Genomic DNA, 57,671 nt, shown 5'->3' with positions numbered 1-57,671 from the left:
AGAATGTCGGTCGTGGCTCAGGCGGAAAACCTGCAAAAGGTGCCGCTCTGCGTGCTTCAGACCATGGACGGCGGTCTGTCGGTCGAGAATACGGCCTATATCAAGGCGCCGGGCTGCGCCATTCACGCCAATCACGACATCAATGTCACGGCCAGCGCCATGATCGAGGCCGACCGCATTCAGGCGGCGGGCAAGGTTAGTGGGGTCACCAAGCCGCAGGGCAATTCAGGCGCCATGACCATCCCCGATCCGTTTACGGATATGGACCTCAAGCCGCCCCTGCCGTGCCTGCCTGTTTCCATTAGAGCGGTCCTAATCAAAAGCACTACAATTTATTTACCGCCCGGCGTTCATTGCGATATCTTGCAGGTCGTCGATTCCGGTAAACTCTACCTTTTGCCGGGCGAGCACTATTTCATGTCTCCTTTGAGTCTGGCGGGAAAAGGTCAGATTGAGGGAGACGACGTGGTGTTGATCTTCGGCGGCAAGCAGAAGTTCGATTTCGCCGATAATGGTGAGGTGCGTATTTCGGCACGCCGTTCGGGCAAGTTCGCCGGCTTCCTGATCGTTACGTCGCGTGACAATACGCAGAAATTCACCATTAAGTCCGACCGCGTCAGCCAGCTTCTGGGGACCATCTATATCCCCAATGCCGAGCTGGAAATCGAAACCGCCGGCAGTGTGGCTCAGGATTCCGCCTGGAGCGTCATCGTGGCGCGGACCCTGACCTTGCGCAAGGATCCGGTGCTGGTTATCAATAACCGCTATGCTGGCTCCGGTGTGCCGGTGCCGCAGGGCGTCGGCCCTTCACGTATAGCCCCTGTATTGACCAAGTAATCGTGCGTAAACTCAGTATTCGACCATCCCCGCAAGGTCACCGTGTATGAGCCACCATTTCGTCTCCTTTGAATCCGCTCGGCTTCTGGTCGTCGACGACGATCCGATCCTGCGCGAATTCGCCGTGTCGCACCTGTCCACCGACGAGGTGACGGTCGAGGTGGCCGAAGACGGCGAGGCGGCCTGGCGCATCCTGTCCAAGCAGGATTTCGATATCGTCCTGCTCGATCTCGACATGCCGCGCATGGACGGCTTCGAACTGCTGGGCCTGATGCGCGCCGATCCGCGCCTGAGGCACGTGCCGGTCGTCGTGGCGACCGGGCGCGAAGACATGGTGGCGGTGGACAAGGCCTTTGCGTCGGGGGCCACCTCCTTCGTCGTCAAGCCGCTGAACTGGCGGTTGATTTCGCATCAGTTGTCCTATGTCCTGCGCAATGCCCGCGACGAGGCGGCGGTGCGCGGTGCGCTGAAGCAGCTTCAGGACGACAATATGCTGAAAGGCGAGGTGCTGCGGTTGTCGCACGGCAAGCTGAGCGACTCACTGACGCGGCTGATGCAGTTGACCGACGATATGGAGGGGCTGGCGGTCGATGCGGCGCTGGCCGGGGCGGTGAAAAAGATGCGCGACACGACCCGTACCATTCAGACCCTGCATGCCGACATGGCGCGCGCCATGGCCCTGATCCAGAGAAGCTAAGCTTTTCAGCCACCCAGACGCAAGAAAAGCCCCGCAAGGGGCTTTTCGCGTTTTGTGTTCGGTAGGTCAGGGGATACTAGATCCAGTAACCGAAAAGCCAATCCCACATGGTGATGCCCTCTACGTGTACGCGCAGCCTGATCGCTGCAAGAGTCTATTTACCATTAATAATTGAGCTTAACAAGCATTAACCCTGTTTTTTTACGTCTCATTAAGCGTATTTGACTCCCTTTGCGGGAAACCCGCAGAAAATTCAAAGTTTAGGGCAAGCGGGTGGGTTGAGTGTGCGGCATTCGGTCACCGATCAACAGTATTTAATGACAACGCTCAGCTATTGGTGCGTTGTTTTTGAATAGCGGCGGGCGTTACCTTGCGTAAAGGCAAAACAAAACCCCCTTCGCCGGAACGAAGGGGGTTTTGTTTTTCACACCGGTGGTTTTAACCGTGACGGATTTGTGCCACGTCGGCGGCCATGCGCGCCAGGAAGGCCTTGGACTCCATCGGGCGGGCGATATAGTAGCCCTGACCGACGTCGCAGCCCATGCGCGACAGAAGCGAAATGACCTCGATGGTCTCGATCCCTTCGGCGACGGCTTTCATGCCGAGCGCGTGGGCCAGCTGGATGGTCGAGCGCATGACGGCGCGGTCGGCCTTGTCGGTGCAGATATCCTGCGTGAAGCGGCGGTCGATCTTGAGTTCGGTCGCCGGAATCTTGCGCAGATATTCCAGCGTCGACAGGCCGGTGCCGTAATCGTCGATCGACAGGCCGATCCCCATGGCGCGGAACTCGGCCATCAGCAGGCTGGGGGTCTCGTTCTGCGCGATGGCCAGGGTCTCGGTGATTTCGAGGATCAGGCAGGTCGGATCGACCTCGTGCCGGGCCAGGGCACCGCGCACCATGTCGAGAATATCACGCGAGACCAGCAGGCTGGGCGAGATATTGACCGAGATGCGGAAGTCCGGCTTGTCGGCCAGTACGCTCCTGGCCACTTTCAGCGCATCGTTCAGCACGAAATCGGTCAGGCGGTCGATGCGACCGTGCTTTTCGGCCATTTCGACGAATTCGACCGGGCTGACCGGGCCGCGCACGGCATGGGTCCAGCGCACCAGGGCCTCGGCCCCGATCAGTTCCTTGGAATAGAGGTCCATCTTGGGCTGATAGGCGACCCAGATGTCGCCCTTGTCGAGCGCCTCGTCCAGTTCGCCCAGCAGCGACAGGTTCCATTCCTTCTGACCGGTCAGCGACGGGTCGTGCAAACGCCAACGCGTGCCGTCCTGTTCGGCGGCGTGGGCGGCGGCCAGCGCGCTGGTCAGGCGGTGCGACAGGGGCAGGTTGAATTCGCGGTCGAGGCCGAACGAGATATCGACGTCGAAGGCGTTGCGCTGGACGCGGATGGGGCTGCGGAAGATGACGTGCAGCGCCATGAACTGCTCGATCAAAAGGTCGTGGTCGTAGAGATTGGACAGCCAGAAGAAGTTGCCGTCGTCGCCGTGATAGAGCTGTGCGCCACCGGCCCCCAGTTCAAGACGCGCGACAATCTCCTTGATCAGCAGCTTTTCGGCTTCGGGGGGCAGGGCGCTGACCACCTCGGCGTAGCGACGGATGCGCGCGGCGACCAGCTGGCGGCCGTCCTGACCGTCGTCGTGGCGGATGGCGTTTGTCGTATAGAGGCCCGATACCGGGTTGATCGTGCCGCCCTTTTTCTGACGCGCGCCGAAACGCCGCCACAGGTTCAGTACGGCCACCATGCCGAGCAGCGACAGGCCGCCCATGGCTTCGGCAAAGATGTTGAAGGCTTCCAGAACGCCCGGCGCGACCAGCAGGACCAGCGCCGTCGCGGTGAGCGCCACGCGCCTGAACGGCAACGGTTTGGCGTTCAGGGCGTAGGCCGCCGCACACGCCGCCAGCAGCCAGCCGGGCAGCCAGCCGAGGTTCAGCGGCTTGCCCGCCTTGAGGGTTTCGGCACCCATGACCACAACCACGGCTTCGGGCGAACGGTGTCCCTGACCCAGAACGGCCAGTTGCTCGCCCAGCCCCGGGGCGTTGAAGCCGATGACCACATCCTTGCTACGCACGACGCTGCCGCCATGGCCCGACAGGACGTCGGCGGCGCTGACATAGGGGATCGAGCTGGCGTCGAAGGCGTAGTTGATCGGAAAGCGTTCCCCGGCCTTGCCCGTCACGCCGGACAGGGCGGATTCGATGGATTCGAGGTCCTTGCCGCCGATGGTCGAACGGTACGGAACCGCCGAGACGCCGCGCCAGAAGCCGACGAAGCGCGCCATGGAGACGGTCTGCACCTCGTCGCTCAGGGCGGCGGCGGGCAGGACGTCGCGGCCCTTGCGCCGGCCCAGCCGGTAATCGACGGTGGCCGCCGCATAGACTTGGCCCGGGTGGCGGGAAAAGGTTTCGGCCAGTAGGTTGTTGCTGGTTTCGCCCTGATCCTGAAGCGGCAGGGTGAAGAAGACGCGCGTCGCACCGTCGGCGAACAGCCGGTCGGTGAGGGCGGACAGGTGTGCGGATTTCCATGGCCACGGGCCCAGCGCCGCCAGGGCGGGCTCATCGAGGCCGACGACCGCGATATCGCCGCTGACCGGCTTTTCCATCACGGCATTACGCGTCGTGCGCAGGAACAGTTCCAGCGGGTTGCCGATTTCGATCACGGTGAACAGGGCCGAGAGACCGAGCAGGACAACCAGCGCCCCCGGCTTGCGGAGGCGGGCTTTAAACGTGGAAAAGGCGTGGGCAAACTTCATATACAATACCTCGGCCCGCTCACAGTAATTTCAAATTATTAGGAAACTACAAATAGGTGCATGAATTCTGGATAAAATTTTTCGTTTAGTTTTTGTTTACTGTAACGATGGCGGACATTATTATAAATAATGCCGTTATATTTAGCGTCCTGAGGCGCAGCGCCGTGTTACGCGGTGGAAACAAATTGTCTCATAAATCCCACAATGTGGATAATCGCATGACAAATGTGCAGAACGGCGACGGTAAAAGTCGGACATGTGCGTATGACCTTCCGAACACGGGCCTGAAGGTCCGGCCTATCCAAAAACCGTTACAGCGGAAAAGACGTCCCCAATGAAAATGCCTTTCACCTCTCTCATGCCCGCGCTTCTGATGACCTCGGCGATAGGTCTGGTGCTCGCGGCCCCCGCTTCGGCCCAGACCGCACCCGCGCCGACGCCGACGCCGGTGCCGACGGTCCAGCCGAAACCGGTGGAAAAGACAGAGGCGCAAAAGAAGGCCGAGGCCGAAAAAGCCGCCGCTGAAAAAGCCGCGGCGGGTACGGGTGAAGACGTCACCACGGTGACCGTGACGGGGCAAAAGCCGATCGCCAAGATCGACCGCGACGTCTATGACCCCAAGACCGACCCCGACACGCCGGTGTCCTCGGCCTCGGACGCCCTGAACAAGGCCCCGGGCGTCAATGTCGATCCCGAAGGCAATGTCACCCTGCGCGGCAATTCCAACGTTCAGGTCTATATCAACGGCAAACCTTCGGCGCGGACCGAAGGCAATTTCCGCGCCATGACCCTGCAATCCATGCCCGCCGACGACATCGATACGGTCGAAGTCATGACCAGCCCGTCGGCGCAGTTCGGAGCCGAAGGCGGCGCGGGCATCATCAATATCGTCCTGAAGCCGGGCCGCGGCTTGCGTCCCAACCTGTTCATGAACGCGTCGGCGGGCAGCTTCGGCCGCTATAATGCCGCCGTTCAGGGCGGCACCGGCAAGGATCTGGGCGACAAGGGGACGATCTCGTTCTCGGGCGGGATCAATGTTCAGCACGGCGTGAACAAGAGCCGGACCGAAGGGTTCCGTGAATATATCCGCACCGGCGGCAATACGACCACGACCTCGGGGGGCCGTACGCGCAGCGTCAGCGACAACTATGGACTACGCGGCAATCTGGAATATGCGCCGAATGCGAAGAATACCTTTACGGTCGAAGCGACCTATAGCGACGGCAAGAACGAAGGGCGCAGCAACGATTTCACCGAGGACCGCGATGCGGCGGGCGCACTGACCGAACGCTATATCGGTGTGACGACCAATCCGGACACCACGCGTCAGGCGTCCTCGCGTCTGGGCTTCAATCACAAGGGTGATCAGGAAGGCGAAAGCTTCAAGGCGGATATCCGGCTGACGAAGGGCGAGTCCACCCGCGACCGCTTCTCGACCTTCACCTATATGACCGCGTCCAAGAACAATAGCCGTGAATTCAGGGAGGGCAGCGAAGACAGCACGATTGCCATCAGCACCGACTATAATCGTCAGTTGTGGGGCGGCGTCTTTGCCACGGGCTTCGACCTCAATTCGCGTACCTCGTCGCGCGACGCGACCCAGTTCAATACCGATGCCTCTGGTGCGCGGACCCCGGACTTGCGGCGTACCAATGCCGTGACTCAGGATCAGGACCAGAGCGAAGCCTATGTCACCTATCAGCGCACCTTCGGGGAAAAATGGAACCTGATGAGCGGCGTCCGGGTGGAGCAGACCCACGTCAGCCTGAACCGCCGGGTATGGTACAATCCCAACCCGAACCCGACGGCGAACGATCCGACCTATTTCGAAACCAGCTATATCAACTACCACCCCAGCTTTGCCGCGCAGTACCAGCTGACGGACAAGATGAAGCTGAGGTACAATTACAGCCATCGCGTGGGGCGCCCGAGTACGGACGATCTCAACCCCGCCATCATCTACAACAGCGAACGCAGCGCACGTCAGGGTAATCCGGACCTCAAGCCGGCGGAAACCCACGCTAACGAACTGCGTTACGAATACCGTGACAATGCCAAGAACCTGACCTTTACCACGACCTATTTCCACCGGATTACCGAAAACAACGCCATCAATCGCACGACCACTATCGACCCCAACAATACGCCGCTCGATACGTCGGACGACGTGGTCCTGACCCGGCGCGAGAATGGCGGCGAGGGCCTGGAAAACGGTTTCGACATCATGTACGACCAGCGTTTCACCAAACTGACGATCAATCTTCAGGCCACCGTCAAGCACGACAAGCAGCCGCCGCGCAGCGGCACGTCCAGCGGCATTTCGGAACTGGATTCGGTCAATGGCCGGGTGCGCATCGGCTACAACTTCACGCCGCGCGACCGGGCGCAGGTGTCGTTCAATGCGCCGGTGAAGCAGTTGAACGGACAGGGCTACCGCGAGCAGCCGCTGCGCTGGCAGGCGTCGTACCGCCGTCCGATCAACAACAAGCTCAGCTTTACCGTCAGCGCTCAGGGCGAGGGGACTAACCGTTCGGTCAACAGCAACGATACGCTGCAATCCTTCAATGAATCCGAGCGCGGCGGTACGACCTTCATGGTCGCCCTCCAGTTCAACCCGATGGGCTTCAACAGCCGCATGGGCAACCGTCAGGGTGGCCAGCAGGGCGGTCAGGGCGGCGGTCGTCAGGGCGGCGGTGGCTTTGGCGGCGGTAATAACGGCGGGGGCGGGGGTGGCGGCTTCGGCGGCCCCGGCGGCGGGTTCTAACTCTCTCAGAAGGCGGTGGCATCGGCTCACCGCCTTTTTTGTTCTTTTGTCGAAAACCGGTTGCCACGTTTCGGCATATCGCTCTATGGTTGGGTGAACACATGCGGTTCCCTGGGGGGTATTTCAGTCTATTATGCGTGCGGCGGCCACCTCGACCGAAGCTTTGAGCGCGTCGTCGGCCTCGACCGCAAGCGCCGCGCCGCCTGTGCCTGTGCCTGCGGCGTCGCCCGACAGCGTCACCGCCGCCGATGTGACCGCGGCCGAAGTCCTGATAAAAAAGGTCAATGCAGCGGGCAGTCTCCAGACCCATTTCGCCGTCGCCCCGCCGCGCCGGGACGTGGACTACGAATGGCTGCGCAAGCTATTCTCGTTCTTCGGCAAGATTGGCAAGTTTATCGCCGATGTCCTTGAACCGATTGCGCCAATCCTGCCGTACCTCATGTATCTGGCGCTGGCGGTGCTGATCGCTTTCCTGTTGTCGCCTCTGGTCCGCGCCGCCATCACCGCGCGGGTCGAACGCCTGTTCCAGCGCGACGGGCTCAAGGCCGATGCCCCGTGGCGGCCCACCGCCGAAGCCGCCGCCGCCCTGCTTTCGGAAATCGACGCTCTGGCGGCGCAGGGCGACTACGACGAGGCGGTGCACCTGCTGCTCAAACGCTCGGTCGCCGACCTGAACGCCTATCGTCCCGATCTGGTGCGCAAGCACTATTCGGCGCGCGACATCGGCACACACCCGTTATTGCCCGAAGATGCGCGCCCAGCCTATGCCGAGATCACGCGCTGGGCCGAAAAGAGCTTTTTCGCGGGCATAAAGGTCGGGCGGGAAGGCTTCGACGCCTGCCGCAAGGCCTATGTCGGCTTTGTGTCGATCAAGGGGATCGGCTGATGCGCATTCCCCTGATCGGAAAAGAGATTCCGCCCCTGACGCACTTCCTGCCGCTGCTGGTGGGGCTGATGTGCTTCGGCCTGTTCGCCATGGCGGGGCTGATGCTGATCACGCCGCATCTGGAACCGGAGGCGCGGGGGCCCGCAGGCAACCCGGTCGCCCTGTCGGCGCAGGGGTTCAAGGGGTTGCGTGAACTGCTGGAGGCCGATGGTTACCGGACCAGCCTCAACCGGCAGGAAACCGGTCGGCCCGACCTGAAAGATCTGGCCATCGTCACCTTCGATTCCGACGGCGCGATCTACAATGCCGAACGCGAATATGTGGAGGGTGAGGAAAAACCGCAAAAAATTCAACCGCCTGTGTCGGCATCTTCATCCGAATCTTCATCCGGTTCCGCGTCGTCTTCGTTCGATACGGCGTCGGCGTCTAAGGCCGCCCAGGACGCCTATAACCGCGAAATGGCCGAGGCGTCGGCGTCCAAGGCGTCGCAGGACGCCAGTTCGACCTCGGCGGAGGGCGCAGACCCCAAACATCGGGACGAGGCGGCGATGGACGTCTATGCGACGCCGTCCGCCGAAAAGGGCAAGCGGCTGCTGTACGAACCGGTCGGTCGCGCGGTGCTGGTCGTCGCGCCGAAGTGGGACGCCAATCCGATGGCCGGTCATCCCCGCTGGGCCGCCGATCCGTTCCTCAAATCGCCCGGCGATATCTTCACGCAACTGACCCTGCTATCGCCGATCGAGAGCCGTTGCATCCGCGTCGAGGGCGAGTGCGCCTACCGCATCACCTATAAGCGTCTCGATTACCGCCTGACGCGCGCCCCCGCGGCCAAGGGACGCTCCTACGCCCTGACGCCCGCCGCCGGTCAGACCGTCATCACCAAAGGCTATACCAGCGGACGCATTCGCGGCCTTCAGTCGATCACCGGGCCGAACCTGACGCCGCTGCTGCTGGGGCCCAATGGCGAAGTGCTGCTGTCGCGCGTCAACCCCATGCCGGGCGACAAGCCATTTAAAGTGCCGATCTATCTGCTGTCCGATCCGGACCTGCTCAACAATCAGATACTGGCCGATCCCGAACGCGTGGCGGGAGCATTGTCCATTATTGATTCCGTTGCGCCTAAAACCGGAACCAAGCCCACTATCGCTTTCGATGTGACGTTCAACAGTCTGGCCTACGAGCAGGACTTCATGCACCACGTGGCGCGTGTGCCCTTTGTCGGCATCCCGCTGGCCCTGATCGTGATGGCGCTGGCCCTGATGTGGTCGGCCTTTTCACGCTTCGGTCCGGCGCACGATCCGGCGACCGAGACGCCGCATGGGCGCGGGGTGGTGATCCTGGCCGACAATGCCGCGCGCCTGATCGCCAAGGCGGGGCGGCAGCCCAAACTGGCCCCGGCCTATGCCCAGATGATCCGCGATCAGGCGCTCAAGGCCACGGGCCTGTTCCAGCATACGACCGCGCCGGACGAGATGGCCGAGCGCCTGAGCGAGAAATACAATACCCCCGAACGCTTCGCCGCCCTGTCGGCCGAGGCGCAAACCCTCACCAATCCCATGCAACTGCTGACCTGGGCGCGCCGCCTGCATCAGTGGAAAGCCGCTATTGTGAAAACGGAGACTTAAGACGTGCAGATTTCCGATGTCCTGAACCTGTCGAACCGCCTCAAGGGCGAAATCGGCAAGGTTATCGTCGGTCAGGCCGATACGGTCGAACTGATGCTGACGGCCCTGTTTTCCGGTGGCCATATCCTGCTCGAAGGCCCGCCGGGGACCGCCAAGACGCTTCTGGCGCGTACCTTCTGCAAGGCGCTGGCCCTGCGTTTCGGCCGCATTCAGTTCACGCCGGACATGCTGCCGGCGGATATTCTGGGGTCGAACCTGTTCAACTTCCAGACCTCGTCCTTTTCGCTGACCAAGGGGCCGATCTTCTGCGATCTGCTGCTGGCCGACGAAATCAACCGCACCCCGCCGAAAACCCAGGCTGCGCTGCTGGAGGCCATGCAGGAGCGTAAGGTGACGCTCGACGGCACGCGCTACGATCTGGGCGACCGTTTCACCGTTATCGCCACGCAGAACCCGATCGAGCAGCAGGGTACCTATCCGCTGCCCGAAGCGCAGCTCGACCGTTTCCTGTTCAAGCACGTGCTGGGCTACCCGTCCGTGGCCGAAGAGCGCCGCATCATCGACGGGGCGGGCAACAGCGCCGTCGCGCTCGACCCGGATCAGGCGGGGATCGAGGCGGTGCTGGACGCGGCGACACTGGACGACGCCATCCGGACCGTGGCGGGAGTGCGCCTGAACGACGCCAATCTCGACTATATCGTTAGCCTGACCCGCGCCACGCGCGAAAGTCCGTCCCTGTCGGTCGGGGCCTCGCCGCGGTCAGGCGCCTTGCTGGCTCGGGCGGCGCGCGCGCGCGCCACGCTCGATGGCCGGGACTATGTGCTGCCGGACGATATCAAGGCGCTGTATCTGCCGGCCATGCGCCATCGCGTCCTGCTGGCTCCGGCGGCGGAAATCGAAGGCCAGACGGTGGATGGTGTGCTGCAGGCGCTGCTGGAACGCATCGAGATTCCGCGGTAAATAAGATGATCTATCCCACCCCGCGACTGATATGGCTGATGATCGTCGGTGTCCTTCTGGGCAGCGCTCTGGTCTTTGTCGTGCCTGCCCTGTGGTGGGTGGCGCCGGTCGTCATGGTGGGCCTGATCCTGCTGGCGCTTTTCGAAGGTGTTTTTGCCCCGGTGCCGTCCCGGGTTACGCTCGATGCGCCCCTGCCGCGCCGGATCGGCGTCGGACGCGACTATGTGTTTCCCTATGCGCTCAGTTTCAACGGCCGTCGTCCGGGTAAGCTCGACATCCGCTGGGGCATCACGGCGCGGCTGAATACCCCGCAGGCCGGCGTCACCCTGACGCCGGACGACACCGGCGCTTTCAAAGGCGAACTGCCCTTGCGCGCGTCATCGCGGGGCGCGGCGGCGGTCGAGGCCGCCCATGTCCGCTGGAGCGGCGGGTTGGGGCTCGGCTATGTACAGAAGGTCATTCCGCTCGACTGGCATCTGGTGGTCACGCCCGATCTCGAAGGCGTGCAGCAGGACGCCTCGGCGCTGTTCTCGCGCGACTCCGTCTATGGCGTGCGCGTGCAGAACCAGCTTCACAACGGTTCCGAATACCACGCCCTGCGCGAATACGACTCGTCTCAGGACCACCGCCGCATCGACTGGCGCTCGTCGGCCCGGCACCTGAAACTGTTGTCACGCGAATTCCAGACCGAACGCAATCACCACATCGTGCTGGCCTTCGATACGGGCCGCCTGATGGGTGAGCCGCTGCTCAACGTCAAGAAGATCGACCGCGCCCTCTATGCCGGTCTGCTGCTCGGCTATTGTGCATTGAAAATCGGCGACAATGTACGCAGTTTCGCCTTCGCGGCGCGACCCTACCACAACGCGCCGCTGCTGTCGGGAACCCAGGCCTTCGAAGGGTTGAAGGCGCAGTTGTACGGGCTCGACGACCTGCCCGAGGAATCGAACCATACGCTGGCGCTCGCCGATCTGGGCGCAAAAATCGGACGGCGGTCGCTGATCGTCCTGTTCACCGACTTCATCGATGAAATCAGCGCCGACCTGATGATCGAGTCCTTGCAACGCCTGTCGAAAAAGCACCTGATCGTTTTTGTCGCCTTCCGGGACGAGGTGCTGGAACGCCTGGCCGCCGACGTGCCGCACGAAGCCGACGACATCACGCGCGCCATCTTCGCGCGGCGGCTGCTCAATCGGCGCGAGACGGTTTATGCGACGCTCAGGCGCATGGGGATCGAGGTGCTGGAGGCGACGACCGAGGCCATGGCGGTGAATGTGGTGCTGAAATACCTCGAAATGAAACGGGAGGACCGGCTGTGAGCGATACGCCGCCGCTTCAACTCAAGAGCCAGAAATTCCGCGACACGCGCGAAAAGGAATGGCGGGCGCTGGCGCGTCAGATCGACCGCGCCGAAAAGGGCCAGATCGGCAGTTTCACCACCGAGGAACTGCTCGAACTGCCGGTCCTGTATCGTGCCACGGTGTCGTCGCTGTCCATGGCGCAGTCGATCTCGCTCGATCGCAACCTGATCACCTATCTTCAGGCTCTGTGCGGCCGCGCCTATGTCTATATGTACGGCGCCCATGCCCGTCCGTTACAGGTCTTGAAGGACTTTTTCCTGCGCAGACTGCCGCAGAGCTTCCGCGCGCTCGGTATCGAGATGTGGCTGTCGTTCGCCTGTTTCTTTCTGGGGGCGGTTGGCGGCTGGCTGATGTGCGCCTTCGACCCCAGCTGGTACAATGCGCTGGTCGGCCATTCGGCGCAGGGCCGCGATACATCGGCCACCGCCGAGGATCTGCGCAAGACCCTGGGCGGCGCCGAAAAGGAGCAGCTTGGCACCTTCTCGGTCTATCTGATGTCGAACAATACGCGGGTGACCCTGATGGCCTTCGCGGTCGGCGTGATCGGCGGGGTGCCGACGGCCTTCGTCCTGCTCTATAACGGCATGATGCTGGGGGCGATGATGTGGCTGTTCGCCAGCAAGGGGCTGGGCTTTGATTTCGCCGCCTGGCTGTCGATCCACGGCACGACCGAAATGCTGGCCATCATCATCGGCGGCGGGGCCGGTTTCCATCTGGCGCGGCGGCTGATGTTCCCCGGTCATCTGACGCGCAAGGCGGCGCTGTCGACCGCCGGACGCACCGCCGGGACGGTCATGCTGGGGGCCATGCTGATGCTGATCATCGCCGGGGTCATCGAGGGCGTCGGCCGTCAGACCATTACCGATATGGGCCTGCGCTTCGCTTTCGGCGGCGTCATGCTGGTGTGGTGGCTGACCTATTACGGGTTGTTCGGTCGCGACCGGAAAGGGGCGGGCGATGGCCAAAACCCCTAAGCCGCGCAAGCTTAAACAGGACCTGATGAAGGGCGGCACGATCGCGGTCGGCGGCATCGAAGGCCCTACGACGGTCGTCACTACGCCCGAAGGGGTCAGGCTCGGTTTCCGCACCGCGTCGTTCGGGACGCGACTGGGGGCCCTTTTGATCGACCTCATGATCATGATCGCCATCCCGATCGTCTTGGTGCTGGTCTATTTCCTGTTGCCGCTGGAGCACGTAAACCTCGACATGGCCCCGGACCATCCGTTCCGGCAACTGGTCAATATCCTCATCATCCTGACGCTGTTCTTCGCGCGGTCGGGCTATTTCATGTTTTTCGAGATGGGGCCGCGCGCCGCCACGCCGGGCAAGCGGGTCATGAAGATCCGGGTCATTTCACACGATGGCGGCCATCTGACGCCCGCCGCGGTGATCACCCGCAACGCCCTGCGCGAGGTCGAGCTGTTCCTGCCCCTAACCCTGTCGTTTCAGGCGATGGCGGGCGGCGGCTGGCTGGGGCTTGTGGCCTTCCTGTGGGCGCTGGGTCTGGCGCTCCTGCCGCTGTTCAACAAGGCCAAGGCGCGGCTGGGGGATTTTCTCGGGGGAACGCGCGTCGTCCACGTCCCGCGTGAGGCCCTGAGCTTCGATCTGGTCGAACAGGCCGCGGTGTCGTCGTGGCTGCAGTTCACACCGGAACAGGTCGCGGCCTACGGCGAAAAGGAGCTTACGGTGCTGGAAGAGGTGCTGCGCGAGCGTCGTGCCTCGACGCTGCAGGCCGTGGCGAGCCGCATCAAGGCGCGCATCGACTGGAAAGGGCCGAAAGCCGAGGCGGACATGCCGTCGGACGAGTCCTTCCTGCGCGCCTATTACGCGGCGCTGCGGGCGCATCTGGAAGGCCGTATGCTGATGGGCCGCCGCCGGAAGGACAAGTTCGATCCGGCGACGTGATTGCGTCAGGCAAACACGTCGGCGGCGGTTTCCGGCGTCCGGCCTTCCTTGCTTTCGCGCAGGAGCACGTAACAGGTGACGCTGAACACCAGCGATACGGCGTTGACCACCACGTTGGCCAGGGTCGAGATGCCCAGAATGACCAAAGGCGGCAGGCTGGCGGCCAGGAACAGGAACGGTGCCTGTACGACGCTGGACAGGATGAGGGTGGCCACCCCGACCAAAAGACTGATGAAGAACAGCCCCCAGCGATGGTTCTCGGTCAGCTTCCAGCTCTTCGACAGGGCGCCGCCGATGCCGTTACCCCGTTCAGCGATATAGACGGCGAAGCAGGGGCTCAGGGCCACAGCGACGATGATGCCGGGGATGATCAGCAGGATAAAGCCGACGATGAACGCCAGGCCGTACAGGATGCCGATGGCGATCAGCGGCAGGATATTGGCGAAGGCCCGGCCGATCGATTCCCCCAGTTCGAATTTGCGCCCGACCAGACCGGTCACCGCCAGTTCGGTCAGCATGGAATAGTTGATCAGCGACAATATGATCGAGGCAAGCCCAAGGCCGAACCCGGTCAGACTGCCCGAAGTGGTTGAAAAGCCGACACCGCTGGTTTCGAGCGGGGATTCGCCGAGTGCCGTGACCATATAGGCGCTGAAGGCGAAGGTCGGAATCCCGACCGTGACCGCCGCCATGCCGAAAATCAGCGCGAAATGCCGCCCCATCAGGTCGAAGGCGCGACTGAAGACATTACCGATCGTGAATTTCATGACATCCCCCTAACACTCAGGGAATAGGTAACATCACGCGGCCTTAAGTTACAAGCGCTTTAGCTCCAGCACTCCTTCGTTCCCTTGCGGCGGGCAATGGCGTGGGCGATGGCATTGGCGCGCGGCGTAATGGTTTCGGCGGGCTTGCCGAACAGCCAGCCCTGGCCGTGACTGATGCCCAGATCAAGCGCCAGACGCGCAATATCCTCGTTTTCGATCATTTCCCCGATACAGACGCATTTCAGTTCCTGACTCAGGACGCTGATCGAGTGGATAAGGGCCCGCTGGCGCGGATGGGTGAGGGCGGTCTTCAGGAACGGGCCGTCGATCTTGATGAAATCGACGTCGAAGCGACGCAGGTAATTATAGGCCGCAGCACCCGACCCGAAATCGTCGAGGCAGATCTTGAAGCCCCGGCGGCGGACATCGGCGAGGAAGTTGGCGGCGTCGTCAAGGTTTTCGACCAGATGCGATTCGGTCAGTTCGAACATCAGGCGGCCGCGCAGGCTGGGGGCGTTGCGCAGCATGGCGCTCAGGCGGTCGCGGAATTGCGCATCCTGCACCGACAGGCCGGACAGGTTGACCGCGATGGACTCCGCCGGATAGCGCTGAAGGGCCTCCATGCCCTTGGCGCAGACGGCCAGATCGAACTCCATGGCCAGGCCGACCTGCTCGGAAAAGCGGACCGTGTCGAAGGCGTCCATGCCGCCCGTAAAGCGCAGAAGCGCTTCATAATGCTGCACGTCGCGGGTTTTCAGGTCGACGACCGGCTGGAAATGCAGGTTGAACTGCCCGGCGGCCAGCACGGCCTTGACCTTGGCATATTGGTCGACGGCGGCGGTCATGGCGGCGTTCAGGCTGGCCTGCAAACCCCGCGCATCGACCGCGGCGTTTTTGGTGAAATTGTCCATCACGTAGGACAGGGCCCGGGCGACGCTTTCCTCGTCGAGGTGCGCGGTATCCAGCGACAGGGTCACGACCGAAGGCGAGACCGCGCCGTCGCGGATGCCGGCCTTGCTCAGGGCCTGACCGATGTCGGCGTTCAGTTGCGCCTCGGCGGTGCCGTCGGCGTCGGGTGCCGCCAGTATGCCGAACTCGTCATCGCCCAGTTGCGCCGCCAGACCGCTTGGGCCCGACGAGGCGCGCAGCAAGGCGCCGATCTCACCCATCAGTTGCTCGGAGCGTGATTGCGGCAGGTTTTCCATGGCCCCCGACAGGCCGTTGAGGCGGATAAGCTGCATTTCGCGCAGCATGGCCGCGCCCGAATCGGGGTCGGTCGGCTTGATCTGCTTGGCGGCCATGTGCTGGAAGTCGCCCATGCTGATCAGGCCGCTGACGTCGTCGCGCGCCGGCAACCCCTTGGTCAGGGTGTCGGACAGGACGGTCACCGTGATGTAGGTATAACCGGTCGCGCCGTCGGGGCCGGGCAGGTAGCAGGCGCCGAGATTGACCTGCATGGCTTTGCGGTCTTCGGGCTGAAGCTTGACGGTTGCCGGGTCCAGACGGCCGATTTCGCGGGCGCGCTTCAGCAATCGGGAGATAAGAAGCCGCTCGGAAACCGGAAAGAGCTCGGTGACGGGCTTGTTTTTGAGATTCTGGGCCGTGCCGCTAAGGAGGGCGTTGGTCGCGCCGACCGTCCTCAGAATGCGTTCCTGCCCGTCAACCTCGATCAGCAGATCCGCCGCCGCCAGCGAGAAAGCAATATAGCGGTCGCGTTGAGCTTTGTAGTCTTCGGCGCGATGGGGCATTCGTCTTACTGGCCTCTTATTCCGGCGCGTGGTGGTGTGCCGGTTGTTCCGCATACTAATCAGAAAAGTTTAATAAAAGCCTGAGTATCGGCAGGTGGAGGGAGGAGATTGACAAGACAGACAAGTCTGTCACTATCGTGGCGATCGCGAAGGTCTTGAGCGCTGAACAGGGGAGCGGCATGAGCAAGGACGTAGAGACCACAACGGGTGTAACGGGTAAAACCGGTGTCAGGGACCGCATCCTGCATACGGCCCTGCCGTTGTTTGTGGCGTCGGGCTTCAAGGCGACGGGGATCGACCGCATCATCGCGGCGTCCGGCGTTGCCAAGGCCAGTTTTTACCGGCATTTCCCGTCGAAGGACGATCTGGTCCTCGCCTGCCTCGAAGGGTGGCATGTCTCGCAATTCGCGGCGCTCAAGATGAAGGTCGAGGCGTCGGACGACAAGGCGCGGCCTCTGGCCGTATTCGACGCTCTGGCGGCGCAGGCGGCGGATCGTGCCTTTCGCGGCGACCTGCTGATCACGGCCCTGATCGAACTGGGCGACGACAAGGCGGCGGTAACCGCCATGGTCGCCCTGGCGCGACGGCAGATGCGCGAATGGTTCGAAGGCCTGCTCACCGCCGCCGATTTCGCCGACATGGCCGAGGTCCTGTCGCACGAATGGCTGCTGCTGTACGAAGGCGCGATGGTCGCCGGGGTGCGCGCACCGCAGGAACATCCGGCGCGCCGGGCCCGTGCCGCCGCCGAACGCAGCCTGCAGCAAATCCAGCTCAAGCGTCTTTTAAGCAAAACCCTGCCGCAATAATCGTTCAGAATTTCCCGAATTGGGCGCGTTTTGCAATCTGGGGTAGGGCCCATGCCGTGCCCTATTAACATAAAAGAAATCAGTGCGTTGCTACAAGTGATCCGTGCGTCGGATAGGGCGTGCGCGTAACCATGCAGCGGATACCGTTTTTATGTTGAGAGTCCTTACCTGTCTGCGGGATCAGCACAATTGGGCGCTGGTCGTTCTGGCGGCGGTCGTCTGCGTCTCGGCGTCGCTGACGGCGATGGCTCTGGTGCGCCGGGCGAAGAAAAGCGATAGCCGCGAGCGTATGCGCTGGGTGCTGACGGCGGGCGCGGCGACGGGGTTCGGCATCTGGGCGACGCACTTTATCGCCATGATGGCCTATAATCCCGGTGTCATTACGGGCTACGATCTGGTCCGTACCCTCGTCTCCCTGATCGTGGCAGTGACGGTCACGGCGGCGGGCATCGGTCTGGCGGCCATGGAAGACCGGCTGGTGTGGCGGTCGGTCGGCGGGGCCCTCGTCGGGCTGGGCGTGGCCGGTATGCACTATACGGGCATGATGGCACTGGAAGTGCCTGCGCATATCCACTGGCTGAAAGATCTGGTGGCGGTTTCCGTCCTTCTCGGCATGGCCTGCGGTGCGGCGGCGCTTTCGGTGGCGACCAGCGACCGGGCGCACAGCCTGTGGGCCGGCACGGGCCTTCTGGTGCTGGGGATCGTCGGCCATCACTTCACCGGCATGGGCGCTATCGAGATGGTAGCAGACCCGGCACGCGCGACCTCCGGTCTGGTTCTATCGCCGGACAGCATGTCGCTGACGATTGCAGCCGTGGCGCTGGCGGTGCTGGGCCTGTGCGGAGCGACCATCCTCCATCGTCAGAAGCTGGACGACGTCGTGGCCGACAATGAACGTCACCTGAGCGTGCTGGTCGATGCCATTCAGGACTACGCTATCTGCATGCTGGATCCCGAAGGTCGGGTGAGTAACTGGAACAGCGGCGCCCAGCGCTTCAAGGGCTATACGGCCGATGAGATCGTCGGTCAGGGCTTCGACCGCTTCTATCCGGAAGCCCAGCGCCGCGCCGGCAAGCCGCAGAAGGCCTTGCAGATCGCACGCGACATGGGCCGCTTCGAGGAGGAAGCCTTGCGCGTGCGCAAGGACGGCTCGCACTTCTACGCCCACGTCGTCCTGACGCCGATGTTCAAGGCCAATGGCACCTTGCTGGGCTTTGCCAAGATCACGCGCGACGTCACCCAGATCAAGGCCGACCGCGAACGCCTGCGTCAGACGACGCACAATTTCGACACCGCCCTGCGTCACATGTCGCAGGGCCTGTGCTTGTACGACGCCGAAGAGCGCCTGATTCTGGCCAACCCGCGCGTGATAGATATCTTCAACTCCGATCCCGAAAAGGTCGTGCCGGGCTTACCGTTCCGCGAGCAGATCGCCCGAATCCTGGCGCGCACAGGGGCAACGGCCGAGTTTATCGAGGCGCGCTATCAGGCGCACAAGGCGCTTATTGCCCAGCCGGGCGGCGGCACCTTCATTTCCGAATTCCGCGACGGCACGGTGGTGGCCATCACGCACCGCCCGATGCCGGACGGCGGCTGGGTCACGACGTTCGACGACATCACCGAACGTCGCCGCGACGAGGCGCGTATCGCGCACATGGCCCGCCACGACGGCCTGACCGGCCTGCCCAATCGCGATCATTTCAACACCTGCCTCGATCAGGAACTGGAATGGGGCGCGCGTCACGGGCAAAAGGTCGCCGCCATCGCCATCGACCTCAACCGGTTCAAGGAAATCAACGATCTGCGCGGCCATGCGGCGGGCGATACGGTGCTGAAGGTGATTGCCGAGCGCCTGAGGGCCACCTGCGGCGAGGGCGAATTTACGGCGCGTCTCGGCGGTGACGAATTCGCCTGTATCAAACGCGTTATCGACACGCGCGACCTGACCGATTTCATCGAACGGGTCCAGACGGCGCTGAACGGGCCGATCGATCTGGACGGCTTCGAAGTCGCGCCCGGTGGCTCGGTCGGCGTGGCTATCTATCCCGACGACGCGACCCAGCGCGAAGGCCTGATGAACAATGCCGATCTGGCGCTCTATCGCGCCAAGTCGACCCACGGCGAGCACGTCTGCTTCTACGAAGCCCGCATGGACGAGGTGGCACGCGACCGCCGGGCCCTGGCCAAGGATCTGTGGCAAGCCATCGGCCGCAACGAATTTTCGGTCCATTATCAGGTGCAGAAGGCCGTCGATACGCAGGAAATCACCGGTTACGAAGCCCTTCTGCGCTGGAAACATCCCGAGCGCGGCCATGTCAGCCCGGCGGACTTCATTCCGATAGCCGAGGAGTGCGGTGCCATTCTGGATATCGGCGAGTGGGTGTTGCGTACGGCCTGCGCCGAGGCGGCCAGCTGGCACAATCAGGCCAAGATCGCCGTCAACCTGTCGCCCGTGCAACTGGGGCATGTCGATCTGGTCCATCTGGTCCATTCCATTCTGATCGAAACGGGGCTGTCGCCGCGGCGTCTGGAGCTGGAAATTACCGAATCGACCATCATCGGCGACAAGGCCCGCGCCCTGCATATCCTACGTCAGATCAAGGCCCTGGGCGTAACCATCGCCATCGACGATTTCGGCACCGGCTATTCGTCGCTCGATACGCTCAATTCCTTCCCGTTCGACAAGATCAAGATCGATCGTTCGTTCCTGCTGGAAGCCGAGCACAGCCCTCAGGCGCGCGCCATCATCCGCGCCATTCTGGCGCTCGGCAAGAGTCTGCAGGTGCCGGTTCTGGCCGAAGGTGTCGAGACGGTCACCCAACTGGAGTTGTTGAAATCGGAAGGCTGCGACGAGGCGCAAGGCTATTATTTCGGTCGCCCGGCGGCGCTGGTGCCGGACGAGGCCGGTCCGGATATCCGCCGAAGCGCGTAAAACCCCATAATTTTTGAGGGTAAAGCGTTGGTCTCTTTAGAAAACCATGCTATGCCGCCGACTTCGGAGGGGTAGATGACCACCACAGTAAACGGAACGCCGTCAACGGCGGCCGAACGGCGTAAGCGTATTCTTGATATTGCGCGCGATGCGTTTTTCCGCGACGGTTTCGTCGCGACCACCATGTCGGCCATCGCCGCGAAGGTCGGCGGCTCGAAAACCACCCTCTACAGCTATTTTCCGTCCAAGGAAGACCTGCTCGAAGCCTATATCACCGACCTGTGCGACCGTCTGCATCAGCAGGTCGAGTTCAGCGCCGACCCCGATAACCTGCCGGAGACCCTGACGGCTATCGGGACCGCGGCGCTCCGCTTCTTGGGCTGGGAGGAGATGTCGCAGGCCGGTCTTCTGGTCATAGAGGAGTCGCGCCGCAATCCGGACCTGGCCCGGCGGTTTTACGAAGCCGGACCGGGGAAAGGGCGCATTCGCATGGTGCGCCTGCTTCAGGTCGCCCATGACCGGGGCCATGTCCACGTACCCGATCCCCATGCCTCGGCGGAGGCTTTTGCAGGGATGCTGTTTGGCGATCTGCATATGAAGCGCCTGTTCAATATCAACGAGACGCTGGATGAAACCGCTATTCAGCGCCGGGTGTCCCATGCCGTGCGCGTCTTCATGATGGCCCATGCGGTCAAATAAGAACGCTGGTTTTTAAGCAAAAGCATCTTTTCTGCGACGGAATGCTGTTCGCCTTGCGTAACTCTGACTGGTGCACATCCTGATCTGGTCACGGGCGCACCCCTCTCTTACGCCCGTGACCCTTTTTTTTTGATCGCGTGAGCCATATCGCCGGGCCTCAGTTTCGACTTGCCAGCGGTAAAATGCCCTGACAAAAGAACCTCATGCCGAAACCTTCCCGCAGGTTTGAGGGACCGGAATAAAGGACAGCCATGCTTTCGCGTTTCTTCATCGACCGTCCCATCTTTGCCTGGGTCGTGGCCATCGTCATCATGCTGGCCGGCCTTTTGTCGATACGCACCCTGCCTGTAGAACAATACCCCGACATCGCCCTGCCGCAGGTGCGCGTCAACGCCTCTTATCCGGGGGCTTCGGCCAAGACCGTCGAGGACTCCGTGACCCAGATCATCGAGCAGGGCATGACCGGCCTCGACCGGCTGAAATACATGTCGGCGACGTCCTCGGACAACGGCTCGGCCAACGTCACCCTCGTCTTCGAGGCGGGCACCGACATCGACACCGCGCAGGTTCAGGTCCAGAATCAGGTGCAGTCGGTCATCAACCGCCTGCCGCAGGACGTGCAAACGCAGGGCGTTCGCGTCAATAAGGCGTCCAATAACCAGCTTCTGGTCTTTTCGCTCTTTTCGACGGACGGTTCGCTGACCAATGCCGACCTTGGCGACTATCTGGTGACCAATATTCAGGACACGCTGGCCCGCGTCGACGGGGTGGGCGAAACTAATGTCTTCGGCTCGGGCTACGCCATGCGCATCTGGCTCAATCCGGACAAGCTGGTGGGCTATAACCTGACGCCCGCCGATATCGTGACAGCGATCCGCGCCCAGAACGCGCAGGTCTCCGCGGGGCAACTGGCCGCCCAGCCGATCAGTCAGGACATCGCGCTCAACGCCACCATCACCTCGCAGTCGCGCCTGACCACGGTCGCGGAATTCGCCAATATCATCGTCAAGAGCGAGACCTCCGGTGCGACGGTCTATCTGCGCGATGTGGCCCGCGTCGAACTGGGGCAACAAAGCTACGATCAGCTTAGCCGCATCAACGGCAAGCCCGCGATCGGCATCGTCATCAATCTGGCCACCGGTGCCAATGCGCTGAAGACCGCCGATCTGGTCAAGGCCGAGATGGAGACCCTGTCGAAGAACTTCCCCAAGAATATCGAATACGCCATCCCGAACGACTCGACCGATTTCATCAAGCTGTCGATCCATGAGGTCGTGAAGACCCTGATCGAAGCCATCGTCCTCGTCTTCGTGGTCATGTACCTGTTCCTGCAAAACTGGCGCGCGACGCTTATCCCGACCATTGCGGTGCCGGTCGTGCTGCTGGGGACGCTGGGGATTCTGGCCGCCGCCGGGTTCTCGATCAACCTCCTGACCATGTTCGGGCTGGTGCTGGCCATCGGTCTGCTGGTCGACGACGCCATCGTGGTGGTGGAAAACGTCGAGCGCGTCATGCACGAAGAGGGGCTGAGCCCCAAGGACGCCACGCGCAAATCGATGGACGAAATCACCGGCGCCCTGATCGGTATCGGTTTGGTGCTGGCGGCGATGTTCGTGCCGATGGCCTTTTTCGGCGGGACGCAGGGCATTATCTATCGTCAGTTCTCGATCACCATCGTGTCGGCCATGGGCCTGTCGGTCATCGTAGCGCTGATCCTGACGCCGCCGCTGTGCGCCACCTTGCTCAAGCCGGTCGACCGCGACCATCACGCGGAAAAGAAAGGCTTTTTCGGCTGGTTCAATCGCTGGTTCGATAAGGCCAGCCACGGCTATATGCGCACCATCGGTGGTATCGTGGCCAAACCTATACGCTATCTGGCCGTCTATGGCGCGGTGATCGTCGCCTGCGCCATGATGTTCCACGTCCTGCCGACCTCGTTCCTGCCGGACGAGGATCAGGGCTTCATGCAGACCCAGATTCAGCTGCCGGTCGGCACGACGGGCAATGTCACCAACGAAATGGTCAAGAAGGTCGAGGCCTATCTGGCCAAGGACCCGACCGCGCGTTACGTTTTCGCCCGCTCCGGTACCAACGGGCAGAACCAGGGGCAGGTCAATATTCGCATGAAGCCGTTCGAGGAGCGCAAGACCTCGGACCTGCGCGTCCCAGCGGTCATCGAGCGCGCTCGCAAGGAATTCGCCAAGTCCGAATACCGTGGCGCGCGCATCATCCCGGTCCAGCCGCCGGTCGTGCGCTCGCTCGGCGATGCCTCAGGCTTCTCCTTCGTCATCAAAGACGTCGGCGGCGTCGGGGCTCAGGCTCTGCTGGCCGCGCGTAACGACCTCATCCGCCGCGCCGGTGACGATCCGCGTCTGGGCTCCGTTCGCTCGGGTGGTCAGGACATTACGCCGCAGCTCAAGATCGATATCAATAAGACCGCCGCCGGGGCGATGGGCGTCAGCGTCAGCGACATCAATGCCATGCTGTCGGCGGCGTGGGGTGGTTCCTACGTCAACGACTTCATCGACCGCGGCCGCGTCAAGCGCGTCTATGTGCAGGCCGATATCCCCTACCGTATGCGCCCCGAAGATCTGAACCGTTGGTATGTGCGCAACAAGGACAGCCAGATGGTGCCGTTCGCGGCCTTCGGCTCGACGCGCTGGCAGTCCGGCGCACCGTCGCTGGAACGCTATAACGGCTCGCCGTCGACCGGTGTACAGGGCGCGCCCGCCGAAGGTGTGTCATCCGGTCACGCCATGGAGGCCATCGAGGAGCTGGCCGAGGGCCTGCCGCAGGGCACGGCGATCGAATGGACCGGCCTGTCGCTTCAGGAACGCGAATCCGGCGCTCAGGCCCCGGCGCTCTATGCCCTGTCGGTGCTGGTCGTCTTCCTGTTGCTGGCGGCGCTTTATGAGAGCTGGACGATTCCGTTCTCAGTCATTCTGGTCCTGCCTCTGGCGGTGTTGGGGGCGCTTCTGGCGACGTGGCTGCGCGGGCTCGACAACGATATCTTCTTCCAGGTCGGGCTTCTGACCACCATCGGCCTGTCGTGCAAGAACGCCATCCTGATCGTCGAATATGCCCGCACGCTGCAGGAACAAGGCAAGAGCCTGATCGACGCCACGCTTGAGGCCTCGCGCATCCGTCTGCGCCCGATCCTGATGACGTCCTTCGCCTTCACCTTCGGCGTTCTGCCGCTGGCTCTGGCGACCGGGGCCGGGTCCGGCGCACAGCACGCCATCGGCACCGGCCTGATCGGCGGCGTTTTGTCGGCGACCCTGCTGGCCATCTTCTATATCCCGCTGTTCTTCGTGCTGGTGCAGAAGCTGTTCAATCGTAAGGATAGAACACCGAAGGATGCTACGCCGGTACCGGAAAGCGTCTGATCTTGCAGGTATCGCTCAATTGAGTTATTGTCATCGCTCAATCAAGCGAAGGCATGGGGAGCGATGACATGGCCGACGGCACCCTCGATTTCAGCGACCTTTACCGCGCCAGCCCCTTACAGCGTGTGCGGCTGGTGCGCGACGGCGTGCCTGCCTCCGAAGTCAAGGATATGGCGCGCCTGATGGACATGCCGCAGGAAAAGCTGCTGCACTCGCTGGGCATGTCCATGGCGACGGTCAACCGCAAGGCCAAGCGGTCTGAGGGCCTGTCGAGCGAGGATTCGGAACGCGTGCTCGGTGTCTCGAACCTGATCGGTCAGGTGCAGGTCATGGTCGAACAATCGGGCATTGCTGATGGCTTCGACGCCGCCAAGTGGCTGGCCCACTGGCTCGATCAGCCTTTACCCGCACTGGGCGGTGAACGTCCGGCAGACTATCTCGACACGCTAGAAGGGCAACGCCTGATCTCCAGCCTGTTGGCGCAATCGCAAAGCGGCGCCTACGCGTGACGAAACATGTGTGGCGCATTGCCACCGATACGCCGGACTATACCGCCGACGACCGCTCAGGTGCCGGGGCCAAGGCCACCGGCGGCCGCTGGAACCGCAAGGGTCTGGGCGTCGTCTATGCGTCGGAAACCATCGCTCTGGCCTGTCTCGAAACCTATGTCCATTTGAACGCCACGGGCTTGCCGTTCAACCGCTATCTGGTTCGCCTCGACGTGCCGGACGAGGTGTGGGCGGCAGCCAGAACCTTCGACGCGGAACGCCATGTCGGCTGGGACGCGGTGCCAGCGGGCCGCGTCAGCCTCGATCAGGGCGATGCCTGGCTTAAAAGCGCCGCGTCGCTCCTGCTCAAAGTGCCGTCGGTCATCGTCCCCGAAGAGTACAACGTCCTGATCAATCCGCTGCACCCCGACATCAAGCGCATCAGGGTCACCAAGCTGCGTAAATGGACCTACGATCAGCGGTTCAGGTCCTGATCAGCTTACCGGCCTGTCCCGTGAGCGTGACGGTTTCACCGGCCCTCAATGTCAGGTCGAGCGCGGACTTGCCCCACACGACACGGGTCTTGCCGCCGCGTGTGGAGCTAACGACGGCCCGCGTCACCTGACCGTCGTGCCAGTCCAATGCCACCTCGAATCCGCCACGCGCCTTGAGGCCGCTGAACGATCCCTGCGGCCAGACCGAGGGCAGGGCGGGCAAAAGTTCAATCCGCCCGCGATGGGTTTGCAGGAGCATCTCGGCGATCCCCGCCGCGCCACCGAAATTACCGTCGATCTGGAACGGCGGGTGGGCGTCGAACAGGTTGGGGTAGGAGCGGCGTGGATGTAGCAAAAGTTTAATCACGTCAAAGGCATGGTTGCCGTCCTTCAGCCGCGCCCACAGATTGATGCGCCAGCCGATACCCCAGCCGGTCGCGTCGTCGCCACGAATCTCCAACGATTTCCGCGCCGCCCGGGCCAGGTCCGGCGTGTCCTCGACGGTAATCTGATCCGACGGGTGCAGCGCATAGAGGTGCGACACATGGCGGTGATGGATTTCCGGGGCCTCCATGTCCCAGTCGCCCTGCCATTCCTGAAGCTGCCCGGCCTTGCCGATCTTTTCCGGCGGCAGCTTGGCGCGCATGGCCAGACACGATTTCGCAAACGCCGCGTCGGTTTTCAGTATCTTAGCCGCTTCGGCGGTGTGGGCGAACAGATCGCGCAGCAACTGATTGTCCATCGCCGGTCCGGCACAGACCGAGGAGCCGAAGGGGTGTTTGTTTTCCGGCGAATTGGACGGGTTGGTGACCATATAGCCCGTGTTCGGGTCTTTCAGCAGAGTCGCCAGATAGAATTCCGACGCGCCCTTCATCAGGGGATAAAGCCGTTTCAGCCACGCCACGTCGCCGTTATAGAGCCACGGCTCCCACAGGTTTTGCAGCAGCCACGCGCCGCCCATCGGCCACAGCGCCCACACCGCGCCGTCCGGCGGCGTCGCCACGCGCCAGACATCGGTGTTATTGAACGCCACCCAGCCCGGTGCGCCGTACATGTCCTTCGCCAGTTTCGCGCCGGTCTCGCTGAGGTCTTCGACGAGGCAGAGCAGCGGTTCCATCGTCTCGTGCAGATTACAGACCTCGGCGGGCCAGTAGTTCATCTCGGCATTGATGTTGAGCGTCCACTTGGACTCCCACGACGGTCTAAGCTTGTCGTTCCAGATGCCTTGCAGATTGGCCGGCTGTCGCGACCCGCGCGACGACGACATCAGCAGATAGCGTCCATATTGCACATAGAGCGCCGCCAGACCGGGATCCTTGCCCTCGTTGAATTTCGCGATGCGCTGATCGGTCGGCAGGGTGGCATTATCGCCGGTCCCCAGATCGATCGCCACACGCCCGAACAGGCACTTATAGTCGGCGGCGTGTCCGGCCCGGAGCGCGGTGTAGCCTTTGGCGGCGGCCTTGGTGATCACTTCGGCATTGCGCGCGGTGGGGTCGCCGGAGATGTCGTTGTATTTAACGTAGCCGGTGGCGGCCGAAATCAGGATGACAACATCTTCGGCACCCGTGACATAGACCCCACCTTCGCGCGAGATGAGGGTGCCGGTTGGCGCGATGACCTTGGCGCGTAACTCGAACGGCAGCTTGCCCTCAATGCCCTGCTGCGTCGGGCTAATCCCCTTGGTGACAATGGTGTCGCCGTCGACGGTCTCGATGTCGGCGTTCTGTGGTGTCGACAGGCTGAGGTCGACCGTGACGGGCTTGCCCTTATCGCCGGAGAGCCGCACGACCATCACCTGATCGGTGGCGGAGACGAAGACCTCGCGGCGGTGGCGCGTCGATCCGGCATTGAACTCGGTCGCGACCACGCCTTCGCTCAGGTCGAGGCTGCGCTCGTATTTTGAGGTGTTGTCGAGACCGGGGAACAGCATGATCAGGTCGCCGACGGGCTGATAGGCCATCTGCTTGATGGGCTGGCTGATCAGGGTCTGGTTGGCCAGCTTTTCGGCCTCGGCATATTTACCTTCGAAGACCAGTTTCTGGACCTGCGGCAGGCCTTCGCGCGATTTGGGATTGGTCGGATTATAGGGCGATCCGGCGTAGAAGGTGTCCTCGTTGATCTGCACGCGCTCGACCGCGACGCCGCCGAAAACCATGCCGCCCAGACGCCCGTTGCCGACCGGCAGGGCCTTCACCCACTCGTCCGCCGGACGATCGTACCACAGGCGTAAGGGCGAGGGCGGCGGGGTCTGGGCCATAACCTGACTGACCAAAGCCAGCGCACCGACCGCCGTAGCGCTGATCATCAGGTGGCGGCGATTGAGCGTGAAATCAGTCATGACGACCTCCCCGTTTCATTTATATGATTTATATATGGTAGTTATTACCTTTCATGGAAATTGACAAGGCCGAAAACAAAAACGGCTCCCGACGGTGTCGGGAGCCGCTCAATCACTGAATTTGATCGTATTTAGTCGAGCTTCACCACGACGACCGACTTGGCCGGGATGGTCAGTTCAAGCACGCTGCCCTTGATCTTGCCGCCCTTGAAGGCGACCGGGGTGATGACTTCCTTTTGACCCGGCACGTTATGGGCATCGAGTTTGTCGGCGGTCAGGACGTCGCCCGATACCGATTTCGCTTTCAGCGTGCCGAGATTGATGTTCAGGACATAGCCTTCCTTGGCGTTCATATTGGCGATGCCGATATAGATCTTGCCGTCCTTCGCCTTGGCCGCCGAGACGTTGAACGCCGGGAAGGTCTGGTCCTTGCCGTCCTTATCCTTGCCGCCGATCAGGGTCGGGGCCGTCACGTCGAGCGGGATGGCGGTCGAATCCTGGAACGGCACGTACATCTTGAAGGCGTAATAGGTCGGCGTCAGGGCCATCTTTTCCTTGTCGGTCAGGATCATGGCCTGAAGGACGTTCACCGTCTGCGCGATATTGGTCATCTTCACGCGGTCGGTATAGTGGTGGAAGATGTTGAAATTGACCGCGGCGACGATACCGTCGCGCAGGGTGTTCTGCTGATAGAGGTGGCCCGGATTGGTGCCGGCCTCGACGTCGTACCAGGTGCCCCATTCGTCGACATAGAGGCCGACGCGCTTTTTCGGGTCGTGCTTGTCCATGACGGCGATGTGCTTTTGCAGCAGGTCGTCCATGCGGTAGGTCTGATAGAAGGTCGAGTTCCACTGCGCTTCGTCGAAGTTCAGCGCCGGGCCCTTCTTCGACCAGTTGGCGGTCGGCAGGGTGTAGTAGTGCAGCGAAATGGCGTCCATATTGCGGACGGCATTCTTCATGACCACGTCGGTCCAGTTGGTGTCGAAGGCGTTGGCGCCGGACGCCACGCGGGCGCCGGAATTGTCCTTGCCCTTATGGTAGAAGGCTTCGAAGCGGCGCAGTTCGTTGGCGTAATATTCCGGCGTCATATTGCCGCCGCAGCCCCACGATTCGTTGCCGATGCCGATGAAGGGCACCTTGAACGGGTCCTTGCGGCCATTGGCACGGCGCTCCTGAGCCAGCGTATCGTCGCCGGGCGAGGTCAGATATTCGATCCATTCGCGCATTTCGGTCGGGTTCGAAGAGCCGACATTGACCGACAGATAGGCGTCGGTGCCGACCTGTTCGACGAAATCGAAGAATTCATGCGTGCCGAACTGGTTCGATTCGGGCGTACCGCCCCACCAGTTGTTCTTGCGCGACGGGCGTTTGGCCGGATCACCGATACCGTCGCGCCAGTGATATTCGTCGGCGAAACAGCCGCCGGGCCAGCGGATGACCGGCACTTTGATGGCCTTGAGTGCACCGACGACGTCGTTGCGGATACCGCGCGTATTGGGGATAGGCGAGTCCTTACCGACCCACACGCCTTCATAGACGCCCGCGCCGAGATGTTCGGAAAACTGCCCGTAGATATAGCGCGAGATCTCAGCACCTGGCTGATCGGCTTTCAGCGTCGCATCGATTTTCGTTTGGGCTGAGGCGCTCAGGGCGGTGGCCGTCATCAGCGCGCCTATGGCCAGAGCCTTAAAAGGCGTGAATTTCATCGTAGTCGCTCCCTTTATATTGTCCTACAATTGGCGCCGATATGGCCTGATCGGTTTGTGAAAATCAAGGGGCAATAAACAGGTGACGCGCATGAAAACGATGGCAATCCCGTTGTGCGCTGCGGTAACGCGGCCGTCACAGGCTTTTGACCCTGTGTGATCATCATACAGGCTAGGTTTAGCAAGGCTCTCCGGAACAGGGGAGGGTTTATAATGGCTTCCTTACGCCGCTTCGGGCCAAGTGAAGCGAGCTGAATGTCCGACCTTGCCTTGTCGGATATGGGGTTGATTGTCCCTTCGGCTGCCCTGCTAACCTGTAAAGACTGGCTAAGATCATGACCCACCCGCACCGACTCCTGCCGGACCGCGTGTCGCTTTTCCTCGATGTCGACGGCACCCTGGCCCAGATTCGACCCCGTCCCGAAGACGTCGGACCCGATGTGCGCCGCAACACGCTGCTGCGCCGGGTGGCGCGCGCAGTGGACGGACGACTGGCCATCCTCAGCGGTCGCACCATCCCCGAAGTCGACTATATCCTCGACAACGCCGTCCGTGCGGTGGCCGGTGTGCACGGGCTGGAGCGTCGCGATACCGAAGGCGAGCGCCGCGATTACCTGATTACCGACGAGGTGCGTCAGGCGCTCGATCAGGCGATTCTGGTGCTCAATGCTTTGGCCGAACAAAAGCGCGGCGTCCTGATCGAAGCCAAGGGCAAGTCGGTAGGTGTCCATTATCGCCTCAACCCCGAGGCCGAGGATATGGTCCTCACCATCACCCAGAATATCGCGCAGAATTCGCCCCTGTCGCTGCAACGGGGCGATCGCGTGGCCGAACTGCGCGCGCCGGGACCGGACAAGGGTGACGCACTCAGGGCCTTCATGAACGAGGTGCCGTTCGAGGGCCGGATGCCGGTCTTTGTCGGCGATGACCTGACGGATGAGCACGCTTTCAGGGCCGCGGTGGAACTGGGGGGCTTCGGCGTCCTTGTCGGTCCGGAGCGTGAAACCCTGGCGCGCTATAATTTGCCGAACGTGGCGGCGGTGCTCGACTGGCTCGAAGACGGGGTAGCCCATCATGCCTGATCAGTCGCAATCCCTGCATATCGACGCGGCGACCGAGGTCAAGCCCCAGTCGCGTCCGGCGTCGCACGACCTCAATCTGGCTTTGATTGGCAATGGCACGGTCTCAGCACTGATAGACGCGCGCGCAAACTGGGTCTGGGCCTGCGTCCCGCGTTACGACGGCGACCCGATGTTCAGCAACCTGCTCAGCGGCGTGGCGGCGGACAGCGACGACGCCCAGGGCCTGTGGGCCATCGACCTGATCGATTTCGCCACAAGCGAACAGGCCTATGAACGCAATAGCGCCGTCCTGCGCACGGTCCTGACCGACCGGCACGGGGCGTCGCTGGAGATCACCGACTTCTGCCCGCGCTTTATGGCGCACGAGCGGCAATACCGCCCCGTCGCGTGGTGCCGGGTGATCCGGCCCTTGTCAGGCGCGCCGCGCATCCGCGTCCGCCTGCGGCCCATGCGCGACTACGGCAAGGTGCGCGCGCCGCATTCCTTCGGGTCGAACCACATTCGCTATCTGGGGACCGACACCGATCTGCGCCTGACGACCAACTGTCCGGTGTCGCACCTGATCAACGAGCGCACCTTCCGTCTGGAGGAGAGCTTTGCCTTCTTCCTCGGGCCCGACGAGTCCTTCTCGACCGGCCTGCTTCAGGGCGTGCGCGACATGCAGGAAAAGACCGACGCCTACTGGAAGCGTTGGGTGCGCACCCTGTCGCTACCGCTGGAATGGCAGGAGGCGACGATCCGCGCGGCCATCGCGCTCAAGCTGTGCGTCTATGAGGAAACCGGCGCCATTGTCGCGGCCATGACGACCTCGATCCCCGAAGCGCCGGATTCGGGCCGCAACTGGGATTACCGCTATTGCTGGATCAGGGACGCCTATTATGTGGTGCAGGCCCTGACGCGTCTCGGCGCTGTCGATATCCTCGAAAACTATCTGAAATATTTGCGGAACATCGTCGATCAGGCCGGCGAGGGGCCGATCCAGCCCGTCTATGGCATCGGCTTCGGGCCAGACCTGACAGAGACGGTGGCCGAAGACCTGCCCGGCTATCGCGGCATGGGGCCGGTGCGCGTCGGCAACCTCGCCTATATCCAGCACCAGCACGACGTCTATGGTCAGATCGTCCTGTCCTCGGTCCACGCCTTTTTCGACCAGCGCCTGCTGCGTCCCGGCACCATCGAAGACTTCACGGCGCTGGAGGCCATGGGCGAGCGCGCCTTCGAAGTCTATGACAAGCCCGATGCGGGGCTATGGGAATACCGGACGCTATCGAACATCCATACCTATAGCGCCCTGATGTGCTGGGCGGCGTGCGACCGGCTGGAAAACGCCGCCGTGGCACTGGGCCTGACGCAGCGCGCCGCCGTATGGAAAGAGCGGGCGCAGGTGATCCGCACGGCCATCGAAACGCGCGCCGAATGCGCCGAAGATACCTCTTTCAGCGCCTGTTTCGACCATACGCAACTGGACGCCAGCCTGCTGCAGATGATCGACCTGCGTTTCATCACGCCGGACGATCCGCGCCATCTGGCTACGCTGAAGGCCGTGGAGTCGGGTTTGCGTCGCGGCGAGCACATGCTGCGCTACGCTGTGCCCGACGATTTCGGCGAGCCGGAAACCGCGTTCAATTTCTGTACCTTCTGGCTGATCGAAGCCCTGCATTACGCCGGTCGTACCGACGAGGCGCGCGACCTGTTCGGGCAGATGCTGGCGCGGCGCACACCGTCGGGTCTGCTGTCGGAAGACACGTCCTATGAGGACGGCACCCTGTGGGGCAATTTCCCGCAGACCTATTCGCTGGTGGGGATCATCAACTGCGCCGGGCTGCTTAGTCGTCCTTGGCGCGATATTCGTTAGAAATTGGCGATAATCACCTGTTTTGTAAAGCATACTGAGGAATAAAGCATGAGTCGACTGATCGTAGTTTCCAACCGCGTCAATCCCCCCGCCGACACCGCCGTCGGTACGCAAGGCGGGCTGGCCATGGCGCTGTCCGCGGCGCTGCGCGAAGAAAACGGCATCTGGTTCGGCTGGTCCGGGCAAATCACCGATACCTTCACCGGGCATCTGTCGATCCAGAAGATCGGTGGCGTGACCGTCGCCCTGACCGATCTGGAGCAGCAGGACGTGCAGGAATATTACAATGGCTACGCCAACCGCACGCTGTGGCCGCTGTTCCACTACCGCACCGACCTTGTGGCCTTCGAGCGGACCTATGACGAGGGCTATCTACGCGTCAATCAGCGCTTTGCCGACACCCTGTTCCCGCTGATCGAGAAAGACGACCTGATCTGGGTGCAGGACTACCACCTGCTGCCGCTGGCGCAAAAGCTGCGCGAACACGAGGTGAAGAACCGCATCGGCTTCTTTCTGCATATTCCGTGGCCGGCCATGCGGGTGTTTCAGACCCTGCCCAAGCACAAGGAGTTGGTCGAAACCCTGTTCGACTACGACCTGATTGGGTTCCAGACCGAAGACAGTCTGGGGGCGTTTCAGGAATATGTGCTGAACTGCGCCGACGGCGAATTGCTGCCCGACGGTCAGTTGAAGGCGTTCGGCAAGGTGGTGCAGGCGGCGGCCTTCCCGATCGGCATCGATTCCGAAGACTTCATCACCGCCGCCAATTCCGACAAGGCGCTGGCCTATTACAATCTGATGCGCAATTCGCAGGCGGGCCGCAAGATGATCACCGGCGTCGACCGGCTTGACTATTCCAAGGGGCTTGAGGAGCGTTTCCTCGCTTACGAGCAGTTCCTCAACAATCACCCGCGCATGGAGGGCGAGGTCTTCCTGATGCAGATCGCCACCGCGACGCGCGAAGAGGTCGGCACCTATCAGGACCTCCGCGCGCGGCTGGACAGCCTGTCGGGGCGCATCAACGGCGAACACGCCACCATCGACTGGGTGCCGGTGCGTTACGTCAACCGCGCCTATCGCCGCGACGAACTGGCCGGGATCTACCGCGCCTCACAGGTGGGGCTGGTGACGCCGTTGCGCGACGGGATGAACCTTGTGGCAAAGGAGTTCGTCGCGGCTCAGGACGAGCGCGATCCGGGCGTCTTGATCCTGTCGGAATTTGCGGGGGCGGCGGCGCAGATGACGGCAGCCCTGATCGTCAATCCGTTCGACCGTCAGGCCATGGCCGAAGCGATTTCCGAAGCCGTGCATATGCCTTTGAAAGAGCGCCGTCAGCGTCACGCGGACCTGCTTGAGGACGTCAAGGCGCGCGATGTGGTATGGTGGCGCAACGATTTCGTCGCACGACTAAAAGGCGAAGCGGTGAGATTGCACGAAGTCGAGGCGGTGGCCTAACTTCGTCTCCCTCTCCCTTGAAGGAGAGGGGAAAAGATCATGGGCTGTCTTCGGTAGTCAAAACTTCCACCTCAGCCTGCCTCTGCGCCAGATAATCTTCCAGCGGACGCCCGGTGCGCTGTTCGATTAGCTTGCGCGCCAGTTTCGGCTCGGTGCGCAGCATCTCATCGTCGCGCATTCTTTCGCGGCGCTGGCAAAGCGCGGTGTGTTCGACCTGACGCACGATCTCGGCCTCGGCGCTTTTAAGGGCCTCGGTGTGCCGATAAACCTCAAGCTTCGCCTTGGCCGCCGCGGCTTCGGACGCATCAACACGGGCATATAACCGTTCGATACTACCGCCGATGCGCACCGCGCGTTCGATCTGCGGCAGGGTTTCCGGATCGGGCAGCTTTTCCGCACAGGCCAGCATCCGGTCGGCGAAGGCGCGCAACCGCGCCCGCCGTTCTTCGGGGGTGAACTGTTCTTTCGTGCGGTCGATCTGTGACATGCGCCTATGATGCGCGCAGGTTTTGGGAATGGGGATAAACAAAAAAGAAGGCCTGCTCCACGAGGGAAGCAGGCCTTTCAAGTGCACCGAGGAATCAAGAGAGGCACGAGGCCACTCAGGGTAAGCGGACAAGGGGAGGGAGGCATTCCGCAGCTCTTGCCGGCTTGGTAGATCGCCTTAAGGGGTTAAGAGACTGTTTGGAAAATCTTCGGGTCGCCTCGTCCGGTCTTTATTGCTGCCCGCTGTGTTGGAAACTTGCCATGATGTTCACATCACGGCTGCGTTTCCGCCTTGCGGATCAGCAAAAATCCCTGGCCGATGCTCAACCGCTGATTTCCCAAACAATCTCTAAGGCGAAAGGGATACAGTGATCCCTATAGACCATACGGCTCGGGTCATGTCAATGAGAATTATTCGCAAATAATAAGGTGGCGATAAACGTCTACAGCTTTCCGTTCACGGAAATGCGAATTTGTTTTTGCCGGGTTTGCTCTACGGTTGTCTTTCCGAAAATCAGGGGACAACCTCATGCGTTTTGGTCATATGGCCCCAAGGATAGGGGTGGCGATCCTGTTCACGGTGCTCCACACCGGCACGGCACAGGCCGCCTGCGGACAAATCACGCTCGATATCCGAACGATAGATTATAAATCAAAACCTTATGATCCACTCTTGATGCCCCTGCTCAATAGGGTCGACCCGGAGGTCGAGCGTATCGAACTGACCTTTGCCTCGTCGCGCACCCATCCGGACATCGCCGATCTGCAGGCGGCCGGACTGAAATATATCGAGAGCCGCATCGCCCTGCACGGCTATGATCCCGCCCTGGTCATCCGTCAGGAGGTCATGCTGCCGCGCAGCTTTGCGGGCAAGGACGAGCTTTATCGGCTGATCATCGCCTATGGGCCGAAAGGCGGATGCCCCGTCTCTCCCTGAATCAGGCCGGTTTGCAGTGTTTGTCGAACACTTCCTGCGTGCGGTCGCGTTTGGTGGTGGCGAAGTCGCTGGCGTCCTTGAGCGCTTCGGGCGTCTTGCGGTCCTTGTCGCGCGCGTCGACCGGGGCCGCGAGGGCAGCGGCATAGAGCGGGATGGCCTTGGTATAGTTGCGGGCCGCGCTTTCCAAGGCTTCGCATGCGCCGGCCTTGTCTTCTTTTTCGGTGGCGATCGACGCGTTCTGGATCATGGCGTCGCCCAGCTTGTCGAAAACCTCGGCGTGCATGATCGCCTTGGTATAGGCGGTGTCGTCGGGGGTTTGCGCCCCCACGAGTGACGGCGCGACGACGAGGATAAGGGCGATAAGGGTGTGGCGCATAAAGGTCTCCTGAGGCATAGGCGATTTTTAGCCGCGCGGTCGATCCGCACAATTTACAAATGCTGAGAGGCAATTACGGTGGTCTAGGGTCTGTCCCTAAATAAGAGGAACCGCCATGAACCCCATCTATGCCGCGCTGGGTACGACCATCTTCACCACCATGTCCGGGCTGGCGACCGAGTTGGGTGCGATCAATCTGGGGCAGGGCTTTCCCGAAACCGACGGCTTCCCGGAGGTGCGCGCCGATGCTGCCCGCGCGGTTATGGCGGACTCCAATCAGTATGCGCCGATGAAAGGGACGGCAGCGCTGCGCGACGCCGTGGCCGGGTTCTATGGCCGAACGCAGGGCCTGTCGCTCGATCCGGCGCGCGAGGTGCTGATCACGTCGGGGGCGACCGAAGCCCTTGCGGCGGCGTTGTTTGCGCTGATCTCCCCCGGCGACGAGGTGATCGTTTTCGAACCGATGTACGACGCCTATGCGCCCCTGATCGAGCGGGCGGGCGGCGTGGTCGTGCGGATCAGGCTGTCGCCACCGGACTGGCGGTTCACCGAGGGGCAACTGACGGCGGCCTTTTCACCGCGCACCAAGGCCGTGCTGTTGACGACGCCGAACAACCCGACCACACGGCTGATATCGCGGGAACACTGGGCATTGCTGGCGCGGTTTTGCGCCCAGCATCAGGCCTATGTCATTTCCGACGAGGTGTGGGAGCAGGTTGTTTTCGACGGTGTTCGCCATGTCGGCGTGTTGAACGTACCGGAACTGACGGGGCTAGGCGTCAAAATCGGTTCGGCGGGCAAGATTTTCGCCCTGACCGGCTGGAAGGTCGGCTTTGTCTGTGCGTCGGAAGCGCTGGTGACGCAGATCGCCAAGGCGCACCAGTTTCTGACCTTTGCCACGCCGCCGATGCTGCAAACCGCCGTGGCTTTCGGGCTGAACCTGCCCGATGCACGTTTCAGTGACGCCGTGGCGGAATTGCAAAGGTCACGCGACCTGTTGATGGCCGGTCTTGAGGCCGAAGGTTTCTGTACCTTACCCGCTGAAGGCACCTATTTCCTCAATATTGATTTGCCGGAGTCGGGTATCGCTTTGAGCGCCACCGATTTCGCCTTACGCGCCGTGCGTGAAGTCGGCGTGGCGACCATCCCGCTGGAGGCCTTCTGTGCGTCGGGCGGGCTGCCCCTGCCGGTCGTGCGGCTGTGTTTTGCCAAGAGCGACGCCACGCTCCAGCGCGGCATAGAGGCGCTTAAACGCGCGCGACGGTTATTCGTTTAACGATCCGCGGGCGTCAGCACCGCCGCATGCACCCGGAGCATCATCGGCAGGGTATCGAGCCACGCCGCGTCGTCCGGCCCGACCAGACAAGTCAGGGTCACGAAGGTCTTGTCCGGTAAATCCAGACCGACGGCGCGCATCAGATAGGCCTCCGCGCCCACCTCGATACTCATATCGACCGAGACGAACTTGACCTGCGCGCCGCTTACCGGGGCCGAGATCATCGACGTCAGGCCCTTCTTGGTGATGTCGATTCTGGCATTGGCTTCGGGGAAGATGTCGCGCGCATTGAGGCGGATTTCGTCGGCATAGTCGTCGACCAGCGACGGCAGGGCCGATTGCGCGGCGGTAAAGCTGTTATAGACGCCCTGACCTTCGACCAGAGCCTCGCGCATCAGAGTGCAGGCGCGTGCCGGGCCGCCGGTGCGTGGCGAAAAGACCTGTAGCAGCGTCAGCTCGTGGGTCCGTGGCGTGACGAAGGTCCATGTCCAGTCGTTGGGCGTCGACAGGCCGATATCGCCCTTCGGGTGCACCCAGATGTGACGGTCGATGCCCGTGCGATCCTGCCCCCACTGGGTTTGCGGCACGGCGTCGAGCATAGGCGGTCTGGCCTGTACTGGCGCTGCCGACAGGGCACCGATCGCGGCAAGGACGAAAATGAACTTCATTGAAAACCTCAGGCCGGACTGCGCCGCCGATGGACAGACGCCTGAAAAGGAACACGAAAAAAGTAGAATTGAAATGGACTGCAACTGAAAAAAGTCCATCCGTCGGCGGCACGTCCGGATCATGTCACTGATTGCCGGACACCGTCACCCCCGAACAGGGGGGTGACGGATTACAAAGGCTGATAGGCAGGCCTATGGATTTTGTAAGGGCCGTGTGATCGTTACGCCGTCGGGCAGTACTTTTCGATCGGGCAGATTCTGAAGCTGCTGGCTCGGCGGGATCTTGAACGTTGTCCGCGCCACAAACCGATTGTTCTGAATGGTCTGACCGCGCAGGGCTTCGGGCTGGACCTCAGCCGTGAAGGTGATCGCCCCGCACCCGCTGGCGTCGGTGGTCTTGAGTGGCAAGGCGAAGCTGTCTACGCCCGCGGCGGCGGTAAGGGTGCCCGACACGGCTTCAAAACACTCCGCCGCGCGATTGCCAGTGACTGTCCAGGCGAAAGACTGCCCGGATTTGGTACGCTGATATGGCTTTACGATAACCGGCACGGCGTCGTTGAAGCGGCCATTGGCGGGGATAAACGGCGGCAGTACCTGATTTACACCGTAGGGCGGGTCGGACACAAAGGTCACGGTCAGGGGCGAAGTGGTCGGCGAACGCCCGTCCGCATATTTGATTCTGACGGTATAGCTATATTCGCCGACCATGGTCAGAACGTCGGCAGGATCTTCAAAAAACGCCCGGATATAGCCAGCCTCGGCATCGCCCACCATGGTCGGCAGGCCCGGCGCCACAAGACTTATGGTCGGATCGAGCGGTTCGACATCGAACAAAGAATTACCATCACGGAAAGGCGTCAGCTCATAATCGCTGACGAAGGGGCGGCTGAAGCATTTGAAGGCGTCGGTCGGCAGGCTCGTTGGCAGGACGACCCGCAACTGCCCCGAGCCCGGCTGCGACGACCGCCCGCCGAAATCGTCCATGCAACGCACAAAGGTCCGGTTGCGAGAAGTATTGCCGTTCGTCTGGTTAATATAGGGATCTACGAAGAGTACGACGACCGGCCCGCAATTGCTGTTGTTCGCGACGTTCGGATCTACGCCGGCACAACGGGCCTGACGATCGGCAATGGCCTTTCGCTGCGCCTCATAGACCGGATTGGGGACCGAGGTGCCCTCGGTCGCCCCGTCGGCCATATCGTTGGCAGACGAATTATCTATATTGTCTTTGGTCCACTGGATGTCGGTCATGTGGCGCGGTGACACCGAAAAGGGGATGCGCACATTGTCGATGACGAGCGTGCCGTTGGTTTTGCTGGTGTAAACCGGCAGGGTGATTTTCAGCGCCAGCGACCCCTTGGTGCCGCAATTGGCGGTATTGTTGATAAAGCCCGAATGACCGCGAATGCGCGTGACCGTGGCACCGGGCAGGTTCTCGAAATGGATCTTATCGTCGTACACCGTGTCCATATAGTCGCCGTAAAATTCGACGCGCTCCGTGCCCGAACCGCTGACACCCAAAACAGGGATGACGGTGGCATAGGCCTGCCAGTGGAAACGCGGGCTGGTCGTGTCCCGACACTTGCCCTCAGGATTGCGTTCGCTGGTCATCTTGTCCACCTCGACAGCGTGCGCGGCTATGGGGGCGGTGAAGGTCAGGGACAGTAAAGCGGCGGCACCGCTCAGGAGAAGGGCTTTCAGCAAGGATCTGGTCATGAATCACCTGTAGAGAAGATGTGAGGTCCGGTCACCGGATGCCGCCTCAGCATGCCGCAGAAGAGTGTTTCACACCGTGTCGCAAGCTGTTGCAAAGGGCGGAATATGGCGGCGTGCTGCATCGCAGCCGAGGTTGCAGATTGGGGCTTCTCATGCGGTATGAATAAGATAGTCTCATATGTGATCACGGAGACCTTTTCAGCATGCGTACTATTTCCCATTTCATCGGCGGCAAAACGGTTGCCGGGACGTCCGGTCGTCAGGGTGACGTCTTCGATCCCAATATCGGCAAGGTGCAGGCGCGTGTCGATCTGGGGACGGTCGAGGAACTGAACCACGCGGTGGCGGTCGCGAAGGCCGCACAGGTCGGCTGGGCGGCCCTCAACCCTCAACGCCGCGCGCGGGTGATGTTCGAGCTAAAGCGCCTGATCGAGCGCGACATGGACAAGCTGGCGCATCTTTTGTCCTCCGAGCACGGCAAGGTCATTTCGGATGCGAAGGGCGATATCCAGCGCGGGCTGGAGGTCGTCGAATTCGCCTGCGGCATCCCGCACCTGCTGAAGGGCGAATATACCGAAGGGGCGGGGCCCGGCATCGACGTCTATTCGATGCGGCAGCCTCTGGGTGTCGTCGCGGGGATTACGCCGTTCAACTTCCCGGCCATGATCCCGATGTGGATGTTCGCCCCGGCGCTGGCCTGCGGTAATGCTTTTATCCTCAAGCCGTCCGAGCGCGATCCGTCCGTGCCGGTGGCCTTGGCCGAGCTGCTGCTGGAGGCCGGTCTGCCCGAAGGCGTGCTCAATGTCGTTCATGGCGACAAGACCGTGGTTGACGCCATCCTCGACCATCCGGACATCCGCGCGGTGAGCTTCGTTGGCTCTTCCGACATCGCCAACTACGTCTATGCGAAGGGCGCGCAAAACGGCAAGCGGATGCAGTGCATGGGCGGCGCCAAGAACCACGGCATCATCCTGCCCGATGCCGATCTCGATCAGGCGGTGGCCGATATCATGGGCGCTGCCTATGGCTCGGCGGGCGAGCGCTGCATGGCTTTGCCGGTCGTGGTGCCGGTGGGCGAGGCGACGGCGGAGGCCCTGCGCGAACGGCTGATCGCGGCGGCGGAAAGCCTGCGCGTCGGGGTCTCGACCGATCCGGAGGCGCATTACGGCCCGGTCGTCGGCGCAGCGCACAAGGCGCGCATCGAGCAATATATCCAGATGGGCGTCGATGAGGGCGCGGAACTGGTCCTCGACGGACGCGGCTTCAAGTTGCAGGCCCATGAAGACGGCTTTTTCCTTGCCCCCTCGCTGTTCGACCATGTGACAGCGGATATGAAATCCTATCAGGACGAAATCTTCGGCCCGGTGCTGCAAATCGTCCGGGCGCAGACGCTGGAAGAGGCCATTTCCCTGCCGTCGAAGCACCCCTACGGCAACGGGGTGGCGATCTTCACGCGCAACGGCGACGCGGCGCGGGAGTTTGCTTCGACGGTGGAGGTCGGCATGGTCGGGATCAATGTGCCGATCCCGGTACCGGTCGCCTATCACTCCTTCGGTGGCTGGAAGCGCTCGGGCTTCGGCGACCTGAACCAGTACGGCATGGACGGGGTACGCTTCTATACCCGCACCAAGACCGTCACTCAGAAATGGCCGAAAGGTGGGCCTGTGGTGGATCAGAGCTTCGTCATTCCGACGATGAAGTAAGCGGCGGATCGAAGCTGTGCGGCACGAAGCGCGACCGGTCGTCGGTAATGGCGCGGTCGCTTTCGCGGATGCCCATGCCCTGCGGCTCGCCGTCGATCACCCAACTGCCTACTAGCGCGTAGGTGCCGCTCGCCTCATCGCGGAACAGATCGGCAAAGGCCTGATAGACGAAGACATTGTCCGCATAGTTGCCGTCGGTTTGCTCTGTGGCGGTAGCCTCACCGGGCGCGAACAGTTCGACATTCTGCCCTTCGCGGCCGAGAGCGGGTTTGCGAACGAAGGCCCGGCTGGCCGCCCTGAACGGCTGATCGCTGCGAAAGGTGTCCAGCAGGTAGGGGCTGTCTGGGTACATCTCACGCATCCTGACCATCAAAAGCTTGTTGGCCATCAGCATCTTCCACGCCGGCTCGAACAGGCGGATGCGGCTTTTCAGCACAGCGTCGGTCAGGTGCACACCGTAGTCGTCGGCCAGAAGCCAGTCCCACGGATAGAGCTTGAACAGAAGACGAATAGGCTGATCCGCCTCATCGACGAAGGTGCCGCCGTCCGCCGGGCTGAACCCGATACTGTCGATGGGGACAAAAACGACCTCGATCCCGGCTTCGCGCGCCACGCTTTCGATATAGGCGACCGTCCCGGTATCTTCGTCGTGCGGAAACACGCAACTCACGTGCAGCGGTGCGGTGCGTTGCCGGGCCCCCAGCAGGCCGTCGTCGCGTTCGCGCTTCAGGGTCCGCATCCGCGCGACAAGAGCATTGTGCAGGTCGTTATACTGATGCGTCGCGTCAGGGCCGTGGGTGTCGGTCAGCCACGACCACTGCACCACGGCGGCTTCGAGCAGGCTGGTCGGGGTGTCGGCATTATATTCCAGCATCTTCGGCGGGCCTGAGCCGTCATAGGCGAAGTCGATCCGGCCATAGATGTCGCGCTCGCGGGTCTGCCAGCTATGCTCGATCAGACGGATGGCGTCCGCGTCGTAACCATAGGCCGGGAGTGCCTTCGCGGCGATGATCGCCTCGATGGCCCCAAGCGCCATGCGATGACAGGCCGCGGTCGCCTCATCGATCGCATCGATGTCCGCCGCTGTGAACCGGTAGGCCACGCCTTCGTTCCAGTAGGGGACGCCGCCCGTCGTGTGCCACAGCATGCCCTCTGCCTCGACGCAGGCCTCCCAGCCGGGACGCCGGGGCACGAGACAACGCCTCATCCGCAACAGCCGCCGCGCGCCGTGGACGATTTTCCGAAGCCGCCGCGCGACGAGGCCCGGTAGCGGCTGTCCGACGTGCCCCTCGCGGTCTCGACGTTCATCCGCGACGGCAGACCCGACGAGGTGAGGCTGTAGCCTAGCGGACGCATACCTGAACCGCCATAGGTCGAGATATCGCCCCGGCGATTGACATAGACCGGATAGGCACCCGAATAGCCATTGTATTCCCGTTCGCGCCGGTACGTATCGTAAGACGCGTTGTTCATCCGGTTCGACAACATGACGCCGGCCATCAGCGGCACGAACCAGCTACCGCCCGAGGCGGTGGCGCGGCTTTCGCAGTGGCCTTCGCCATACTCCGCTTCGCAGCGTGCCTTTTCCGAATAGGCGGGCTGCTGACCCTGCCATTGCCAGGCCTCGGCGAAGGCCGTTTCGCACAGCTTGTCGTCGGCCTGCGCGGCCTTGCATTCGTCGAGGGTCTTGTAGACCAGCATCTGCTCGGTGGTCGGTGTTGGTGCTGACGGCTCCGGCGAATCGCAGGCGCTGAGCATGGCCAGTGCCGACACCGTACCGGCCAGTATGCCCGCACGGCGCGTGTGGCGACGTTTTAGCTCGGCCTTGTAGCGGCTCTGATAGGCCTTTGTCGCATTATGCGTAACCATTCTGGCGACCTCAGTAGGACAGGGCCGAGGCGTTGAGCAGCCCCACCACCAGACTGAGGGCGGACAGGGCCAGCGCCGCGGCGATGCAGCCCTTCTCATTGGCCGGATCGGTCAGGCGGGCATATAGCGTCTTCCAGAAAATCCGCACCACCGCGTGCAGCAGGATCTGCGACAGGATGCCGATCCCGCCCCAAAGGATCATATCGCCGGGATTGAAGGTTGAATGCCCGACCGACTGGATCGGCAGGGCCAGAGCCATACTGACCGCAAGGAAATGAATGGCGACGGCGATATTGCCTTTGCGAATCTCTTCAAGTTCCCGGATCGGTGTGATCCACAGATAAACCGTGATCCCCACCAGCCAGACGATGAACCCGGTCGTCAGAAACACCAGATAGGCCGGGAGATTGGCCAGAGAGTCCAGATTGATCAGATCCATTCATGCCTCGTTTGTGTCGCTTTGGGCCGATCATAGAGTCATGACGATGCTTGGCAACTGTCAATTGCAGCGCCTGATGCTCAGGAGTCTTAATCGTCCAGCCCTTTGCCGTCGAGAATCTGCGGCACGGCCTTGTCGATGCGGGCTTCGCGGGTCTTCGCCTGCTTGGCCGACGAAAAATGCAGCAGATAGGCGCGCTGCCGCCCCGGCGTCAGGGCCTCGAACGCGTCTTTCAGCCCGGCATCGGCGTCCAATCGGGCGCGGAACTCGTCGGGCATCGTGAACGCGTCGGTTGTCTTGAAATCGACCTTCAGTCCGGCTTTTTCGACCTCGATCGCCTGATGGACATAGGCCTTGATCAGGTTGTCCATGCGCGCGATGCCGTCGAGCCCGGTAAACCTGATCTGACGCGCCGCCTGCACGTTCTCGGTCTGCTGGATGAGGACGCCGCTCTCGTCTTTCAGCAGCGCGCCCTTGAAGAACAAAAGGGCGCAATAGTCCTTGAAACCGTGGATCAGGACGATATTGGCGCCGTCCAGCGTGTAGCAGGGCTGCCCCCATTTCAGCGTTTCGCTCAGACCGCAGTCGAGGATCAGGGCGCGCAAACGTGTAAATTCGACGCCCCAGCGGGTTTCGCCCTCGATACGGCTGTCGACCTTCTGATCCGTTGCCTGCGCCATGTCCTGCCCCATAATTGTGTAGGGCCGTAACTTAGCCGCTCAGGTCAATTTGAACAGCCCTTAAACGGCCCCTACGCGGCCATGAAATCGGCCACCGCCCGCAGAGTGTCGCGGGCATAGAGGATACGCCGGTGCCCCAGTCCGGGCAGGGGATGCACCGTCACATGCGGACCGGCCGTAGCGAATTCCTCGGCGCTGAGGTAATCGACCTCCTTGTCGTCGGGGGCGTGCAGAACCAGGGTCGGCACCGGATCGCGCCGGAGGATATCGGCACCGATAAAGGCTTCGACCGCGCGACCGGTCAGGCGGCGGACATGGCTTTTCAGGTGTAGCTGCGCCGCCGGAGACAGGCTCTGGTGGCGGCTGAACGTGTCGAAGATGCGCGGCATGGAATTGGGCGCGGCGACCAGCGCCAGTCGGGACGCGGTCAGGCGCGGCAGACCGTCGACCAGCCCCGACAGGGCCGAGGTGATCACCGCGCCACCAAACGAATGCCCGATCAGACCGTGCCATGGGCCGGTTGCGGCGTGTAAGGCGTGCAGGGCACGAACCCCCAGGGGCACGTGCAAACGGTCGCCGCTTGAGCGTCCGTGCGCGGGCAGGTCAAAGGCCACCACGTCGAACCCCGCGTCGAGCAAAGGATCGACAAAGGCCGACATGACCGCCGCCTGTCCGGTCCAGCCGTGCACCAGCACCACCGTGCCGCGGCCCGTGCCGATGAAACGATAGGCCTGCAAGGCATCCCCTTCGAACGGTACACGGAAGGCTTCGGCGCGGTCGAGGCGCGTCTGCATCCGCGACATGCCGGCTTTCGCATCCTCGGGGACGGCGGGCGGTGTGCAGAACAGGTCGAACATCCGGTCGGCGATGGTGGCGGGGTCTTCTACGGTTTGCGCGATATCTTGTGCCGACATGGGATCGCCTCTAGTATGTTCAAGGTTGAACGAATTTAGTTCAATCTTGAACATATAACAAGACGCAAACGAGCAGGGCACCGATGAGCCGGGACATTTTACCGTGGGACATGCCGCGTTTCCGCAACTGGATCGCGGTGGCCAAGGCGCATCAGATGGTCGAAAAGGTTCTGGGGGCGCGTTTGGCCCCGTTAGGGCTCAAGCTGGCCCAGCACGATATACTGGCCAATATCTGCCGGATGCCGGGCCTGACGCAGAACGAACTGGCCGAACGGCTTCTGGTCGGGCGGTCGAACCTGTCCATGCTGCTGCCGGAACTGGAAAGGCGCGGATGGGTCGAACGGCGCGCCGATCCGGCCGACCGACGCGTGCGCCGCCTGCACCTGACCGGCGAGGGCCAGACCCTGACCCTTGCGGCCTTGAAGGTTCAGGCCGAGGTGATCGAGCGGATGATGACGATCCTCAGCGACCAGGAATGCGCGCAGGTCGGCGACTATATGCGCCGCATCGCCGCCCAGATGAGCCTGTGGGGAACAGATTAAAAACCGGTTCTTTGCTTCGGGTCGCAGGCCTTTTGCATGAAGACCGCCGTATAGGCAAAACGCGTCGCCAGTTCGGGCGAGGACAGATGGAATTTGATGGGCACGCCTGAAAGATTCACCACATTGCCCTTTACTTCAGCCTTGAGCACTTTTCGCCAGTCCACCATCGTTTCCTTCGGCACGTCGCTGGTGGCGGCGTAGCTGCGCGCGAGCGTGAACTGCGTCAGACACAGTTCAGCAAATACGGCGTTTTCGGTCGGTAACGGGGCCAGGGTCTGCTCGGTATACTCCTTTACGCCGGGGACAAGATGGCAAACCTGCGCCCCCGTTTTTTTATCCACCGGACAGTCGTATTTATCGCGGCTCACCTCGACAAGATTGTACTGCCCGTTGCGGAGGGGGATTTCGACCGCGATGCCGCCGTTATAGGCCACTTCCGACAGGAAGCGCTGTGCGCCTTCCAGCGTTTGTTTCGGTGGCACGTCATCCGAATGGCGCTGGGGCGTGATGCCGTCCGATGTGCCTTCAGGCTTTGTCTGGTCAGACGTTTTGGGAACCTGAGCGTAAACGGAACCTATGGACAGGACGCCCAGAGACAGGGCCGCCACAAGAAACCCGCCGGATAGAGCCTGAATGAAAGCGTGCATGGTAAGCCCCTGAAAAAAGAGAACAACCTAAAACGCCGTTCTCGCAAATTTCAGGCCATTATGCAATTACTCAGTCCGTCAGACGACACCGATAATCTTCAACGCGACGCCGATATCGTGGTGAGCTGCGTCGGGCAGGGTAACGTGCAGGCCTTTATCATCCTGACGGAAGGCCAGAGGTGCGGGGCTGCCGAGCACCTCGACGCGTTTGACCGAACCGCGCGCCAGTTTCGAACCGCGCGCCAGACGGGTGACGGTGATCCGGTTGTTTTCGAGACGGCCCAAGGTGATGGCATAGAGCGCCTTGCCCTTGGTGGTGAAGCGCAGGTCCTGCGGCGTATAGGGCTTCTGCTTGCTTTCGCCGAACATACCCGCGCCGACCTGGGTCGGGCCTTCGCCGAAGACCTGCCACGGGCGCGTGCCGTAGATGGCTTCGGAAAAGCGGCCCATCCATTCGCCGATCCCTTCGACGATCTTGCGCTCCTCCGAATCGATAGAGCCGTCGCCGCGTACCGGAATGCTGAGGAGCAGATTGCCGTTTTTCGACACGATATCGCACAGACGATGGATGACCGCCGCCGCGGGCAGGTATTTTTTGGCATCGTAGATGCGGCGGTCGTAGTGCCACTGCCCGATGCAGGTGTCGGTCTGCCACGGTTCAGGGCTGATCTCGGCGCGGAAGCCGCGTTCGACATCGGCGACATAGCCGCCTCTGGGCGCACCTTGTGGCTTGATGTTGAGGACCGCCTGTACGCTGCCGTGGCGTTTGATCGACGCGTTGTAATAGTGAGCCGCGATGTCGAGCCCGGCCTGCCCCAGAGGCAGGTCGAAATCGTCGAAATAGACGAGGTCGGGATTGTAACTGTCGATCAGGTCCTTGCAGCGCAGATACCATTGCCGCGTAAAGGCCGGATTGTGTAGCGGCGGCTCCTCGGTCCACACGCGGTCGTTGGCTTCGTGCCATTTATTGGCCTCGGCAATCGTCGTGATCCCCGGCGGCAGGGGCATGACGGCGCCGGTATAGAGTGCCTGCGGATCGAGCCCTTCCCACCACTTGCCCTTGCCGTCGAGCTTGCTGAGTTTGTAGGCGTCGTAGCGTTCCCCGGCGCGCGGGCCTTCGGGGTCGTAGCCATAGGCCGTCTGGAACCAGTGCCAGGCGTGGGCCGAGTGGTTCGAGACGCCGAATTTCAGACCGCGCTGGCGCGCCGCCTTTTCCCACCGCCAGATGATGTCGGTCTTCGGGCCGATACGCGTCGAGTTCCAGTCGTGGAACTTCGAATCGTACATGTCGAAATTGTCGTGGTGATTGGCCATGGCGACGAAATATTTCGCCCCGGCCTTCACATAGAGGTCGAGCAGCGCTTCCGGGTTCCAGTTTTCGGCCTTCCAGCGCGGATAGAATTCCATGAAGCCGAAATCCGCCGGGTGGCCGTAGGTCTTGACGTGGTGTTCGTAAAACGGGTTGCCCTGCTGGTACATCTTGCGCGCGTACCAGTCGCCGTATTCCGGTACGCAGCCCGGCCCCCAGTGCGCCCACAGGCCGAACTTGGCGTCGCGAAACCAGTCGGGGGTCTTGTAGCCGGCGATCAGCGAGTCCCAGTCGGGTTTGAACGGGCCGTCGGTGATCTTATCATAGCCGGGGGCGGATAATTCGACGGCTCCGGCGGCGGAGGTAATGAGACCCGACAGGCCAAGCGTGCTGACGCCGTGCAGGAACTGACGTTTCGTGGAGCGCATGATAGATCCCTGTTTGATTTCTTTTGCGGAAATTAATTCCATATTTGGCATTAATTTGTCTGACATGAATAAGGCTGTCAATAGACTTGTCGCCTGCCGCCGGTTATGGCTGGGGCGGACGTATAAAAGACCACAGGTGCCGACCAACGGTGCCAATCATTCGGAGGAACGATGAAGGTTCGCTTTCATAACTGGGCCCATACCCGGCGCTGGGTCATGTCGGCGATGGGTGTCACGACGCTTGGAACCACGGCGGCGCTGGCAGCGGCCGCGAATCCGAAGACGCGGCGCGTCTCGATCCTCGATTTCGGGGCGGTGGCGGATGACCGGACCGTCAATACGCCCGCCATTCAACAGGCTATCGATCAACTGGCGGGCACAGGCGGTGGCACGGTCGTCGTCCCGGCAGGGGTTTTTGTGACCGGGGCCATTTTCCTGAAGCCTCAAGTGCATCTGCACCTCGACAAGGGCGCTGTGCTCAGGGCTTCGACCGATGTGGCGGTGCATTTTCCGGCCCGGCGGACGCGCATCGAAGGCCATTTCGAGGACAAATTCACCCCGGCCCTGATCAATGCCGCCCGCTGTGACGGTTTGAAAATCACCGGCGAAGGCACGCTGGACGGGGCCGGGCGGGTTATCTGGGACCAGTTCTGGAAGCTGCGCAATGCCGCGCCGGTGCCGAACGAATTTCCCAATATCGGCCTGCCGCGCGCGCGCCTGGCCCTGATCGAAAATTCGAAAAACGTTCTGATCGAAGGCGTGACCTTCAAGGATTCGCAGTTCTGGAACCTGCATATCTATCGCTGCCGCGGGGTTACCGTGCGCAGGGCAAGCTTTCAGGTCCCGGACGATTACAAGCAGGCGCCCTCGACCGATGGCATCGACCTCGATTCCTGTCAGGATGTGATCATCGAGGGCTGCCATTTTTCGGTAACCGACGACTGCATCGCGGCCAAGGGCACCAAGGGGCCGCACGCCCTGAGCGATAAGGACAGCCCGCCGGTCGAGCGCATCCGGGTGCGCGACTGTGTGTTCAAACGCGGGCACAACATGTTCACCTGCGGCAGCGAGGCGACCATCGTACGCGATGTGATCGTCGAAAACTGCACCGTCACGGGCGGGATGAGCGTGCTGATGCTCAAACTGCGGGCCGATACGCCTCAGCATTATGAGAATATCCTCTATCGTAACCTCACGCTCGACGCGGCGGGCGGCAATATCGTACGCATCCAGCCGTGGAGTCAGTATATTAACCTCAAGGGCGAGGCGCCGCCGCAATCCGTGGTGCGCAATGTGCGTATGATCGGGCTTCGGGGGCGCTTCGGCGGCTTCGGCAATATCCGCCCGAACCCGGGCCAGACGACGATCAGCGATATCCGACTTGAGGATTTCGACGTGCAACTGACGCAGGCCAAACTGGCCGTCGAGGGCGTGAAAGGGCTTAAGACCCGGAATGTCCGGGTCAACGGACAGCCGGTAAATCTGGTTTAGAGCCTGTTCCTCACAAAAAATCCGTCAGGTGCGGGCCTGACGGATCAAGGTGACCTCTCCAACAGGCTGGGGAGCCTTGAGGTCTCAGTGTGAAAACGAAACCGCCGCCTGTTTATCAGGCGGCGGGTCCGGTTTAGCGCGTCCGCAGCGTAAAGCCCGCCGTCACGCGATAGCCGCCGTAGCCGACTTCGAGCACCGACGGCGTGCCGTCGGCATAGGTGACGAAGTTGCCCTGATCCTTGCGGGTTTCTTCTTTAAGAGCGTTGGTCATCTGGAAGAACAGTTCGACTTCCGGGCGGACCTTGTGGGTCACCTTGATATCGACATACTTGGACTCGTCGGTATAGGTCGGCGCACCGGGGTTATAGGGCAGACGGATATTGGTATAGCCGTCGCCGGGATAGTTAGCCGCGGTGTTAGCGCCGCACGAGGCGATACATTTGAACACTTCTGAACGCGCCTGATAGGAAACACGGGCATTGGTCCGGCCGTCATCGTACCACAGCGACAGGTTGGCGTAATAGCTCGGTTCATCTATCGGCGGCAGGGTTTCGCCGGTGTTCGGATCGCGGACCGCCGCGCTGTTGGTCGTCGAGGTGATCTTGGCATAGTTGCCGTCGGCCCCCAGATAGCGCAGCTTCCACGGCAGGAAGGTGAATGCCGTCTTGAACGAATATTCGTCACCTTCGCGCAGGAAGCCGCCGGCATTGACGTAGGTCGTATAGGCGAAATCGTCATTCGTCACGTCGCGGCCCGTAACGGGATCGATAGCGCCTGTACCGGCCAGCAGCTTGGCATCGGTGACGGAACCGGTAGTGACGCTGCCGGTGATGTCGTCTTCGAAATGGGCGTAGGAGAACTGCGTATCCTTGTTGGGATACCATTCGATCGACAGGTTTTTCTTCTTGGCCGTCAGTGGCTTCAGGCCGGGATTGCCGAAGGTGCCGCAGCCGTTATCCGCCCCCGCACCGTCGAAGCGTTGATCGAAGGTACAGGTCCCGGCGGGCAGCAGTTGCGCGATACTGGGGCGCGACATCGACTTCGACGTGTTGTAACGCACGACCAGCTGGTCGGGCAGGACCCACAGGTTGAAGTTATAGCTGGGCAGCCAGTCGGTCGTGTGGCTCGAAACCGCGACATTCGTCTGAGCGGTCAAGGTGTAGGTATTACCCGATGTTGCCGTCGAGGGGGTGCAGTTCGCCAGGCTGTTGCAGCGGACGCTCGACAGGGTGATGAAGCCGGTGCCTTCGACGTCGGTCTTGACCATCCGCGTGCCGACGTTACCGTTGAACACCATGTCGAACGGCAGGTCCTGCTCGAATTCGACCATCCAGTAGGCGGCGGTCGTTTCTTCGAGGGCATGTCGGTACAGCATGTCGTACTGTTTGCCATCGCTGGCCGTACAGACCTTCATGCAGTCGAAGTTATAGTGGGCCAGCGGATTGCCGCCCGCGCCATAAAAGCCGGTCGCCGACTGCGCGATCAGGTTATAGAACTTGTGGACGTCGATCTGGCTGAAACCGTTGATCAGATTGCCGCGATCAGGGAACCCGGCGAAGAACTGATTGGTCGGTCCGGTCAGAACCTGATTGAGGATCGCCTGCAGGTCACCCGGACGCATGGTGTAGGTGCCTTCATAGCGCGTTGTCAGGTCGGTATTGGCCAGATAACCATAGTTACAGGGCAGGGCGCCCGCCGGTGCAGCCGTGCCGGTCGTGCCGTAGCGCGTGTCGTCACAGGCGCGCACGACGCCGCGCAGGTTCTGACGGGCGATGACTACGGGGGCTACATAGCCCGCAGTGCCGTAAGGCGTGGTGGCGACGCCGTTGACGATGTGAGTGTTTTCCGGCGAGATCGTTCGGCCCGAGCCGTCCCATCCATAAGACTCGGTCTTACGGTTGTTGAAACCGAGCTGAAGGGTCTTGATGAAGGGAATCTTCTCTTCGAAATTATAGGTGAAATCCCCCTTGAGCGTGTCTTCGGAGGTTTCGCTCAGTTTCGGCGACATCTGAATGCCGATATTGAAGCTTGTCCAGGGCTGCTGGGCGACCGTATAGGCACCGGTTTGACCCGTCACACAGGGGTTGATGCCCGATGGTGTACAGGCCCCGCGAGTAGCTGCCGCTGCACGGGTAATAGTGTAGTTCGACGCATTGCCCGTGTCGAAATTGGCCGGTAGCGAGAAGTTCCACAGGCCGTTTTCCAGCGACAGGTTAGCCTGCCCATAGGCGTAGGTCAGGCCGGGGTTGATGCGGAAGTCGTAACGCGTATATTCGGACTCGGCATGCCCGTAGAGCAGGGTCGCCTTGATCGGGCCACGATGATAATCGAGGCCTGCCGAGAAATATTTCGAACTGATGTCGTTGGTGTTCTGAACCTGATCGAGCGTGGTCGAACCGTCGGTGATCGTACCGGCGATCAGATGGTGTGCCGAGTCGAATTTCAGCGAGCTGGGGATCAGGTTGGCGACCGCGCCGATGACGCCGTTGGCCGTACCGGCAGCGTTATTCGGTGCGGTGACGCTGCCGAAGCTGATGCCGTCATAAAGATAGTAGCCCGAACCGGCGATAGCGCTGCGAACATTTCCCGTGTCGGTATAACCGGCACCGTTATAGGCCGCGAAGCTGCCGTTGGCCGGGAACGCGGTCGTAGCTGAGTTGAACAGAATCTGACCCGGTGTCAGGGTCAGCTGGACGTCTTCGACCCGTCGTTTATTATACATCACCTTGGCGTAGACATCGAGGTGCTCGTTGACGCGGTAGTCGGCGCGCAAATCAACCGTCTGGCGCAACTCCTTGTTCTGACGCACGAAATAGCGCACCAGAGACGGCGTATAATCGCCCCACTGGTTCAGGCAGGTGATCAGTTCGTTGGTGCGCTGCGCCGTAGCTGCGGTATTGCCCGTCAATAACGGAAAAGCCGCCATACACTCGGCCTTGGTCTTGGCGGCGGCTGACTTGGTCACCAGAGACAGAGGGGTTTCGGTGCTGTTGGCAAAAGCCGTATTGATGCCCGCGCCGGACAGCGTCGATGGGTTGAACGTAAACGTCTTTTCCGCCGAGCCATCGAGGTCTATCGAGGTGGTGCCGATGACGTTGCCGGTACCCGCGCCGACATAGGCGCGCGCCAGCCCCTGCGAACCCGAGGTCGAGTTCTGGACGGCGTTGTTATCGTTCTGGATGCTCGACTGCGAGGCGTTGAACAGGATGCCGAGGCGACCGTCAAGGAACTTGCTGGTGGCGATCAGATTGACTTCCGGTGTCCACTTCTTGCTCAGCGAATTTTGCGTCATGTCGTAACGGAACGACACGAACGGCTTCTTGAAGTCCAGCGGGCTGCGCGTCTGAATGACGATACCGCCGCCGATGCCGCCTTCGGTCTGGGCCGCGGTATTCCCTTTGATGACGTCGACGCTCTTGATCAGGTCGGCGGGAAATTCGCGGAAATCCTTGGAACGACCGTCGCCGTTGAAGGCCAGACCGCCGGTTGTCGAGGTGTTCTGCACGCCGAGGCCGTCGATTTCGATGCTGGTCTGCGCCGAGTTGCCGCCCCGAACGCTGACGGTTTCGCCTTCGCCATAGTCGCTGCGCGACAGGGCCACGCCGGCGATGCGTGAAATGGCTTCACCGATGTTCTTGTCGGGGAACTTGCCGACGTCTTCGGCGATGATCGAGTCGGTGGCGGTCTTGGCCTTTTTCTTGCGGTCGATGGCCGTGCGCTGCGAGGCGCGCACCCCGGTGACGATCACCGTCGTGGCATCGTCATTAGCCGCAGCGTCGGTCGTGCCAGCGTTCTGCGCCAGAGCCGTGCCGTGACCGGTTATAAGAATAACCAGCGCCATGGCCGTACCGGCGCCCAGCGCGCGACGGATTCCGGGCGTCTTGGAAAACTGCATCGTAAAGCTCCCTGTTGGAGGGGTATGGAACCCCTTGTTTTTTATGTAGAATGTCGTTCTTTGCGGCCCAGATGGTCGCCAGACCGTGCGGTGACGAGATAGGTCGACTCGTCAGGGTCGTGTCGGTTAGATGAATCCGCGTGCAATCGTTTCAAGTCAAGATCGATTTTGACAATTTTGTCAGAAAATAGCCATTTTCAGACGATTTGTGTGGCAAAAGCGACATGATTAGAGGCGAATTTCTGATTGAAAGTGTCCGATATAGATTATTTTTGACGTAATATAGATATTTTAAATTGCCTGAAGGTAGGCGCGTTGGGTCGCGTGCATAAAAATACCCTGAGCGCGGACGCTCAGGGTGCAGGCCGGAGATGAATGAAGAATCTTAGTCCCGCGTTGAGCGGAACGGCAGGGCGGGCAAACCTTCCTTGTTGGTCAGGTTGGGCCGCGCGGCTTCGTCCCAGGCAAAGCGCACGGCGACCGGGGTCGCGACGGCGGGGCTGGACACGACCACCTTGTCGCCTTCGATCGTGGCGACGCCGGGGAACCAGACACCGTCTGCGCCACGGATATTGAACCAGTTCAGCGCCTTGCCGTCCCTGGCGATCAGCCCGCCACCGATATCGTCGTAGCTGAGGACGGCCTTGTTGCCTTCGACGCTCAGGCTGCGGAATTTCGGTCCGTCGACAACGAGGCCCGTCTGTTTGTAGGTCTTGGCCAGAGCCTGACCGGCAAGGCGCTGCCCCACCGTAATCTTGTCGCGCGGATGAATGTCGGTGAGGTCATCCACAAGGTCGGTCGTCACGATCATGCCGGTGTTGGGAATACGCAGGGCATCGGTCTGGGCCTCCCAGATACGCGGTTCGGCTTCGGGCGAGACGACCTGATTCTGGCGCGTGATGTGATAGGTGTGCGGGGCGATCTGCACGTAATAGAAGGCGAGATCCTGACCGAAGACGGTGCGCCAGCCGCCGATCAGGGCTTCCATCTTGGCCGTATAGTCGGGGGCGCCGACGGGATAGACGTTCGATTCGCCCTGATACCAGATGGCGCCTTTCAGGCCGTAGGGCACCAGCGGTGCGATCATGCCGTTATACAGTTCCGACATGACGGTCTCATCGACCTTGGTGCCGGGGGCCTGTCCGGTGAAGCGTTTCAGGGCCGGTACAGCCGCGAAGCCTTCCGGGGCGGTCCACGGCTCGATGCGCGTACCGCCCCAGGTCGAGTCGATCAGGCCGACGGGCGTGTTCAGCGTCGTGTGCAGCCGCTGGCCGAACACATAGGCTGTGGCGGAAAAACGGGATTCGTCGAGGCTTTGCGGCGTGGTGACGATCCACTTGCCCTCGACGTCGGCGGCGGGGGTGTTGGTGCGGGTCTTCTTGACCTTGAACAGGCGGATCTGCGGCGTATCGGCGGCGGCCAGTGCCTTGTCCGCATCGAAGACGTCCTTCTGACCCGACTGGTTGCGGAAGGGCTTTTCCATGTTCGATTGCCCTGACGCCAGCCACACCTCGCCGATCAGGATGTCGGAAACCGTCAGGTTGTTCTTGCCCTTGACGCTCATCTGCGCCGCCGTGGCCGAGGCCTTGAGCGGCTTGAGCATCACTTTCCATTTGCCGTCGGCCCCCGCCGTGGCGCGCACGGTCTGGCCTGCCAGTTTTACCGTCACCTTTTCACCGGCGTCGGCCTTGCCCCAGATGGCGACCGGCTGGCCCGACTGCAGCACCATGTGATCCGAAATGAGGTTCGGCAGCTTGACATCGGCGAGGGCGCCCGTAGCGGCAAAGGTGGCGGCGGCGGTAAGCGAGAGCAGTAGGCGGCGCATGGAGTAGTCCCTGATCGATTATGGTTGAGGGACTCATAGGATGTCCGGCGGTGCCGCGCAATCAGACCAAAGTCACATCTCCGCTCCAGTGTTGGGCATGGGGAGGTTCCCCGAAGTTTCAACGCTACCTGGCCGGTGGGGCGTATAGATATTTCGTGTGTAAAAATTCAAACGGGGAAAGCTCTACGACTTTGGTCGATATGCCTTTTCCCGGCCTTTGTTACCGCCTAAACTGCGCTGAACAATCAAATCCAATCAGGGATGCCGCCAATGGATCGCCGACAACTTCTCTCTTTCGGGGCCGTGGCCGCCCTGCTGCCCGCCGTGACCAGCGCCGCCGCACAGGACTCGGGCAAGCCTCTGGCCAGCGATCCGTCGGTGACGATGAAGCCGCTCCTGCCGCCGCTCGAAAGCTTCCCGATCTGGCCGAAGGGCAAGATGCCGGGCGCCGCGGGCGTGACGGCAAAGGAAGAGTGGATTCTGCGCAACCCCAAGGACGGCAACCCGAACGATACGGCGGCCACGCACGTGACCGATCCGATCCTGATGGTGCGTCGTGCGGCCAAGCCCAACGGGGCGGCGATCCTGATGATCCCTGGCGGCGGCTATGTCCGCGTGGCCGTCAGCCGCGCTGGCGGCGGCACCGACAAGGAACTGGCCGACGCGGGGACTACGGTCTTCATCATGACCTATCGCCTGCCGCACGATAACTGGGGTTCGGCGCAACTGGCCCCCTTGCAGGACGCCCAGCGCGCCATCCGTCTGATCCGACACAATGCCGCGAAATACGGCATCGATCCGAACCGCATCGCCGTGATGGGCTTCTCGGCCGGGGGGCATCTGGCGGGCTGGCTGTCGGAAAGCTTCGGCCGCGAGACCTATGCGCCGATCGACGCGGCCGATACACAATCGGCCAGGCCGCTGGTCACCGGCATGTTCTATCCGGTCATGACCATGCTGGCGCCCTATGCGCATGGCGGTTCGGTCAAGAGCATGTTCCCGAACGGCGCGACCGACGAGGAAAAGAAGAAGGTGTCGCTGGAGTTCAGCCTGCCCAAAGACATGCCGCCGACCTTCCTGGCCCATGCCGGCGACGACAAGACGGTCCCGGCGGAAAACAGCCTGATCCTCTATCAGGCCCTGCGCGCCCAGAAGACGCCGACGGAGCTTCACATCTTCGAACTGGGCGGCCACGGCCTCAGCGGTCAGGACTATACGACGCCGTGGATGGCCTTCGCCAAACGCCACGGGCTGTGGGGTTAGGCCTGTTCAAGGGCGCGCGTCATGCGCGTGACCGCGCCCTGAGTTGACAGCCAGATCACGATTTCGGTCGCCACGACGATCAAACCTTCCAGCGGCGCATTAAACGGCGAGGGACATATGTGTGCCTGCGCATAGTCGAGGTGCCCGATTTCCTGAATCTGGATATCGGCGATCAGACTTTTCAAGGCTTCATCGCGTCCTTCAAGAAAAACGAGTTGTTCCGTCAGGTGCTGATGGACCGTGGCCTCGACGGCTTTGGTACAGACCATGACGGCATTGCGGCCCATCAGAGCGGTAATAAGGCCCAGTGTGTAACCCCCTATGCCCCATAGCCCCATGGCGTAGCACGGTCGCGACCCGCGCTCGGGCATGGCTGCCCGGAATTTCAGGCAATGGTCGATTTCGTGGCCGAGCGTTTCGCTGAGAAACGGCACCAGATCGGGGATCAGGTACCGGGCGACGAACACCTGTGCCCGATAAATGCGTATGGCGCCGAATTCACCGGCATGATTCACCTTCAGGATACGCGAAATCGTTTTGCTGACGGATAAATCCACACCCAATCCCCCCGAAGAAGGCCCCGTTGAAGGCAAGGTGTGCGGTGTCGCGGTTCAAGTCAATAGGATCAGGCGATCACGCGATTGAGCGTCTGATTGCCCTTGCGCGCGGCGAGGATGGCAATGACGAATTCCCGGCGGATGGCGGCGTAGTTGATCGTCGGCGCGTAAAATCCCTGCAGCGCATGATAGATGAAGGCGTGGATGCGCGTGATGTCCTCACCCGACAGGTCGGGCAGGGGATCGCTGATCAACAGGGCCAGTTCCCGGATGATGAGCGGTTCGGCCGCGTCGTCCGTGGCATAGGCGTAGAGCAGCATGTCCAGTTGCCGCTCGATGGTCTTCATGTCGTGGAATTGGATCTTTACGGTCATGTCGGGTTCCTCTGACATCGAGCCTGCGCCGGAAGGGATAAACGGACAATGAGGATCGCGGTCTGTGGATATCAAGGCGGACATATGAAAGACTGTGGCTGGCGCAATTCAACCTGAGCGCGTCATTTTTCACATTACCGTGTTTTGCAATTGCAGCAAAAAATTTTAATATACTGAAATTTATTATTTATTTTAAAATTCCCTCGTGATCGACCGGTAAGGGGCGCGTGTGGCGAAATGCACACGATGCGTGTGTAAATATTCCGGTAACTCTACTTTTGCTAGAATGTGCGGGCGAGCTTAATAAGGAGAATAGTGTATGCCTTTGACCGCACAGGACGCCCTCAGCGATATGCTGGACGACTATTACCGCATGACCATGGCTCTGGAGCGGCTGGTCATGGCCACCGCCCTGATACAGGTGACCGCCGCGCCGGACCGTCTGGCGGAACTGGAGCGATTGCGGGCCGCCGTGTTCGATCCCCGTCTGTCGCCCATACCCGGCGGCCACAGTCAGGCGCTCGAATTCTATCTCTCGCGCCTTGAGGCCAAAATGGATGCGACGCCCGCCGTTGCCGGGGGCGCCGCTCAGTCTTAAATCAGATCGGCCTAGGTTTAAAACCTAATCATCCTATTGATTTAAGGTGCAAACATTGATTCTCTTCGTTTATTCGAGGAGATAAGCTATGGCTCATGAGTTCTGGCTTAGTGACGCGCAATGGTCG

General features: G+C 61.7%; 45 protein-coding genes (1 of these 45 running past the window's edge). 25 read left to right on the top strand and 20 right to left on the bottom strand.

Annotation, left to right across the window (positions count from 1 at the left end):
• Together PQU92_RS16400 and PQU92_RS16395 are read left to right on the top strand one after the other, a co-directional pair.
• On the top strand, window positions 1-837 hold the 3' portion of the coding sequence (locus PQU92_RS16400; protein WP_272749339.1) for a pilus assembly protein TadG-related protein. Its footprint begins 339 nt before the window's first position; only the last 837 of its 1,176 coding nucleotides appear in the window; its start codon lies off the left edge, out of view; it ends in the stop codon at window positions 835-837.
• A 46-nt stretch (window positions 838-883) separates the two neighbouring features.
• Entirely contained in the window at window positions 884-1,534 is a 651-nt protein-coding gene (locus PQU92_RS16395) for a response regulator (RefSeq protein ID WP_272749338.1), read from the top strand.
• A gap of 438 nt (window positions 1,535-1,972) precedes the next feature.
• Here PQU92_RS16395 and PQU92_RS16390 read toward each other — a convergent pair whose 3' ends face one another.
• The gene (locus PQU92_RS16390; RefSeq protein WP_272749336.1) at window positions 1,973-4,291 is read right to left on the bottom strand and encodes an EAL domain-containing protein; all 2,319 of its coding nucleotides are present in this window, start codon (window positions 4,289-4,291) and stop codon (window positions 1,973-1,975) included.
• 334 nt (window positions 4,292-4,625) lie between these two features.
• Between PQU92_RS16390 and PQU92_RS16385 the strand changes: the two genes are divergently transcribed.
• From PQU92_RS16385 to PQU92_RS16355, 7 genes are all read left to right on the top strand, one after another.
• Complete coding sequence (locus PQU92_RS16385; RefSeq protein ID WP_272749335.1) at window positions 4,626-7,055, top strand: TonB-dependent receptor; 2,430 nt, start codon at window positions 4,626-4,628, stop codon at window positions 7,053-7,055.
• 133 nt (window positions 7,056-7,188) lie between these two features.
• Window positions 7,189-7,941, top strand: a complete 753-nt coding sequence (locus PQU92_RS16380) for a hypothetical protein (protein ID WP_272749334.1) — start codon at window positions 7,189-7,191, stop codon at window positions 7,939-7,941.
• A complete protein-coding gene (locus PQU92_RS16375) occupies window positions 7,941-9,566 on the top strand; it encodes a hypothetical protein (RefSeq protein ID WP_272749333.1) in 1,626 nt (541 codons plus the stop codon). The genes PQU92_RS16380 and PQU92_RS16375 overlap by 1 nt, the downstream gene beginning before the upstream one ends.
• Window positions 9,567-9,569: 3 nt before the next feature.
• Window positions 9,570-10,526, top strand: coding sequence for an AAA family ATPase (locus tag PQU92_RS16370; RefSeq protein WP_272749332.1), 957 nt, complete (start codon window positions 9,570-9,572; stop codon window positions 10,524-10,526).
• A 5-nt stretch (window positions 10,527-10,531) separates the two neighbouring features.
• On the top strand, window positions 10,532-11,845 hold the full coding sequence (locus PQU92_RS16365) for a DUF58 domain-containing protein (protein ID WP_272749331.1): 1,314 nt from the start codon (window positions 10,532-10,534) through the stop codon (window positions 11,843-11,845).
• The gene (locus PQU92_RS16360) at window positions 11,842-12,861 is read left to right on the top strand and encodes a stage II sporulation protein M (protein WP_272749330.1); all 1,020 of its coding nucleotides are present in this window, start codon (window positions 11,842-11,844) and stop codon (window positions 12,859-12,861) included. Before PQU92_RS16365 ends, PQU92_RS16360 begins: the two co-directional genes overlap by 4 nt.
• Window positions 12,845-13,792, top strand: a complete 948-nt coding sequence (locus PQU92_RS16355) for an RDD family protein (RefSeq protein ID WP_272749329.1) — start codon at window positions 12,845-12,847, stop codon at window positions 13,790-13,792. The genes PQU92_RS16360 and PQU92_RS16355 overlap by 17 nt, the downstream gene beginning before the upstream one ends.
• A gap of 5 nt (window positions 13,793-13,797) precedes the next feature.
• On the opposite strand, the gene PQU92_RS16350 is transcribed toward PQU92_RS16355, so the two are convergent.
• Both PQU92_RS16350 and PQU92_RS16345 read right to left on the bottom strand, forming a co-directional pair.
• Window positions 13,798-14,559 carry a DUF7847 domain-containing protein gene (locus PQU92_RS16350; RefSeq protein ID WP_272749328.1) on the bottom strand — a complete coding sequence of 254 codons (762 nt, stop codon included), beginning with the start codon at window positions 14,557-14,559 and terminating at the stop codon, window positions 13,798-13,800.
• Window positions 14,560-14,618: 59 nt separating this feature from the next.
• On the bottom strand, window positions 14,619-16,307 hold the full coding sequence (locus PQU92_RS16345) for an EAL domain-containing protein (RefSeq protein ID WP_272749327.1): 1,689 nt from the start codon (window positions 16,305-16,307) through the stop codon (window positions 14,619-14,621).
• 179 nt (window positions 16,308-16,486) lie between these two features.
• Here PQU92_RS16345 and PQU92_RS16340 point away from each other — a divergent pair, with 179 nt between their 5' ends.
• From PQU92_RS16340 to PQU92_RS16315, 6 genes are all read left to right on the top strand, one after another.
• The gene (locus PQU92_RS16340) at window positions 16,487-17,113 is read left to right on the top strand and encodes a TetR/AcrR family transcriptional regulator (RefSeq protein WP_272749326.1); all 627 of its coding nucleotides are present in this window, start codon (window positions 16,487-16,489) and stop codon (window positions 17,111-17,113) included.
• A 151-nt stretch (window positions 17,114-17,264) separates the two neighbouring features.
• Window positions 17,265-20,045 carry a bifunctional diguanylate cyclase/phosphodiesterase gene (locus PQU92_RS16335; RefSeq protein WP_272749325.1) on the top strand — a complete coding sequence of 927 codons (2,781 nt, stop codon included), beginning with the start codon at window positions 17,265-17,267 and terminating at the stop codon, window positions 20,043-20,045.
• A gap of 75 nt (window positions 20,046-20,120) precedes the next feature.
• Complete coding sequence (locus tag PQU92_RS16330) at window positions 20,121-20,744, top strand: TetR/AcrR family transcriptional regulator (RefSeq protein ID WP_272749324.1); 624 nt, start codon at window positions 20,121-20,123, stop codon at window positions 20,742-20,744.
• 251 nt (window positions 20,745-20,995) lie between these two features.
• A complete protein-coding gene (locus PQU92_RS16325) occupies window positions 20,996-24,130 on the top strand; it encodes an efflux RND transporter permease subunit (protein WP_272749323.1) in 3,135 nt (1,044 codons plus the stop codon).
• A gap of 68 nt (window positions 24,131-24,198) precedes the next feature.
• A complete protein-coding gene (locus PQU92_RS16320) occupies window positions 24,199-24,639 on the top strand; it encodes an Xre family toxin-antitoxin system antitoxin (RefSeq protein ID WP_272749322.1) in 441 nt (146 codons plus the stop codon).
• Entirely contained in the window at window positions 24,636-25,112 is a 477-nt protein-coding gene (locus PQU92_RS16315; RefSeq protein ID WP_272749321.1) for an RES family NAD+ phosphorylase, read from the top strand. Before PQU92_RS16320 ends, PQU92_RS16315 begins: the two co-directional genes overlap by 4 nt.
• Here the strand turns inward: PQU92_RS16315 and PQU92_RS16310 are convergent.
• Window positions 25,102-27,453, bottom strand: a complete 2,352-nt coding sequence (locus PQU92_RS16310; protein WP_272749320.1) for a glycoside hydrolase family 95 protein — start codon at window positions 27,451-27,453, stop codon at window positions 25,102-25,104. The genes PQU92_RS16315 and PQU92_RS16310 overlap by 11 nt on opposite strands.
• A 131-nt stretch (window positions 27,454-27,584) precedes the next feature.
• Window positions 27,585-29,159 (bottom strand): alpha-N-arabinofuranosidase, encoded by a 1,575-nt coding sequence (locus PQU92_RS16305; RefSeq protein ID WP_438263833.1) that lies wholly within the window; start codon window positions 29,157-29,159, stop codon window positions 27,585-27,587.
• A 335-nt stretch (window positions 29,160-29,494) separates the two neighbouring features.
• On the opposite strand from PQU92_RS16305, the gene otsB reads away from it, so the two are divergent.
• The 3 genes from otsB to otsA are packed head-to-tail and all read left to right on the top strand — an operon-like array spanning window position 29,495 to window position 33,551.
• On the top strand, window positions 29,495-30,241 hold the full coding sequence (gene otsB, locus PQU92_RS16300; protein WP_272749319.1) for a trehalose-phosphatase: 747 nt from the start codon (window positions 29,495-29,497) through the stop codon (window positions 30,239-30,241).
• Window positions 30,234-32,096 (top strand): glycoside hydrolase family 15 protein, encoded by a 1,863-nt coding sequence (locus PQU92_RS16295; RefSeq protein ID WP_272749318.1) that lies wholly within the window; start codon window positions 30,234-30,236, stop codon window positions 32,094-32,096. Before otsB ends, PQU92_RS16295 begins: the two co-directional genes overlap by 8 nt.
• 48 nt (window positions 32,097-32,144) lie before the next feature.
• Window positions 32,145-33,551 carry an alpha,alpha-trehalose-phosphate synthase (UDP-forming) gene (otsA, locus tag PQU92_RS16290; protein WP_272749317.1) on the top strand — a complete coding sequence of 469 codons (1,407 nt, stop codon included), beginning with the start codon at window positions 32,145-32,147 and terminating at the stop codon, window positions 33,549-33,551.
• 37 nt (window positions 33,552-33,588) lie between these two features.
• Here otsA and PQU92_RS16285 read toward each other — a convergent pair whose 3' ends face one another.
• Window positions 33,589-34,038, bottom strand: a complete 450-nt coding sequence (locus tag PQU92_RS16285; RefSeq protein WP_272749316.1) for a hypothetical protein — start codon at window positions 34,036-34,038, stop codon at window positions 33,589-33,591.
• 528 nt (window positions 34,039-34,566) lie between these two features.
• On the opposite strand from PQU92_RS16285, the gene PQU92_RS16280 reads away from it, so the two are divergent.
• Entirely contained in the window at window positions 34,567-34,974 is a 408-nt protein-coding gene (locus tag PQU92_RS16280; RefSeq protein WP_272749315.1) for a hypothetical protein, read from the top strand.
• Window position 34,975: 1 nt separating this feature from the next.
• Here PQU92_RS16280 and PQU92_RS16275 read toward each other — a convergent pair whose 3' ends face one another.
• The gene (locus PQU92_RS16275) at window positions 34,976-35,350 is read right to left on the bottom strand and encodes a hypothetical protein (protein WP_272749314.1); all 375 of its coding nucleotides are present in this window, start codon (window positions 35,348-35,350) and stop codon (window positions 34,976-34,978) included.
• A 115-nt stretch (window positions 35,351-35,465) separates the two neighbouring features.
• On the opposite strand from PQU92_RS16275, the gene PQU92_RS16270 reads away from it, so the two are divergent.
• Entirely contained in the window at window positions 35,466-36,626 is a 1,161-nt protein-coding gene (locus PQU92_RS16270; protein ID WP_272749313.1) for an aminotransferase, read from the top strand.
• Here the strand turns inward: PQU92_RS16270 and PQU92_RS16265 are convergent.
• Window positions 36,623-37,294 carry a hypothetical protein gene (locus PQU92_RS16265; RefSeq protein ID WP_272749312.1) on the bottom strand — a complete coding sequence of 224 codons (672 nt, stop codon included), beginning with the start codon at window positions 37,292-37,294 and terminating at the stop codon, window positions 36,623-36,625. The genes PQU92_RS16270 and PQU92_RS16265 overlap by 4 nt on opposite strands.
• A 192-nt stretch (window positions 37,295-37,486) precedes the next feature.
• Window positions 37,487-39,010, bottom strand: coding sequence for a hypothetical protein (locus PQU92_RS16260; RefSeq protein ID WP_272749311.1), 1,524 nt, complete (start codon window positions 39,008-39,010; stop codon window positions 37,487-37,489).
• Window positions 39,011-39,213: 203 nt separating this feature from the next.
• On the opposite strand from PQU92_RS16260, the gene PQU92_RS16255 reads away from it, so the two are divergent.
• On the top strand, window positions 39,214-40,713 hold the full coding sequence (locus PQU92_RS16255) for a CoA-acylating methylmalonate-semialdehyde dehydrogenase (RefSeq protein ID WP_272749310.1): 1,500 nt from the start codon (window positions 39,214-39,216) through the stop codon (window positions 40,711-40,713).
• On the opposite strand, the gene PQU92_RS16250 is transcribed toward PQU92_RS16255, so the two are convergent.
• The 5 genes from PQU92_RS16250 to PQU92_RS16230 all read right to left on the bottom strand — a co-directional run bounded on the left by PQU92_RS16250 (window position 40,694) and on the right by PQU92_RS16230 (window position 44,615).
• On the bottom strand, window positions 40,694-41,905 hold the full coding sequence (locus PQU92_RS16250; protein WP_272749309.1) for a glutathionylspermidine synthase family protein: 1,212 nt from the start codon (window positions 41,903-41,905) through the stop codon (window positions 40,694-40,696). The two genes, PQU92_RS16255 and PQU92_RS16250, sit on opposite strands and share 20 nt — an antisense overlap.
• An 11-nt stretch (window positions 41,906-41,916) precedes the next feature.
• Window positions 41,917-42,582 (bottom strand): DUF1190 domain-containing protein, encoded by a 666-nt coding sequence (locus PQU92_RS16245; protein ID WP_272749308.1) that lies wholly within the window; start codon window positions 42,580-42,582, stop codon window positions 41,917-41,919.
• Window positions 42,583-42,592: 10 nt separating this feature from the next.
• Complete coding sequence (locus PQU92_RS16240; RefSeq protein WP_272749307.1) at window positions 42,593-43,021, bottom strand: DUF350 domain-containing protein; 429 nt, start codon at window positions 43,019-43,021, stop codon at window positions 42,593-42,595.
• An 89-nt stretch (window positions 43,022-43,110) separates the two neighbouring features.
• A complete protein-coding gene (locus tag PQU92_RS16235; RefSeq protein ID WP_272749306.1) occupies window positions 43,111-43,701 on the bottom strand; it encodes a YdeI/OmpD-associated family protein in 591 nt (196 codons plus the stop codon).
• A 71-nt stretch (window positions 43,702-43,772) separates the two neighbouring features.
• Window positions 43,773-44,615, bottom strand: coding sequence for an alpha/beta hydrolase (locus tag PQU92_RS16230; protein WP_272749305.1), 843 nt, complete (start codon window positions 44,613-44,615; stop codon window positions 43,773-43,775).
• An 83-nt stretch (window positions 44,616-44,698) separates the two neighbouring features.
• Here PQU92_RS16230 and PQU92_RS16225 point away from each other — a divergent pair, with 83 nt between their 5' ends.
• Window positions 44,699-45,157 carry a MarR family winged helix-turn-helix transcriptional regulator gene (locus PQU92_RS16225; RefSeq protein ID WP_272749304.1) on the top strand — a complete coding sequence of 153 codons (459 nt, stop codon included), beginning with the start codon at window positions 44,699-44,701 and terminating at the stop codon, window positions 45,155-45,157.
• On the opposite strand, the gene PQU92_RS16220 is transcribed toward PQU92_RS16225, so the two are convergent.
• Window positions 45,154-45,804, bottom strand: coding sequence for a hypothetical protein (locus PQU92_RS16220; protein ID WP_272749303.1), 651 nt, complete (start codon window positions 45,802-45,804; stop codon window positions 45,154-45,156). The two genes, PQU92_RS16225 and PQU92_RS16220, sit on opposite strands and share 4 nt — an antisense overlap.
• 78 nt (window positions 45,805-45,882) lie before the next feature.
• Window positions 45,883-47,541, bottom strand: a complete 1,659-nt coding sequence (locus PQU92_RS16215) for an alpha-L-fucosidase (RefSeq protein ID WP_272749302.1) — start codon at window positions 47,539-47,541, stop codon at window positions 45,883-45,885.
• Between the two features lie 171 nt (window positions 47,542-47,712).
• Here PQU92_RS16215 and PQU92_RS16210 point away from each other — a divergent pair, with 171 nt between their 5' ends.
• Entirely contained in the window at window positions 47,713-49,032 is a 1,320-nt protein-coding gene (locus PQU92_RS16210; RefSeq protein ID WP_272749301.1) for a glycoside hydrolase family 28 protein, read from the top strand.
• Between the two features lie 133 nt (window positions 49,033-49,165).
• Here PQU92_RS16210 and PQU92_RS16205 read toward each other — a convergent pair whose 3' ends face one another.
• Together PQU92_RS16205 and PQU92_RS16200 are read right to left on the bottom strand one after the other, a co-directional pair.
• Window positions 49,166-52,927 carry a TonB-dependent receptor gene (locus tag PQU92_RS16205; RefSeq protein ID WP_272749300.1) on the bottom strand — a complete coding sequence of 1,254 codons (3,762 nt, stop codon included), beginning with the start codon at window positions 52,925-52,927 and terminating at the stop codon, window positions 49,166-49,168.
• Between the two features lie 385 nt (window positions 52,928-53,312).
• On the bottom strand, window positions 53,313-54,752 hold the full coding sequence (locus PQU92_RS16200) for a sialate O-acetylesterase (RefSeq protein WP_272749299.1): 1,440 nt from the start codon (window positions 54,750-54,752) through the stop codon (window positions 53,313-53,315).
• A gap of 270 nt (window positions 54,753-55,022) precedes the next feature.
• On the opposite strand from PQU92_RS16200, the gene PQU92_RS16195 reads away from it, so the two are divergent.
• Window positions 55,023-56,015, top strand: coding sequence for an alpha/beta hydrolase (locus PQU92_RS16195; RefSeq protein ID WP_272749298.1), 993 nt, complete (start codon window positions 55,023-55,025; stop codon window positions 56,013-56,015).
• Here PQU92_RS16195 and PQU92_RS16190 read toward each other — a convergent pair.
• Together PQU92_RS16190 and PQU92_RS16185 are read right to left on the bottom strand one after the other, a co-directional pair.
• Window positions 56,012-56,572, bottom strand: coding sequence for a demethoxyubiquinone hydroxylase family protein (locus PQU92_RS16190; RefSeq protein WP_272749297.1), 561 nt, complete (start codon window positions 56,570-56,572; stop codon window positions 56,012-56,014). The genes PQU92_RS16195 and PQU92_RS16190 overlap by 4 nt on opposite strands.
• A gap of 68 nt (window positions 56,573-56,640) precedes the next feature.
• Window positions 56,641-56,946: a hypothetical protein gene (locus PQU92_RS16185; protein WP_272749296.1), complete on the bottom strand. Its 306-nt coding sequence runs from the start codon at window positions 56,944-56,946 to the stop codon at window positions 56,641-56,643.
• Window positions 56,947-57,265: 319 nt separating this feature from the next.
• Here PQU92_RS16185 and PQU92_RS16180 point away from each other — a divergent pair, with 319 nt between their 5' ends.
• Window positions 57,266-57,544: a hypothetical protein gene (locus tag PQU92_RS16180; protein ID WP_272749295.1), complete on the top strand. Its 279-nt coding sequence runs from the start codon at window positions 57,266-57,268 to the stop codon at window positions 57,542-57,544.
• Window positions 57,545-57,671 lie beyond the last annotated feature (127 nt).

Source organism: Asticcacaulis aquaticus (assembly GCF_028550415.1).
Taxonomy (GTDB): domain Bacteria; phylum Pseudomonadota; class Alphaproteobacteria; order Caulobacterales; family Caulobacteraceae; genus Asticcacaulis; species Asticcacaulis aquaticus.
This window is presented reverse-complemented; position numbering and strand designations above follow the sequence as displayed.

Excerpts from the sequence above, each read along its gene's own strand:
- PQU92_RS16395 (WP_272749338.1), top strand. The coding sequence starts at position 884 with ATGAGCCACCATTTCGTCTCCTTTGAATCCGCTCGGCTTCTGGTCGTC.
- PQU92_RS16390 (WP_272749336.1), bottom strand. The coding sequence starts at position 4,291 with ATGAAGTTTGCCCACGCCTTTTCCACGTTTAAAGCCCGCCTCCGCAAG.
- PQU92_RS16385 (WP_272749335.1), top strand. The coding sequence starts at position 4,626 with ATGAAAATGCCTTTCACCTCTCTCATGCCCGCGCTTCTGATGACCTCG.
- PQU92_RS16380 (WP_272749334.1), top strand. The coding sequence starts at position 7,189 with ATGCGTGCGGCGGCCACCTCGACCGAAGCTTTGAGCGCGTCGTCGGCC.
- PQU92_RS16375 (WP_272749333.1), top strand. The coding sequence starts at position 7,941 with ATGCGCATTCCCCTGATCGGAAAAGAGATTCCGCCCCTGACGCACTTC.
- PQU92_RS16365 (WP_272749331.1), top strand. The coding sequence starts at position 10,532 with ATGATCTATCCCACCCCGCGACTGATATGGCTGATGATCGTCGGTGTC.
- PQU92_RS16355 (WP_272749329.1), top strand. The coding sequence starts at position 12,845 with ATGGCCAAAACCCCTAAGCCGCGCAAGCTTAAACAGGACCTGATGAAG.
- PQU92_RS16350 (WP_272749328.1), bottom strand. The coding sequence starts at position 14,559 with ATGAAATTCACGATCGGTAATGTCTTCAGTCGCGCCTTCGACCTGATG.
- PQU92_RS16345 (WP_272749327.1), bottom strand. The coding sequence starts at position 16,307 with ATGCCCCATCGCGCCGAAGACTACAAAGCTCAACGCGACCGCTATATT.
- PQU92_RS16340 (WP_272749326.1), top strand. The coding sequence starts at position 16,487 with ATGAGCAAGGACGTAGAGACCACAACGGGTGTAACGGGTAAAACCGGT.
- PQU92_RS16335 (WP_272749325.1), top strand. The coding sequence starts at position 17,265 with ATGTTGAGAGTCCTTACCTGTCTGCGGGATCAGCACAATTGGGCGCTG.
- PQU92_RS16330 (WP_272749324.1), top strand. The coding sequence starts at position 20,121 with ATGACCACCACAGTAAACGGAACGCCGTCAACGGCGGCCGAACGGCGT.
- PQU92_RS16325 (WP_272749323.1), top strand. The coding sequence starts at position 20,996 with ATGCTTTCGCGTTTCTTCATCGACCGTCCCATCTTTGCCTGGGTCGTG.
- PQU92_RS16320 (WP_272749322.1), top strand. The coding sequence starts at position 24,199 with ATGGCCGACGGCACCCTCGATTTCAGCGACCTTTACCGCGCCAGCCCC.
- PQU92_RS16310 (WP_272749320.1), bottom strand. The coding sequence starts at position 27,453 with ATGACTGATTTCACGCTCAATCGCCGCCACCTGATGATCAGCGCTACG.
- PQU92_RS16305 (WP_438263833.1), bottom strand. The coding sequence starts at position 29,159 with ATGAAATTCACGCCTTTTAAGGCTCTGGCCATAGGCGCGCTGATGACG.
- otsB (WP_272749319.1), top strand. The coding sequence starts at position 29,495 with ATGACCCACCCGCACCGACTCCTGCCGGACCGCGTGTCGCTTTTCCTC.
- PQU92_RS16295 (WP_272749318.1), top strand. The coding sequence starts at position 30,234 with ATGCCTGATCAGTCGCAATCCCTGCATATCGACGCGGCGACCGAGGTC.
- otsA (WP_272749317.1), top strand. The coding sequence starts at position 32,145 with ATGAGTCGACTGATCGTAGTTTCCAACCGCGTCAATCCCCCCGCCGAC.
- PQU92_RS16285 (WP_272749316.1), bottom strand. The coding sequence starts at position 34,038 with ATGTCACAGATCGACCGCACGAAAGAACAGTTCACCCCCGAAGAACGG.
- PQU92_RS16280 (WP_272749315.1), top strand. The coding sequence starts at position 34,567 with ATGCGTTTTGGTCATATGGCCCCAAGGATAGGGGTGGCGATCCTGTTC.
- PQU92_RS16275 (WP_272749314.1), bottom strand. The coding sequence starts at position 35,350 with ATGCGCCACACCCTTATCGCCCTTATCCTCGTCGTCGCGCCGTCACTC.
- PQU92_RS16270 (WP_272749313.1), top strand. The coding sequence starts at position 35,466 with ATGAACCCCATCTATGCCGCGCTGGGTACGACCATCTTCACCACCATG.
- PQU92_RS16265 (WP_272749312.1), bottom strand. The coding sequence starts at position 37,294 with ATGAAGTTCATTTTCGTCCTTGCCGCGATCGGTGCCCTGTCGGCAGCG.
- PQU92_RS16260 (WP_272749311.1), bottom strand. The coding sequence starts at position 39,010 with ATGACCAGATCCTTGCTGAAAGCCCTTCTCCTGAGCGGTGCCGCCGCT.
- PQU92_RS16255 (WP_272749310.1), top strand. The coding sequence starts at position 39,214 with ATGCGTACTATTTCCCATTTCATCGGCGGCAAAACGGTTGCCGGGACG.
- PQU92_RS16245 (WP_272749308.1), bottom strand. The coding sequence starts at position 42,582 with ATGGTTACGCATAATGCGACAAAGGCCTATCAGAGCCGCTACAAGGCC.
- PQU92_RS16240 (WP_272749307.1), bottom strand. The coding sequence starts at position 43,021 with ATGGATCTGATCAATCTGGACTCTCTGGCCAATCTCCCGGCCTATCTG.
- PQU92_RS16235 (WP_272749306.1), bottom strand. The coding sequence starts at position 43,701 with ATGGCGCAGGCAACGGATCAGAAGGTCGACAGCCGTATCGAGGGCGAA.
- PQU92_RS16230 (WP_272749305.1), bottom strand. The coding sequence starts at position 44,615 with ATGTCGGCACAAGATATCGCGCAAACCGTAGAAGACCCCGCCACCATC.
- PQU92_RS16225 (WP_272749304.1), top strand. The coding sequence starts at position 44,699 with ATGAGCCGGGACATTTTACCGTGGGACATGCCGCGTTTCCGCAACTGG.
- PQU92_RS16220 (WP_272749303.1), bottom strand. The coding sequence starts at position 45,804 with ATGCACGCTTTCATTCAGGCTCTATCCGGCGGGTTTCTTGTGGCGGCC.
- PQU92_RS16215 (WP_272749302.1), bottom strand. The coding sequence starts at position 47,541 with ATGCGCTCCACGAAACGTCAGTTCCTGCACGGCGTCAGCACGCTTGGC.
- PQU92_RS16210 (WP_272749301.1), top strand. The coding sequence starts at position 47,713 with ATGAAGGTTCGCTTTCATAACTGGGCCCATACCCGGCGCTGGGTCATG.
- PQU92_RS16205 (WP_272749300.1), bottom strand. The coding sequence starts at position 52,927 with ATGCAGTTTTCCAAGACGCCCGGAATCCGTCGCGCGCTGGGCGCCGGT.
- PQU92_RS16200 (WP_272749299.1), bottom strand. The coding sequence starts at position 54,752 with ATGCGCCGCCTACTGCTCTCGCTTACCGCCGCCGCCACCTTTGCCGCT.
- PQU92_RS16195 (WP_272749298.1), top strand. The coding sequence starts at position 55,023 with ATGGATCGCCGACAACTTCTCTCTTTCGGGGCCGTGGCCGCCCTGCTG.
- PQU92_RS16185 (WP_272749296.1), bottom strand. The coding sequence starts at position 56,946 with ATGACCGTAAAGATCCAATTCCACGACATGAAGACCATCGAGCGGCAA.
- PQU92_RS16180 (WP_272749295.1), top strand. The coding sequence starts at position 57,266 with ATGCCTTTGACCGCACAGGACGCCCTCAGCGATATGCTGGACGACTAT.